Raw genomic sequence first — 46,917 nt, 5'->3', positions numbered from 1 at the left:
GCGCTGAGGCTGCAAAGAAAACACGAAAGGAGCCAAAACATTGACCGCGTCATAAACCACGACGCATAACTGAGGGTGGGTCAAATCTCGGTGAAAATACCGGGTCAGCTCTCAGTGACAATCAACAGATCTCTCCAAAGATCAATCTGATCGCCTCATTCGGAACAGTCAGAGCTTCTGGCTCTTCCGGCCCAGCAGAAACCACCAGTGGAGCGAAAAGCGGCTCATCAGCCTCCGGCGCAGGTAGCAACAGCTTTCCTTGCTTGGCCTGTCGACGCCACGCCGATAGCTGGTTCGGAAGGATACCATATCGCTCAGCGACAGCGTTCACCGTTGCACCGACCTCAAGCGTGTCCGCAACCGCCTGTGCCTTTGCGGTATCCGACCAACGGCGGTGACCGGACGCATAAATCTCAACGCCAAGCGATCTGAGAAACGAATTTGTAGCGCACATTGCGAAACGCACTCCCCATCATAAGATGAGTTCGTTCTCGCAGCGCGGATCACACCCTACAACGTGACCCCGGGACACCGCTTACATCTCTCTGGCGGTCAGCCAGTTTCCTAAAGGTGGTTCAGAGGTCGTCGCCATGGCGTTCGCTCAAGCGTCGGCGACGTCGTCGCGATTAACCTAATTTTTAAACGCATTTTCAATTATAAGAAGGGTTTGTTTTCGCAGTACTAACCGCTCCCAACAGCATCACCGCAAGCTAACGCGTACGCCTTTTTTAATTGTTACTCTCTCCCAAAATACAGATATTAAAAATAACAGAAAAGCCGAAAGCCCGGTCAACCTCAACATCACTAAATTTATTTCTAGGGAGTTTCTTGGATAATAGAAACACAGTACGCTCAACGCAGTGCAAGCCCATGCTTTCACCCACAAATTAGATGACTTTGATAACAATTTATGCGTTATCAAAAGCATAAACAGCAGTATTCCCGTCCAAAGAAAAATGCCTCCAAACCCGCCAACTGCGTACCCTTCTCCAAAATACGTATATGCTAGGCCATAGTCAGCATCTGGCCGATAATTGTCAGCTAAATAGTCAGTAAAGCTACTAGGATTCGCACCAAATAGATCAGGAACTACAAGAAGTTGAAATAATGCGTCCAGGCTCTCTAATTTGTCATAGGGCGCCGGGTCATTTACAATTTCAACCACGTAATATGATATCGCATAGCCCTCGAGATCTTCCATTATTGATGAAACGCTAGTTCGCGATATTTTTTCCCAGAGCGGGAAATAGTTCCCTGTTCTAAAGCCTATAGCTATTAGTTTTCCATATATTGCAATGAATGCTACAAAAGTGACTACAGCTATACGAACAGGCGTCAGAAAACGAAAAAACCTTTTGTCGTAAAGCAAGTAAAAAAATGCACTAGCTAATGGCAGAATCAGTGTAGATCTAGTAATAAGAAATACTGACAATAGCACAATAGATAGCAATGATAACATTGCAGATACCTTATCTTTTATAATAAAAGACGATAAAAAAATAACAAAAAGCATGTATTGAAAAACGTTCAGTATCGATACTCTAGATGCGTAGAGATCCTGCTTATTCAAACCTAATGAACCTTTAAAAATAACAAACATAATGATCATTAATATTACAGACGATAGGCTAGCAAACCGAAGAAACGTTATATCAAATCGGGAGTACAATACTTGCGTTAAGCTTTGCCCCTTAGTTGAGATATTTATTATCAGATATCCGAAACAAAATAGTGCACTGACGATTATAACTATATATGATATGTCGATATTGCTGAAATTAACCCAATCCGAATAATTGTTATTTTTTGAATAGAAATGCACTAGCACCCACGAGTGATGATATAGGGCAAATCCAATCATTGCGCCGGAAACGGCGTTGAACCTTCCGAACATTATTAGGAAGCCAACAATCAAACAAGAAACCAAGGCTAGCTCAAACAATGGCTGCTATTCCCCGCTTAACATTCAAACCGCTCCATTAAATCCGGCAAACCTGATCTCCGCTTGGCAGTATCCCCTTAATATCGACAATTGGCCCTCTGCATAGTGCGAAAACATTCTCAGCTCCTTGGTTACGGAACATGTCATGCGCAACGGCTAGTATTAGTCCATCGTATGTTTTGGAGTTAAATTGTTCGACCATTTTTAAACCATATACTGCCTGTGCTTCGGCGGGGTCGGCCCATGGATCGTGAACATCCACGCTGATACCATAGCTCTCTAGCTCCGCGATGATATCGACTACCCGAGTATTGCGCAGGTCCGGACAGTTTTCTTTGAATGTTAGCCCCATAACTAGAACCCTTGCGCCCTTTACTTTGACGTCGTTGCGGATTAGCTCACGCACCAGCTTGGTTGCTACGTAAGCCCCCATCCCATCATTGATGCGGCGCCCGGCCAGAACCACTTCGGGGTGATAACCGATCTCCTGCGCTTTGTGGGTGAGGTAGTAGGGATCGACACCGATACAGTGGCCACCTACCAAACCGGGGCGGAACGGCAGAAAGTTCCACTTGGTACCAGCGGCTTCTAGAACATCGAGCGTATCAATTCCTAGTCGGTCAAATATCAGTGCAAGCTCGTTAACGAGTGCGATATTGACATCCCGCTGTGTATTCTCAATTACCTTGGCGGCTTCTGCAACTCGAATAGAGGGAGCCAGATGTGTACCCGCTGTGATAATGGTTTTATACAGCCCGTCTACAAACGACGCCGCTGCCGGAGTGGAGCCTGCGGTCACCTTACAGATCGTAGGCAGACGGTGAGCTTTATCGCCCGGATTAATGCGTTCAGGTGAGTATCCTACAAAGAAATCTTTGTTAAAGAGCATTCCCGAAACGGCTTCCAGAACGGGCACGCAGTCCTCCTCGGTAGCCCCAGGATAAACGGTGCTTTCATATATAACGACATCGCCTTTCGCCAGGACCTGTCCGACCGTTTCGGAAGCCTTCCGCAAAGGCGTCAAATCTGGTCGCTTGTGACTGTCGATCGGAGTCGGAACAGTTATAATATAAGTATTACATTCCCTTAGCACTTCAATGTTGTTGGTAAATTTTAAGTGCGTAGCGGACGACAGTTCCTCTGAAGTAGTTTCAAGGGTGCGATCATGGTTAGCTTCGAGTTCCCCAATACGGGCCGTATTGATGTCGAACCCCACAGTCGAGATCTTACGCCCGAACTCAACTGCGAGCGGCAACCCCACGTAACCTAATCCAATGACGGCAACCTTCGCAGTCTCAGGTTTCAGCATGATAAAGAAATCCAGTATTAAACGTTGTAATAATTTTTGTACCAAGCGACAAAGGCTTTTACGCCTTCACGCACATCGGTTTCGGGTTTGTAGCCAGTTAGAGATTTCAGTAGATGCGCGTTAGCCCATGTGGCTGGAACATCTCCGGTCTGCATGTCCATAAAGTTACGGACGGCCTTCTGACCTAGCTCTTCTTCGATCGCCTCCACAAAATCCATCAAGCGAACTTTATCAGAGTTTCCGATATTCACAGTACGCCAAGGGGCTACTGGGCTTAAACTATCGCCCGGCGCGATATCTTCTGGAGATTCGGGACGCTCCGGAACAGCATCAATCAGCAGGCGAATGCCCCGTACCAGATCCTCTACATAAGTAAAATCGCGATACATGTCGCCATGATTATAGATATCTATAGGCGTGCCCTCAATGATCCCCTTTGTGAACTTAAACAAGGCCATATCGGGCCGCCCCCAAGGACCGTAAACAGTAAAGAAACGGAACATCGTTGTCGGCAAGTCCCAGAGATGCGCATAGGAATGCGACATCGCTTCATTTGCCTTTTTCGTAGCCGCATAGAAAGTTAATGGAGTATCAACTTTTTGGGTTTCTTCAAAAGGCATCTCCGTATTGGCACCATAAACCGAGCTGGTAGAAGCCATCAACAGGTGCCCCACGCTGATTTCTCGCGCGGCCTCCATAATGTTGAAGGTGCCAATTAGGTTACTTTCCAAGTAGGCTCGCGGATTTTCTAAGCTGTAGCGTACTCCAGCTTGGGCAGCGAGATGGACAATGGCTGTAGGTTTGAAATCGGTGATTAGACGCAGGACAGCGTCGGAATCTTCGAGCCTAACCTCATGGGCTTGGAAATTGGGGTCCTGCAGTAGCATCTGATGTCGTCGCTGCTTTAGGGTAACATCGTAGTAATCGGTCATCGCGTCTAGACCACAAACAATATGCCCTTCTGAAAGAAGCAGCTTTGCTAGATGGAAACCGATGAACCCCGCAGTACCAGAGATAAATACTCGATGCGTGGGGCGTGAACTGTCAGAAGAACTCATATTTATGTGCTGCCCTTAGATTGATATTGTCGGCTTGCTTCTCATCAAGATGAGATCGGCTTCTCACCTAGCGCCTAAAGCCTAGCAAAAACGTAAAACTCGTGACTCAATTCGAAAGGCTTCATTTATGGACATCTCCGTAGTGGGGCGCAGGAAAAAGATCAAGGTGTATGCCAAGCTGGTTAAGCCGTTTGAGGCTTGCACCCGCAGTGCCATCTATGGGAGTGCTTGTTGGGAACTCTGCGATCCATCCACATATTCAACATTTTTCCTAATTTGTTTCGCGCGCGAAACAAATTAGGGTTTGAAGGCTTCGCGGATGCGGTTCACTGCCTCGTCATCTAGCCCAGGACCACTTAGGTGCACTCCTTTGGCATCCCGGATCAGCCATAATCCAGTCGCTACCTCTTCACCCTTTGATTTACTGCATACAACTGCGGGTCGGCCAGGCGCCTTGTTTTTATTCGGATCTAACATTTTAGCTAAAGCGCTTCGGAGTAAAGCAGTTTCGGCCTCTGCACTGTCAGGCTCCACCTCGCGTAGATACTTTTGCAAATAAGTCGAAAAGGTTCTATCCTTTAACTGTGCAGCGAGCTCCAACCCCAATCTCTCGCCGATTGCATTTGGAAATTTCAAATGGGGCCCTAAGGCTTGGACCACGGCCAAAAAGCTTTTAATTTTCGACCGTTTAGCACGGCTGGAAGAACCGAACAGGCGGTTCAGAGCCTGCTTTTCGCTGCTACAGACCCCCTCCTCTACCGCACGCGCGACAATGTGAGCACGCTCAAAATAGCTCAAGCCGACGCGGATTTCGTTTTCTTCAACCATGGCAACATAGGCTGCCTCTGCGGTATCCGGACTTCGGACTAGAGCATGGACCTTGGCAAATGCCTCATCTCCTGTTTCCGCATGGAGTCTCCGTAGTGCAGTAAGGCGCCGAAATCCAGATATTAGTCCATATCGACCTGGCTCAATCTCAGTGACTTCAATAGGAGATTGCTGTCCGCGTGCGCGCAAGGACGCCATAAGACTCTGCATATCATCCTCAGTTATTGATCCTACCAAGCGGTCGCGGACCAAGTGGTCTTCTTCAACGTCTCCTAGCGGCAGTGATTGCACCAATCGACCTTCAAGCCTGGCGGCATGGAATTCAGCGCTGAGTTCGCTTAGCGCAGCAGTAGCTGCGGCAGTTCCTACGACATCCGCAATTGGCGCACGAGCAGCGGGTGACGAATTTACCCCCAATGGATCGCGTGAGGAAGTGGTTTTAGTCTTTGTAGATGCTTCACTGCCTGAGTTGAAAGTTTCAAGGGTAGGAGGAGTTAGACGTTTGCGCTTTGCCATGATCTATCTCTCTTTCGCATTTTGAGCGCTAAGGGTGTGCATAGGGAACACTAGACTAGGTTGTTTGATATTACACAGATTGCGCCGCTAGCTCATCGCGACGCCAAGCCCCAATCAGTAGACGTTTAAAGGATGCATAAGTGGCATCAAAAGTTTGGCGACCCCGCACATAAGTCTCGCGATTGAAGTCACGATAATCAGCCTCATAGATACCATTTACAGTTTCTCCAGCCTGTCCGATCAGTGCTGTAAAATCTTGCCGGTGAGGTGAGAGTGTGGGACCTAGATAGGCTTGCATCAACGCGGCAAGCTCTGCTTGTTGCGCTCCGTCATAGCGGGTCACAACAGCCCGCACGGCATCCCACTCAAAAGCTAACTCATTCCGGCCTAGTGCTCGTGCGGCCATGTTTTCTCCCGCCTCAATGGAAGAGAATGTGGAATGTAGCATATCAAAAAAACGTCCAGTGGAGTCGAACTCCAGAAACGAAGCCCCTAACGGGACCAGCAAGATATCGGCTGCTGCCAAACCATTGATTGTCAGGTACCCTAGAGCCGGTGGGGTGTCGATAAAGACAACATCGTAATCCGCCAGCACACCATCAGCTTCCAGTCTATCGGTTAACGCATCCCAAAGCTTCCAGCCGCGCGCTTGCATGCGCCAAACTGGAATCTGGAACTCGGCCCAATAGAGGTTCAGTTGCGCTCCAATCAAATCGATGTTGGGCCAGTGGGTATGCTGGATCAAATCTCCAGAGGTTATATGAAGTGCTTCAGTTAGGGTGTCATCGATGGGCTGGGGGGCTTCACCTCGAGCGGCGCGCGCTTGGTTATCCGTTTGAGCCTGTATGGCATAATGGCGGGCCAGTAGCGGAAAAACAGTCTGCCACTCATCATTAACTCGTCCACCAAATATAGAAGTCATCGAGCCCTGGCTATCGAGATCAATGATCAATACCTTGTAGCCATCGAGTGCAGCAGACATTGCCAAATGTGCTGCAGTACTAGTTTTGCCGACGCCGCCTTTAAAATTCGCAACTGAGACGATTTTTGCGGGCAAGTTTATAGGGCGGTAGGGGCGGTACTCTTTGGTTTTTGATCCCTCACGGCCAAAGTGAGAACGTAGAGCTAGGACTTCATCCAAAGTAAACCACTTGGCTCCTCCTTCGGTTTCGGACCGGCCTTGCGGTAGATCAGGATGTAACTTCAGCACTCGACGAAAATGAGCAGGTGCTACTGGGATCAGATATTTGGTGATTTCCCAAGTGGAAAACATGCGAAGCTTCTTCCGTCCGGTTTCATCCATGCCGCGTGTAGCAAGATCATTCCGGCCGCGAGCGCAAGCTGATGCAATGGCTTCGAAACCATTCGTGGTAGTCGGTGCACCTAGTTCGGCTAGCGCCTGATCAGGATCAATATTGAAGTAAGGAGGAAGGTTGCCTGTCATTAGAGTACCTAATCATGTTCTACGTTTTTCTTAATATACTACAAAAGATGTAACGTGGAGTAAAAAGCAGCATCTTAGATGTATTTTCTCAGTAGAACTGACTGAAGGATAAGGAACAAGAGGGGTCTATAGGAGTGCTTAAGCGAAAAATCATAGTGTTATAATCTGTTATCTATGTGTTACGCCTATTGATTCTTCTGCGAACTATTTGATTTTAAATGCTTTATATAGTGCATTTTGAGACTAGGCGACTCTGAACCCCCGATAAACCGATTCTAATACCACGATAGGATGACTCTGAACCCCCGAGAGCAACAATGGACAGCTGACCTCGGTAACTTTTAGGGTGGTGTCATTGAAACCACGATTCTCTTTCCGGGAGTTCAGTGACGCTAGACCGGGCAAACCGGCAAAGAGTAGAGGTAGCAGATGACAGCAGCTCAAGGGCTTTTGCCTGATCGACATCCAACCAATGACTTCTTCTTGTGTGATGTGTTCGATGCCATCCCAAAAGATGACTTGGCCACAATGGAGCATCCGGTCTTTTCTTTGGGTACACGTCCTGATCGGCGAATCCTGAACTATGAACACAATGGCACCGAGATTACTGTGGTACCTTCCGTCCGTGGTTTGGCGACGATCCACGACAAAGACATACTGATTTTTTGCATCAGTCAGTTGATGGCGGCCCTTAATGCCGGCCGTACGATCAGTCGGACCGTGACGCTGACAGCGCATGATTTGTTGGTGGCCACCAACCGTGAAACAAGCGGTGATGCCTATCGCCGTTTACGTGATGCTTTTGAGCGGCTTGCTGGAACGCGTATTACCACCAATATGGTTACCGGTGGGCGTGAGGTGACCTCAGGTTTTGGACTGATCGAAAACTGGGAGATTGTGCGACGCGCGCGCGGTGGTCGCATGGTAAGCGTGGCAGTGACCCTCTCGGAGTGGCTTTATCGTGCGGTCCTTAGCAAATCGGTACTTACCCTTAACCGCGACTACTTTCGTCTCCGTAAACCTCTGGAGCGACGGATTTACGAGCTAGCACGTAAACACTGTGGTAGGCAGCCGTCTTGGCGGATCTCGGTTGAGGTGCTGCTGAAGAAATCCGGGTCCGCCTCGCCCCGTCGAGTTTTTCGTAAAATGCTCCGTGACATGATTAAGGCTGACCACTTGCCTGATTATCATATGCAAGAAGAGCCGGGCGACATGATCCGTTTCACCACGCGCCGTATCGTGGATGTGGGTGATGATGCGCCACTGCTTTCCGCTACTGCAATTGAAGAAGCCCGCGTTCTTATGCCCGGGAACGACCCCTATGCGCTGGAAGCCGATTGGCGCGCCTTCTGGATCAAATCGGGTCGTCCGCGTATACGGTCGGCGGACGGGGCTTTTCTCGGATTTGTGCGCAAGCGTGCTGCCCGACGAGAATGAAGGCGCCATAGAGAAAGAGCGCTGACTGAAACCAAAAAGGTTCCTCCATGCAGATTGAAGAGACCGCCCTGCCCGGGGTGTTGATTCTAACCCCATCTCGTCATGTGGATGACCGCGGCTTTTTCAGCGAGAGCTGGAACGCTAGGACCATGGCGGAAGCGGGTCTTAACTATAGCTTTGTACAAGACAACCATTCTCTATCTAAGGCCGCTGGTACCTTGCGCGGTCTGCACTTTCAGACGCCACCCCATGCTCAGGCAAAACTTGTACGCTGCGGACGCGGTGCATTATTCGATGTAGCCGTAGATATCCGACATGGCTCTCCGAGCTTCGGGAAGTGGGTTGGGGTTGAGCTCAGTTTCGACAATGGCCGACAGTTGTTGATCCCTAAAGGTTTCCTACATGGCTTTATAACCCGAGTTCCCATGACCGAGATTATTTATAAATGCACCTATACCTACGCTCCTGAGTGCGATGCGGTGGTCCGGTGGGATGATCCCGACATAGGTATCGATTGGGGCCTCAAGGGTCAGTCGCCGCTTCTATCAGAAAAGGATGCTAAGGCCCCTTCCCTAGCCGCTATGGGACAGCATTTTACCTGGGAGAAGACATAATGAAAATTCTTGTTACCGGCGGAGCTGGTTTTATTGGCTCCGCTGTGGTGCGCTTAGCTATAGCCCAAGGGCATGAGGTGGTGAATGTTGATGCTCTGACTTATGCCGCTTGTCTTGACAGTCTGACTGAGGTTGCCGCCCTGCCCGGCTATGTCTTCGAGCACACCGACATTCGCGATGCCGAAGCTCTGACCCGGATATTTTCTGATCACGCCCCTGACGCGGTGCTTCATCTGGCCGCCGAAAGCCATGTAGACCGTTCAATCGATAGCCCCGGAGCTTTCATCGATACCAATGTGACCGGGACCTACACCTTGTTGCAGGTTGCTCGAGCGAATTGGGAAACGCGTGGCCGCTGCGAAGCCTTCCGCTTTCATCACGTCTCTACCGACGAAGTTTTTGGCTCGCTCGGACCCAGGGGCCTCTTCACCGAAGAGACGCCCTATGCGCCTAATAGTCCCTATTCCGCCTCTAAGGCGGCCTCAGATCACCTTGTTCGCGCGTGGGGGCAGACCTATGGGTTGCCAGTGTTGATGACCAATTGCTCGAATAACTACGGTCCCTATCACTTCCCAGAAAAGCTAATCCCATTAGTCATCCTCAATGCCCTCGCCGGCCAATCAATACCGATCTATGGGGACGGCGAGAACGTACGGGACTGGCTTTACGTCGAAGACCATGCGGAGGCGCTGTTAACAGTGCTGACTAATGGCAAGATTGGACGCAGCTACAACATAGGTGGCAATGCCGAGGCGCGTAACATTGAGTTGGTGCAAACAATCTGCGGACTACTAGATGAACTGCGGCCCGCAGAACGGCCCTATAATCGCCTAATTACTTTTGTTGAAGACCGCCCAGGTCATGACGCGCGATATGCTGTCGACGCTAGCCGCATTCGTGATGAGTTGGGCTGGCAGCCGTCGGTGACGCTGAAGGAGGGGCTGCGGCGTACGGTGAACTGGTATCTCGACAACCCTGAATGGTGGCAGGCGTTGCAAGGGCACCAGGGGGTCGGGCAACGGCTGGGTCGCGCATGAGGCTTTTGGTTTTCGGGCGCAGTGGGCAAGTCGGCACCGCTTTGAGGAAGATCGTGCAGAACGCCTACTTTCTTGATCGTGAGCAGGCCGACCTGTCAGAGCCTACCGCATGTGCGTCAGCGATCCATACCGCCCGACCTTCCGCCGTCATTAACGCGGCAGCTTTTACAGCCGTGGACCGCGCTGAAGAGGAAGAAGCTCTAGCTCACATCGTCAATAGCGCCGCTCCTGGGGCCATGGCGCGTGCCTGTGCGGATTTGGATATACCCTTCCTGCATGTTTCTACTGATTATGTCTTTGATGGCAGCGGGCAACGGCCTTGGCAACCAGAAGACAAGACTTCCCCGCTCAATGCCTATGGACGCAGTAAGGCCGCGGGCGAAGCAAAGGTCAGGGCGGCCGGAGGCCATCATGCGATATTGCGGACATCGTGGGTCTTCTCGGCGACTGGTAGAAATTTCGTCACTAACATGCTGCGCCTTAGTGAAACTCGGGATGCGCTTAACGTAGTTGACGACCAGATCGGTGGACCGACCCCAGCCTTGGCGATTGCCGAAACCCTATTGCAAATGGTCGGAGTAATGAGGACAGGGCAGGGGGGCGGCACGTATCATTACGCAGGAGCGCCTGTAACTTCGTGGAAATGTTTCGCGCGCGAAACATTTGCCGCAGCCCAACGCCGGGTCGCTGTGACTGGAATTCCTACTAAAGACTATCCGACACCGGCACTGAGGCCGCTTAACTCGAGACTTAATTGTACTGCCTTAGAGGCTGATTTTGGCATTACACCCCCAGATTGGCGCCCCGCACTGAATGGCGTTGTGGAGGAACTGACATGAGCGCACGTAAGGGTATCTTGTTGGCCGGAGGTTCTGGCACTCGGCTTTATCCAATCACTTTGGGAGTTTCGAAACAACTGCTGCCGATCTACGACAAGCCAATGATCTATTACCCGTTATCGGTTCTAATGCTGGCAGGAATACGGGATATCGCTGTTGTTACTACCCCTCAGGACGCCGAACAGTTCAAGCGTAGCCTTGGGGATGGTGCGCAGTGGGGGCTAAGTCTCACATATATTGAACAGCCAAGCCCTGATGGGCTGGCGCAGGCTTATATTCTGTCAGAGAACTTTCTCGATGGTGCACCATCTGCAATGGTTCTAGGTGACAATATCTTTTTTGGGCATGGGTTGCCCGAAGCACTGGCAGCTGCTGATGCATCGTCTATTGGAGGGACGGTTTTTGGCTATAGAGTGGCTGATCCAGAGCGCTATGGGGTGGTAGATTTTGCGCCTGACGGGAAGGTAAGAGCCATCGTAGAGAAACCCGCCGTTCCACCCTCTCACTATGCAGTAACCGGGCTCTACTTCCTTGATGGCTCAGCGCCTGAACGTGCCCGCACCGTGACTCCCTCGGCGCGTGGCGAGTTAGAGATTACATCACTTCTGGAGATGTATCTGACTGAAGATGCCCTAGCGGTACAGCAGATGGGTCGTGGGTTTGCTTGGCTCGACACTGGGACCCATGCCAGTCTGCTCGACGCTGGCAACTTCGTTCGCACCCTCTCGGAACGGCAAGGGCTACAGGTGGGGAGCCCCGAGGAAATCGCTTTCTATAAAGGCTGGATTGGCCGGGGAGAGTTGCGCCATCGAGCTGAGAGCTTTGCTCATAACAAATATGGCGACTATCTATTGGGGCTGCTGAAATAGCGGTTAGACAACATTCCGGTTAAGAAGACGAATATCCTGCTCTCGAATGGCCCAAGAGATCTGGTCTTAGAAGAGTAATTTGCAAGCAGAGGCCGGGCAGGGGGCATTAAAGCTATCAATAGCGCAAATGTGGCGAGGTTTAAGCCTCCGGTGGCAAATGGAAAGGTACCGCTTATGTGCAACGTATGTGAAACGCTCAAAAGATTGCAAAAACGTCAGTTCGCAGGGGAAGAATCGTATGAGTAGTGTTCTGGTCACTGGCGGGGCAGGCTATATAGGATCGCATGCTTGTAAGGCTTTGAAAGCGGCGGGGCACACTCCCGTTACTTTCGACAATCTCGTGACGGGCTGGCGCGACGCGGTGAAATTTGGCCCTTTCGAGGAAGGTGATCTGATGGATCGCGCGCGGCTAGATGAAGTCTTTGCGAAACATCAGCCTATCGCAGTAATGCATTTCGCCGCTCTCAGCCAAGTGGGTGAGAGCATGGCAAAGCCGGGACTTTATTGGCGCAATAACGTCAACGGGTCCTTGACGCTGATCGAGGCGGCGGTCGCGGCGGACTGCAAACAGTTCGTCTTCTCGTCGACCTGTGCGACCTATGGGGATCAAGATAACGTCGTGCTGGATGAAAACAGCGCGCAGTATCCGATCAACGCTTACGGCGCATCAAAACGCGCGATTGAGGATATTCTGCGCGATTTCGAAGCCGCCCACGGGCTGCAACATGTCATCTTCCGCTATTTCAACGTGGCGGGCGCGGATCCCGAAGGCGAGGTGGGCGAGTTCCATCAGCCGGAAACGCATCTGATCCCGCTGATGCTAGACGCGATTGCCGAAAAACGCGCGGCATTGACAGTATTTGGGGATGACTATGACACGCCGGACGGCACCTGCATTCGTGACTATGTGCATGTCTGCGATCTGGTCGATGCCCATGTTTTGGGTCTGAAATGGCTTCAGGATGACAGGGGCAGCCGCGTCTTTAACCTTGGCACCGGCAGCGGATTTTCGGTACGCGAAGTGCTCGACCATAGCCGTGCTGTGACCAACCAAACGGTGCCACATGAGATCGGAGCGCGCCGTCCGGGGGATTGTACCAAGCTCGTGTCAGGCTCATCTCGCGCGGTGGAGGAGTTGGGTTGGGCGCCCAAGCGCTCAACTTTGGACAAGATGATTGCTGACGCTTGGAGATGGCATCAGACTGGTACTTACAACGCTTAAATTAGTTGTGCTTCCACTCCTCGGTCCGGGCCGTCAGGTGTAGAACTCGTACCTCTTCCAGTCTAAGAAATTTAAGGGGGCACTCTATCCATACACTAGGAGGCTTTTAGGAAGTGACCTGCCCCCCATTGGTCCCTCACTCATAACGAGAGTTTGCAGGTTTGTTGCCCTGCTCCCCAACGTTGGACCACCGGAAGCTGGATTTTCCCGGCCGTTTCACGATGACGGGCTGGTGACGCCATCGGGATAATGCATGGCGATCGGGACGTTGTATCCGATCGCGCTGTGGGGACGATCCTCGTTGTACAACTTTGCTTCATTACGCCCATCTTTCTATGTTGTTGAAGGGAATAGGTTTTGTTGATCCTGATGTGGTACCGTGGGGTGTTTTGAGCTATGCCGCGCCCGTTTGTTTAGCTTTTGTGCTGCCGGTTTTAATAGTTCTGTTCGCTCGAAGACCCACGGCCCGTCAGCGAGCGGGTGTTCAGCTTTGATTTCGCCTGCTTCAGCTGCCAACCGCAATGTTTTTGGTGCCACCCCGAGAAGCTTGGCTGCGCTGGAGAGGTTGAGCCAGGGGTTGTGATCATCGGGTTCGGGTTTGAATACGGGAATCTTTCGGTATGAACGGTAAGGCTGTCACCCGTTCCTTGGTCCAGCGATTGCCGTTTCCGGTGGCGAGACCGTTCCTGTTTAGGAACCCGGCGATGACATCATCGCTGACGATCTGGGCAAGCTGGCGAACGGCTTCGACAATATCAGGTGATGTTGCGTTGCGCTGTCCGCGCCGACGCTTTGGCAGGCGGATTTCTGTATGGGCACCTCCGGCCCAATGAACCAGAAGAACGATCTCGGATGTTTCGTTATCAAGATCTGCCACTACTTCACGGACCACCGTGCGGACGATCCGCTTCTTGAGTTTTGCATCCGTGCCCGGTGCGCACCAGATGTGTTCAAGGTTGGCCCCGAGGGCTGCCAGATCTTCCACCGGTAGCGTCGTCTCGTTCGGGCTGACCGCATCGTGGTGCGCGAGCTTCTGCTCGACCTCTCGAACTCGCTGAAGCGCTCGGTTCCAGCGGGATTCCAGTTCAGCAGTCACCAAACGGTTTTCGGGGTCCGACGCATCATACTGTCGGAATGCTCGGTCAGTCGCGTATTGAGCAGCCTCCAAATCACGACAGAGCGCATCGCGAACCTGATCCCGTTGTCGCACGGCTTGCCGGGCGGCAGCCTCTGCCGCGTTGATGGCGCCGGGGCTGACCACCTGCAAGAGCGATTGTTCAATGGCATCATCAACCCGCAATCCGCTAAAAGCGATGCAGCGCGCCTCGCCGTTGTCCAAAAGGCCACGCCAGCAGGAGTAACGCGGGATATCATGCTTTTTGCCAGTGTAGCGAACCGTCAGCTTACGCCCACAGCGTCGACAGCGCAGAAGTCCCGCCAGAAGGGCCGAACCATGCTTGGCTGCGCCGTGATGTCGGCTCTGAGGGACGTTATCGCTGATCATCTTGCGGATTGCCTCTGCCCTTTCCCAACTTACGTAGCCTTCGTGTGCGCCCGGCTTCAATGCCAGCCATTCATCGCGATCCTTCCTGCGAGTAATCGACGCCCCGAACCCCGCCGATGTTCGGGTCTTGCCGTAGGCATAGGCTCCGCCATAGGCCGGATTGACGATCATACGATGGATGGTGGCGTATGTTGGCCGCTTCCAAACAACGTCACCCTGCTTGCGCAGGGTGGGCAATTCAAGGTCATGTTCAAGGAACCACATGAGGGCCTGCCGCGCGCTTCCTAACTCGACGACCTTATCGAAGACCAGACTTATGGCATCTTGCACGCGGCGATCCGGATCTTTCTCGAGCCGGTCGGCGACCTTCACGAAACCGACGGGAGCGGCGACGATAAGCTCGCCGCGCCGTGCCTTCTCGTGGCGTGCCGCGAGGGATCGTTGCCTGAGGAGATCAAGTTCGTATTCGTTCAGGCTACCCTTCAAGCCCAGCAGCAGGCGGTCGTTGCCATCGCGTGGCGCATATACTGCCTCTTGATCGATCAATACCGTATCAACGACCCGGCACATTTCTACGAGTTGCTGCCAGTCTCTACTGTTGCGTGCAAAGCGGGATACCTCCCGCGCGGCCACCGCGCCGACCTTTCCCAGACAAATGTCTGCAATCATCCGGTCAAAGCCTGCCCGCGTTACCCCGCCGGCGGCAGACCGACCAAGGTCGTCATCCACGATCTCGATCCTGCTCCAACCCAAATCCGACAGCCGCTCCCGCATTGCATATTGCAGTGTGCTGCTTTCTCGGTTGTGCAGGACCTGATGGGCCGATGACTGGCGGACGTAGAGGATCGCCTTGCGCTCCAAGTGCTGCGTACCGATTTTGTCATGCTTCATGGTTGCTCTCCCTGTCCGCCGTGCCCGCATGTTCCATCATCAGGCGTGTCATCAATCGCGTCAGCGCTTGCCGCGTCTCGTCGGGCAGGCTCTGCCAAGGCGGGATCGGTGTCGCAGTTCTGGATCGGGTCCCAGGGAATAGCTCGAGTTGCGTCGTCGTCATTTTGCGCGGCATTGGCCGACCTCCGAATCGTGGGCTCAGAGTCCAATGCTGCGTCAGTAGTTGAGGAGGAGTCGGATTTATTGAACGAGGTACAGTCGGCATCGCGGATTAGGTCTGCAAGGGCCGCCAGCGCATATAGGCCCACATTTGCCGTATCGGCCTCGTGACAGGAGGCACAAGCGACCCGATCAAACATCCATACGGGGACTTCCAGAAATCGGTCCGACCGGCCGCCAGTAAGATTGCACCGAAACACTGCATCACCAGGCTTATCGATCTCGTGATGGGTATAGACCGACTGGCCAAACCAAGGATGCCATCGATAAAGAACCTCCCGGCACTCGATAACGTGGGTGTTCTGGCGTGCTGTTGTAGTGTCGACGCCAACCTTCCAACTTTTCACGGGCGTCGGCAAGGCTCATGAACCAGTGTGCGTTCAAGCACTCCGATCGAAGCTTGCTGTTGAAGGCTTCGATGAACCCATTGTCCGTCGGCTTACCTGGCCGTGAGAAGTCCAGCGTGACGTCGTTGGCATATGCCCAGAGATCGAGATCCCGAGAGATAAATTCGCTGCCATTATCGACACGAATGGTGTTCGGATAGCCGATCCTGCCGCAGACTTCTTCAAGCCTTTGAACCACGTCCTCGCCGCGGTAGCTGAACCGCGGATCCACGACCGGGCAGAACCGAGAATGCGTGTCGACCACGGTCAGGATCCTCAGCTTTTTGCCCATCGCGAGCTGATCATGGACGAAGTCCATCGCCCAAACGTCATTCGGCCCGGTTGCTTCTTCTCGATCGTCACGCAGCTTGGCTTTCACACGCCGTTTCGGGTGCTTGTTTCGCAACTGCAGACCCAACTCATTGTAAATTCTGCGTGTCTTCTTGATGTTGATGGTCCAGCCCTCCCGGCGCAGCAGAACATGGACGCGCCGGTAGCCGTACCTGACGCGTGTCTCGCAGATCTCCTTAATCCGCCTCTCAACAGCAGCCTGATCCGTCCGCCGGGACTTATAGTGGTAGCTGGACGTGTCGAAACAGATGGCCCCACAAGCCCTCCGTATCGACACGCCCCAGTCGACGCACATCCCGGTGACGAGTTCGCGCAAACGGCCAGGCTTCAGAGCTTTCGCCGTATGACATCCTGCAACATCTCACGGTCGAGCGTCAGGTCTGCAACGATCTTCTTCAGCCGCGTGTTCTCGTCCTCGAGCGCCTTCAGTCGACGCATCTCGTCCGGCAGCAGGCCGCCATACTTTTTCTTCCAGTTAAAGTAGGTCGCCTGACTGATACCGGCCTTGCGGCAAATCTCGGCGACTGGCGTACCTTGCTCGCCCTGCTTCAGGATAAACGCCTTCTGCGCTTCCGTGAACTTTGATGCTTTCATGTGTTTCCGCTCCTCTCCCAGCCTGGAAAGAATAGCCGAAAACTCCAAATTCAGACGGTCCAGTTTTCAGGGGGCAGAGCATCAGGGCCCGTGGATATGGCGACGGCGGCAATCAAGTCTATTGCGCCCAAGATGGGGTGCGGACCCGATACGCTGCGTGCGCGGGTTCAACTAGCAGACATCGACGGCAGCCAAAAGTTTCTAATAAACGAAATGAAGAATCGAAAGGGCTTATCCTTTGGCGCCTGGCCCCCGAGCATAGACATCCTCATAGCGGATAATGTCGTCTTCTCCCAGATAGCTGCCAGTTTGGACCTCGATCAGCATCATTGGCACCTTACCAGGGTTTTCCAGTCGATGAGTGGTGCCAAGAGGGATGTAGACGGATTCGTTTTCACTCACAAGTTTGACTTTCTTACCGATGGTCACCTGAGCGGTACCCACAACTACAATCCAGTGTTCGGCCCGGTGGTGGTGGCTTTGTAAACTGAGCGCAGCCCCGGGTTGGACTACGATGCGTTTGACTTGAAAGCGTGATCCAGTAGCGAGACTTTCAAACCACCCCCATGGGCGATAATCTCGGGGCAGGGTATCGGCTTGTGTTGTCCCTTTTGCCTTAAGTGCGGCGACAGCTTTTTTTACATCTTGAGCACGATCCTTGTGGGCTACCAATACAGCGTCGGGCATGGCAACCGCGATGATGTCACGCAGGCCGATACCCACCAATTGCTGCTGAGAGTCTTCAGCACGCAGCAAAGTATTCTGGCATTCGATTGCGGTGGCTGTTTCGGACACTACGACACCGGTCTCATCTGGCCCGGCCTCGCGCCAAACAGCATCCCAACCGCCTAGGTCTGACCAAGCTCCGCTATAGGGCATGACACTCAGGTTATCGGCCTTTTCCATTACCGCATAGTCGATGGATATATCATCGATCTTTTCCCAAGGTTCAGGAGCTAGTCTGGTGAAACTCAAATCCAGCTCTGCCTGTTCGAGAGCGGAGCGTACTTGACTCAGCATTCTAGGTGCGTGAGCTTCGAAAGCAGCGATAATAGTCTTGACTGAGAACAAGAAAATGCCAGCATTCCAGAGGTGCTGACCTCCAGCAAGCATTGCTTTGGCGGTGGCCATATCAGGCTTTTCAACAAAACGTTTCAGCGGCTGCGGTACATGGGTAAAGTCTACATCTGACGGCGTGCTCATTTCTAGCCAACCATAACCTGTCTCGGGCCGATCGGGTCGAATACCAAAAGTCACTAGCTGTCCACTTAGTGCTACTGGAGTCGCCATCTTCACAGCTGCGCGGAAAGCCGCTGCATCTGGGATCACATGATCAGAGGGGGCCACCAGCATAAGAGCTTCGGGGGCATGCCTCGCTAGAGTTAATGCGGCGGCAAGGATGGCCGGCGCAGTGTTGCGCCCCTCTGGTTCAATCAAGATGCTGGCTGGCGCAATTTTTACTGCGGCAAGCTGTTCGGTTACAATGAAGCGGAAGTCCGCGCCGGTCAGGACCATTGGTGCGGCAAAACCATCGCCAGTAACTCGAAGCGCTGAAGCTTGAAGCAGGCTTTGCTGCCCCATCAGCTTTGCAAATTGCTTTGGGTAGCTTTTACGTGACAGCGGCCAAAGCCGGGTTCCGGACCCGCCGGCAAGAAGAACAGGATGAACGACTTGAGACATTAAATAGCCTTTCGTTCTTAGTTATCATGATAAGCTGAGTAAGCACCATAGCTGTTGCCATAGCCATACTTCTTCATACCTTGAGGGCTGATCTGGCCTAGTACTAGGCCAGTTACTTGTAGATTAACGCTTTCAAACGACTTGAGCCCTTCACGTACCATCCTATGAGGCGTGCTATCCCATTTTACGGTGTAGAGGATTCTATCGACCAAAGGCCCAATCACGCGCGCATCGGGCACAGCCAGTACAGGTGGCGTATCGATGATGATATGGTCGTATTTGCTACGTAAGTCATTAAGGAAAAATCGGAATTTTTCCGAGGAAAATACATCGGCTGCATTGATTGAAGACTTGTCTCCTACCAGCAGATCCGCATTCAAGGTTGGCTCATGCACGACAACGTTCTCAAACGTTTCTTCACCGGTTAGCACCGACACTAGGCCTTTTTTTCCTTGAATGTGAAAATACTCTGCGAAAACGCGGCGGCGAATATCACCCTCAATCAGCAACACTTTCTTTCCCATACCGGACAGGTTCTGCGTCAGTGCTAGCGACTGCGTAGTTTTGCCTTCGCCCGGTACCGAGGATGTAGACATAATAATCTGTGCAGGGTTGTCGAGATCAGACATCAGGATTGAGGTGCGCAGGTTACGGATTGCTTCAGCAGCAGCAGAATTGGGTTTGTCCGTAAGATACTTCAAAACGTTACTGCGACGTCGCGCGGGTATGGCAGGGATCTGTCCCAGCACTGTGTGGCCGGTGCGCGCTTCCAAATCCTCAGGTGTACGGAAGGTCGTTTGGGAAAACTCTTTGCCCAAAACAAGCGCGGTCCCGGCCATGCCACCTAACATCAATGACAGCACAAGGATAATTGATTTGCGTGGCGCTGACGGGTTCTGTGGGACTACAGCGCGCGACAATATGCGGCTATCGGGTTGCTGTATACCTTGTTGTACACTGGTTTCTTTCAGACGACCAAGGAAGTGTTCATAGATCAGACGACTTGCTTCGGCTTCGCGCTGCAACTGCTGTAACGTCACCAACTCTGAAGATTGCGCTTCGATTTGACGTTCGGTTCGCTCAATAGACTGCCGTAAGGTATCTGCCTGAGTAGATGCTCGGGCACTTTCTAGTATGGCGCGGTCTAAGATTTGATCAAAAAGAGAATTAAAATCTGAACGGGTGGCAGTACCGTTTTCGACCCGCGAGGCTAGAGCTTCCAGCCCCCGATCATTGGCTGCTTCAGCCATCTGGACCATACTGCCGGAAGCTGCAGCAGCCTGCATAGATTCAATTTTTTGGGTGTGCGTTTCAGCCGTTTCAGTGGTGTCTGCTAAGCGATCACGCAGCTCTTTTAACTGCAAATTCAATACTGTTAGAGCTTCAGGACTAACCAGCTTAGTGCTGCTGCTGAATTCCTTAAGTTCAGCTTCAGCATTTTCTAGTTCGATCTGCAACTGGCTGACACGATCAGTCAACCATTCACTAGCTTGTTTAGTTTTCTCAAACTTTATCTCGATTTGGTCGCGGATATAAAGCTCTGCCCATGTATTGGCGATTAGGGCAGCTTTGGATGAGCTTTCAGCATCTACTGTGATCCGAAAAACATAGCTTTGGCGAATGTTTGAGACAGAGACCGACTGTAGGAGTTTATCAATTACAGCATCAAGTACTTCACGTTCCGTAGAGGGCGCTTCTGCTGTCTCGGGGACATTAAAAAAGCCCCTTATAATAGAGATTATGTTACTGATTGAGAAGGCTGGTTCCGGTAGCAGCCCTTTGTTGAACTCAGGGTCTGAGAGTAAGTCTAACTCAAGCACTACTTGTTCGGCCAGTTCGCGCGACCGGATGACTTCGACTTCAGTATTGATTGAAGATTGGTCTCCACCCAGTCCGCCGACAACACTTTCAATATCGATCGTCTGTTTTTGCTGGGTTTCGAGGGCGACGAGTGAGCTAGCTGTGTAAATAGGCGTTGCTACGAAAAATGCATACCAGAACCCAAGTAGTAGCGCGGCGCTTGCACAGAGCCCGATCCAAAACTTGCCACGCCAAACAGTGCGCAAAATTTCGGCTAGGTCAATCTCATCGCTGGTAGCTTGCACCCCAACCGGTTGGTTCATCGGTTCTAAAACCGCTCTATTTTTCATGAAATGCTCGTTTTGTGATAACTCTAAACCCTGTAGCTCTTTCCCATATCAGGAACGGATTGGCAACGTTGCCGGCAGAGGTAGGATTGCAGCGTCCTGGGCCTCGATGACGCTGCGCCCGGCGCGAACTTCAATCATATTGTAAGTAAGTTTGCGTAACACGCTAAAATGCCTTAGTGCGTAAGTTTTGACCAATTCTAGCGCGCTAGAGCAAGTTCCGGACTGATAAATGTACATGGTAGACCTTCACGCCTTGCCGCGTTCGACAAAGCGAAAGATTTTCTTCGTTGTCGACGCATTACTTATACCTCTTAGCTTTTATCTAGCCTTCGCACTACGCTATGGGACTTTGTCGCCTTGGCACATGATGCGCGACGCGCTGCCGCTCTTCGCGTTGATTACCTTGCTGGGGGTTGGGGTCATCTCTGTTTGCCGGCTGCAACATATTAAGCTTAACGCCTTCGAAACACGAGCGATGACTAAAATCGGCATTGCAGCTGTCAGCATGGCATTTCTTGCTATCGTGTTAAGCTACCTGATGGGCTTGTCAGGGCCACGGTCGGTGCCAGCCATTTTTGGAACCTTGTTTTTCGTTAGTTCGGTCGGAACTCGATTGACGGGGCTGGCGCTGCTAAATTGGGAAGCTGAGCGTAGCGGCTCTCGTCAGCGTGTGGCAATTTATGGCGCAGGGGCTGCGGGAATCCAGCTGGCATCTGCATTACATCGGTCCCACGAGGCTCAGCCGGTTTGTTTTTTTGATGATAATCCCAACCTTCAGGGCCTTCTGATCGGCGGCCTACCGGTGCATGCGCCTAATAAGCTGCAGAGACTAATTCCCCGCCGAAAGGTAAAGAAAATTCTTCTGGCTATTCCTTCTCTGACTTCAGATCGCCGCGACGTGTTGATTGAAACCCTTTCCAATATGGGTGCGGAGGTGCAGGTGCTGCCGTCCTATATTGATCTGATGTCGGGAAAGAGTGTCCTTGAAAACCTACGTCCTGTTGATCCAGACGAGCTACTCGGTCGCGATAAGGTTGATCTTGATACGCCCGAAATTTTCAAAGCTTATGCCGGACGTGTGGTCATGGTGACAGGTGCCGGCGGTTCGATTGGCTCCGAACTTTGCCGCCAGTTGATCAATCGTAAACCTGCTCGTATCGTACTGTTCGAGCAAGGGGAATTTGCTCTCTACTCTATCGACCGTGATCTGAGACCTCGAGCAAACGCCGCCGGTATTCCTGTATCAAGTCGGTTGGGGTCTGTTGTCGATAAAGATCGTGTGAGCCGTATCATAGAACAAGAAGGCGTTGAGATTGTTCTACATGCGGCAGCCTACAAACATGTGCCCCTAGTTGAAGAAAACGAACTGGAGGGCGCGCGCAACAACGTGTTGGGCACCAAGGTTGTTGCGGAAGCGTGTCAAGCAGCTGGAGTTGAACGCTTCATCTTAATCTCGACAGATAAAGCAGTGCGTCCGACAAATATAATGGGTGCTACTAAGCGCATGGCTGAAATGGTGGTGCAAGATCTTCAAACTCGCAGCCCCGCGCCCAAATGCGCCATGGTGCGCTTTGGGAACGTATTAGGGTCTTCAGGTTCCGTCTTGCCTCTTTTTCAGAAGCAGATCGAACAGGGCGGCCCGCTAACCGTGACCCACCCCGAGGTAACGCGGTTCTTTATGACGATACCAGAAGCTGCACGTCTAGTGTTGTTGGCGGGTGCTTACGCAGAAGGCGGCGATGTTTTCGTTCTGGATATGGGTAAGCCACGCAAGATCATCGATATTGCCCGGCAGATGATCGAGCTATCCGGCCGTAAGGTTAAGGATCATCAAACTGAGGGGGGCGATATTGGAATCGAAGTTACAGGCCTACGGCCCGGCGAGAAACTATACGAAGAGCTTCTGATAGATAGTGATAGTTTGCGTACCACCCCTCACCCCAAAATTATGCGCGCTGAGGAAGGTATGCTAAGTCAAATCGAGGTTGCTGCAATGCTGCGAGAGCTGAAAGCTTCCATCGCTGAGGGTGATATCGACCGTTTGCGGCGGTTGATCGCAGCGAAGGTCGAAGGGTATCATCTTCAGGACCCGACTGAAGCGTCTCAACAGGGCTGAAAGCCTACAATCCGAAAGGTATTGCAGTCCATACTATATCGCATACCAACACTGTGGCATTGAACTTCGCAAGTTTCTCGTGTCTCAATAGATTCGTCCTTTTGAAGAGGTTACATCGTGGCCCTGTCGGCTCTCAAATCTTTTTTCGGTGGCTCCCGTCGATCAAACTCGACTCACAAATCTACATTCTCAGCGCCTCTTGCACCTGAAAAGACCTTCTATACCATTGGCGATATTCACGGTTGCGATGCCCTCTTAACGGAACTTTTGATACGCCTAGAAAGCCAAAAAGAGACTGGAAGCCCAGTGATCTTTCTGGGCGATTACGTCGACCGAGGACCAGATTCGGCTGCGGTTCTCTCAAGGTTGTACAAGTTGTACCAAGAAGCTTCTTATCCGGTGATCTGCCTTATGGGGAACCATGAGAAGATGCTGTTGGAGTTCATCGACGATCCGATAGGTGAGGGGCTGCGCTGGCTGCGCCATGGTGGCATTGAAACCCTCAAGAGCTATGGTTTGACTGGCGTGACTGTGAAATCCGACATGGAGGATCTTTTAGAGGTTTCCGATGCGTTTGAAGCTGCCCTACCAGACGGCCTTCAGGCTTGGTTACGCGCCCTTCCTTTGCAATGGCGCAGCGGAAATGTCGTTTGCGTACACGCCGCTATGGACCCTTCCCGGGAGTTTGAAAATCAAAGCTCCCGCACGTTGCTTTGGGGGCATGCCGACTCTAGCCCTCGCAGCGATGGACTCTGGGTTGTGCACGGCCATACTATAGTTAAGGAACCAATAGCCCAGAACGGCCGCATCGCCATTGACACTGGCGCCTACCAATCAGGCCATCTTACTGCTGCTGAAATCAAGATGGGAAGCTGCCAGTTTTTATAGGCTCATAAATCCTACGTATTTATCAGGGGTGAGCGCGCGTATCCTTTGCTGGTTCGGAGAAGAGCAGAATTACACGACAGGATCAAAAGTTCCCGGAGGGGGGGAGAAGCCCCTCATCTTGGGCGAGCTGAACAAGGCACAGCTCTGGCGGGATTAGACAGACAGTGCACTTAATTGAAGGAAAATACAGAATCCTGTAGAGGGTGAGGACGCCTCATAGAAGAAGTTCGTTGCGACCTGACGCCAGACCGCGAAATGCATCAGGAGGTCGTTTGGCGCGATCACTAAAGCCTAGCCGTTTGCGCGCGGTCGCCACCAAGGCAGATACATCTTACGCAACAATAATCTCGTTCAGATTCAGTATTTTTTACAGTGTGGTTTGCGCGGAACCCTTCTAGAAGACTGAGACATAGCTTTAACCACCAGCTGTGCAGCAAAGAAAAAGAAGGCGCTAACAACAATTTTTGACGAGAATTATTAGCGCCTTCCCTGTGCGATCCAAACTCAAAGCTGGTTCGGACTACCTTTTTAAAGGTGATCTGTTCCGGTTAAAAAGTCAAGACAAAGCCTTTTTCAGGTAAGGAGCTATAAGAAGCAGAGCGGTAGGATGGCGCGATCTCTTGTTTGATCTCGATTTTACCATTAGGCAGGCTGAAGTCGTTTTTTCCTTACCAAGCATGAGATATACCTCCTCCAACAAGAATGCGGTTTAATGTTTGAAAAAATCAAAGATTTCTACTCTCAAGATATTAGGATAGATCTTGCTCCCGCTAGCATGCTGGCTGAGTTGAGTCCGCAGAATAAAACATATCGCTCTGCGGCAGCGCGGGGGGGGGGCTGTTGTGTCTATTTTACAGGGAAGTGTTCATGAGAGCGTCTATGTTTCGCTTGCAGAACAAGTTTTTGATAGCACTTCAACGGCCCAGGCATTCTTCGAAGCTTTACGCTTCACACACCCTACTGCCATACATTTTGACTTCGTTGCCTTCCCTACTGGAGTTGCCACACTCCCGAAGGAAAAAAAATGCAATTATAAGTAGTCCACCAAAGCATCAGAAAACACGGCCAGACTTGTTCTCTACTTTCGCATCTTACCGTAAAGGTCTTATTTAAATTGCTATCTTTTGAGTATGTTAATAGGGGTCATTTTGTTGCCATTTGCTACTCATATGCTCACTTAACTGGAGCAGCGGCACTTCAGACCCGATCATGACCACCTGCTGCGCTATTTGCAGTTAGTCATGGCCACTCATCAGCGTTATTCTAATGTGGTACCGAACAGATTTTATCTGTGACCTGCCCCGTCCCGAAATCCGGACACTGGCCTATGCTGCGATTGGCAGTCCACTGACCTTCAGGTCATAGTTGGGGAACGCGGTACAGCGTCTAAGGAATTACCAGTATTGATCGAGAGCGTTGGCAAGCTGACGTCCTGCTGAGATCGTATCAGCGTGGATATAGTGCCCTTCAGCGATCTGGGTTGTTGCGTGCCCGAGGATCGGTTTGATCATTCGGGCGGAGGAGGGAGACGCGCGGGCAAGCGTTGTCGCTGCAGCATCACGAAAAAGATGCGGTGAAACTTCCATGCCGAGTTGCTGTTTGGTTCGATTGCCGATGGCCCGGGTGAACTGGTTAATGTTCATTGGTGCACCATGCTTGCCAAGCCAGACAGCGGAGTGATTGCCGGCTCCACGGGCTGCGAGAACAGGTCGCCCGATTTGCAGGTAGGTAGCGAGCACATCGCGGACCGCGTTTGGAACAATCGCTTCCCAAACCTGACCGTTCTTAGTCATAGAACCATCAAGACAAATCGTTGCTTGCTCAGGTTCCACATGAAGGGAACTTCCGAGCGCCAACTCCGAAAGAGCACGTCGCCGTATTGGAATGAGCGCCAGTAGGCAGATTATTACACCATCGCGAAGTCGCACAGCCTGATACGGATGGGTAATAGGGCCATTGTTATCGTGAACGAGCTGAGCGCCTACCTCGAAGAGCACATCGCTGGACAGAATACGGCCGATTTTGCGTGGGGAACCGTGGCGAATTGTGGCCACTTGCAGACGGGCGAGAATAGCCTGGTGCCTGGCCCAGTCGCACTCCGGATCGATTAATCGGCACAGACGAACGACAGTGCCGACGTAGCCAAACAAAGTTGAAGGAGCGAGGTTTTCCATAGACGTCAGCCAGCTGCGTAGACGTTCAGGTGTTGCCCGCGCCACAGGGTCGAGATGCAATGCGTTCGGCTCCGTTCGGGACACCCAGTCTACCCATTGGCTGTACTGAAGCTGCATCGTATGGCGGGACACCTTTCGCCAGTGATGCAGCGCGCCCCGATCATCAAGCAAACCGCCTTCCGCGAAGAGCGCCGCAAAGGCGGCCCGATCATGCGCAGGCCAGTGTTCAAGTGGTGTGCCTTTGCCCATCATTTATCCTTTCGAAGGCTGTCAACCACAGCAGAAAACGCTTGTGTCGCTTTGATGGTCTCAAGGCCTGAGTAGACATTAATGGTGCGACTGACCGACGAATGGCCCAGCATCTGGCGGGCGACTTCGTAGCCGCCCGGGTTGGCATCGAGATAAATCATGACGGCAAGGTGCCGGAACAGATGGACGTTCATCTCGACGCCGATCTCGGCACGAAGGCGCTTCTTGATCCGCTCCGACAGTATGTTGGCTTTAACGGGACCATTACTTCGCGCTGCTGGAAAGAGGTAGGGGCAGTCCTGTGCGCAAAGGTGAGGCGCGCGTTCAGCGAAATGCGTATCAATCATCCTTACAAGATGCGCGGGCAGTTCGAACTCAAGGGGGCGGTTGTTCTTCACTTCGCCGGCTGGGATCACGACAAACATTTTTCCTTTATCTGGGCGGCATAGATGGCGGTCGATTTCCAGCGTGGAGAGGTTCGAGATCCGTAGCGGGCAGTAGGGCAGTATAGCAATCGCGATCGCATCCTCACGGGCCCGCATCGCTTTGACGCGATGCGGGCCCAATGGCCGTGCCATGATTTGCTCGGGCAGGTGTATCAGGCGGGTGAGAATGCCAGGGGCTCGCAATGCCCGCAGCCGCTCCCGGTTCTTTGCCGTCATGCCACCGATGTCACGGACCATTAGACGTGCTTTGAAATATGCAAGTCTCGTACGTACCGTCTCAGGCAGACCGCGATGCGCCGCGATTGTCAGAAGTAGTCTGGCTGTGTCGCTGATCGACACCGACTTTTCACCACCATTCGCTGCCAGCATGTGCCGCAAACCGGCTTCGGTATGCTTAGGGCAAAGTAAATCCTCAATCGATCCGATTTCGTTTGCCGGTATCCCGGTTTGGACAACATGGCTGGCAAAACGCAGAACCATGTAGCGATAAGTCTTCGCGGACGATTCCGTGATTGGACGGAGGTATTCACCGGCTGCAAGAAGATCGGGTCGCCTGCGCGTTTCGAGGTAGTGATCAACATCAACAAGAAAGCTTGGTGAGTAATCCGTTTCGGGCAACATGACGCGGCGTGTCTGAGACGGCATCTCCAACCGCTGACGAGGCCAGACCGGTAGCCGGTCGACGGCCAGGTTCCAACCCGATACGGCGAGCTTGTAGGCGGCATGCGGGGCCTTGCTAATCTCTTCCGATGTAACCGCCTTAAGGTAAAACAATGCGTGGTCGCTCCGGACGTCTTTAGGCGCGACACCGATGCGATCCAGAAAAAAGACGAAGCGGGGAAGGGAACTAAGCAGACTTCTATCCTTTGAGGCTTGTACCGCCGTCCAGAGATTGCGCCATTCAGGAGACAGATCGGAGGTCCGACGCTGGCGCTTTGTGACGATCCCGCACGCAGCCATCGCGCTTCGTGCGTTACTGATTGAATTCTGCCACGTCTTGTTTGTGATACCGAGAGCGGCCGGAGCGATACGCACCAGCCGTGGCTGCAGCCAGCGCGGATCGGCCAGGACCTGAGATGGAGTGAGTTCCAGCGCTTCTGCGACCCGCCGCAGACCGGAAATGAGATCCTTGCGACGCTTGGGTGTAACCATGTCGATAGTGGTAAGTTTCTGTATGAGGTCTGCAAAGCTCGGTGTGGCGGGGGGCACAAAAAGGCCTTCGAAGATTTTGGTTTGATCGGTCATCGGGATAGCTGCCTTTTGGTCAGTATGGGACTCGGGTGGACACGCGACGTCACGCGGGCCCGGTCGGGTAGACGTTATACGATAAACAATGCCGGTTTAGCGGTTTGGGCATTCCCGAGATCATCGTAAACAATTGACATAATTTGAAATTACAGGTCAAAAGGGTCATGCAAAGCAGGTGTTGCGGTAAGTCACGTGATCGTCTGGATCGATGCGGATCAGGCGACTGCCGGGACCCACGCGCAGAGCGCGCAACTGGCCCGACGCAATGGCGCGGCGCACTGTCTTTTCCGAGCAGCAGTCGAGCTGAGCGACCTCCTGGACGGTCAAAAGGACTTTCGGCTGCTCAAGGTCAGATGGTGCAAATTTGATGAAACGTCTACGGGTCATAAAGGCTCCTGTTCATAAGAAGCCCTGACGCAAGACGTGCCAGAGCTCCTCCTTCGTAAAGGTTAGAGTCTGGCTAACGTTTCTTACGCTCACCGATATGTGTATCAGAACGGTGCTATGAGCACCGCATCTAGTGTTAAATGTATCAGTATGGTAATTTCGTTCAAGTCATAATCTGCTTGTGCAGAATCTGTGCCCCCCTGAGTTCCCAGAGGAGGTCACATCCAAAACAGAAAAGTAAGCTCAGGAGAAACGCGCCGATCCGCCGTTCTTACTAGAAACTCTAGTTTAATTTTGCACTTATGGGAAATATGTGCATAAGCTGCCCTAGATATTTTTCATAGACATAGGAGAACTCCCCTAATGAAAATGTTTGCAGCAGTTACAGCCGCGACAATCGCGTTTACCGGTGCCGCTTTCGCACAGGAGCCAACGACCACTCAGGTAGGTGAGCCTATCCCGTCTGGTGAGTCAATTTATGAAGTGCAGGTTACAGGTGCCAATGGTGCGGTTTATAATTGTAAGCCGACCGTGATCACAATTGATGGCGGCTTGCCCGCCCGCGAATGCGTACGGGCCGGTGGTGCGGGTGTACTTGACCAGGGCCTCACGGGGAATGCAGCTGCAGGGCTCGGGGCGGTGGCACTTATCGCGCTGGCAGCAGGCGGCTCTTCTTCCACCACAACGACTACGACAACCAATTAAGTTCTTAATAGAACTATACCTCTAAACTTATCTCAAAACTCAAAATACCCCTCTGCTAATGGCAGAGGGGTATTTTATTTGCATGTTGGAAAAGTAGTCAGAAGCCTTAGAGTTACTCAGAAGTACCTGTCACAGGACGAAGTGTGTCATCAGTCTCGGTCTCTTTCGTCAAATCCAGAATATCCGATTCTTCACTTAAAGCTTCCTGCTCGGAATCGGCAGACACTTGCGGCAATAGTGGTTTCGCTTCAAGCGAGGTGGAAGCATCGCCCTCTCCTGCCTGGCCTGCATCTACCGCTTGACCTTCAGAAATATTATCATCGCTCGAACTAGCTATATTTTCGCTTAAAGGTACAGTGCCTATAGCCTCAGATTGAATCTGATCCAGAGCATCGCCGAACCCGGACAAAGACAAAGGAATAACGAACGGCTGGCTAGTAGGATCAACAACGGTAATTGAAGCCGTCTTGCCTTCAATCAAGGCATCTCGAAGCCCAGGGGTGGCTACCCCTTCAAAAATACAGCCTTGCTTCGTACACCGACTAATCGGCACTGATAGTTCAATGTCCTCATCGATGTTTATGACCACCCCGTTTTCGATATTGATCCCTAAGGGCAGCGCAAACTGCATTAGGAGCGAAGTGTCGGAAGGATCATAGGCCATCGTAGCCACCATAGCGATTGCGCTACCGTCATTGAGCAATAACCTCTGATATATTTGGCATTCTTGGCCAAGGTCATTCGGCTCGAAACACTCTACGACCCAGTCATTGTAAGAATCACGCTGTATGGGCATAGGGTAATTGGACTGCCCCTGAACAGGCGAAGCCATCAGAGCTATGCTGACGAACGCATGTACCTTGCTCCAGTGCATTCCTATTTACGCTCCTATTTAACTCCGGCTTGCCAGTTCTTCAGAAGCCGTGATCAACCGAGGATTACTGTAGATTTTCCGGTAGTCCGCAAGAATACGGCGTTCTTCGGCCTCATTGGCAAAGCTCCATACGCCTTTTTCAACGCCTTCTACGATCATACTTAGTACCGCAAGTTCGATTGCTTGTCGTACGGCCAATCCCACTGGTTCATTTTTGGAGTAGCCAGCTTCCAACTCTAGGAGTTTGTTTGAAGATACGTATTTAAACACCTCCCCACGGAGAAGCGTAGAGTAAACGACCTTTTCTGCTGTAGAGGAAGTTAGTACTTCACCTGTGCTAACACTGACTGCTCTAAGAGCCACCGTTACCTCGTCCCGTCGGTATTCAAGTGACTCGCCGACGCCAAGCAAGCGCGCACCTATACCCCCAGTGAAAGTGTTCGAATCATAATTTGTGACGCCGCCCTCAAGGATAATGCCAGCATAGCGCAAAGGGGGTAAATTCGATCGCTGAGCATTACGGTATGTACGGTCCGTTTGATCAATCAGATTGCGTTCTGTCACGAGATTCTGAAGGCCGACACGTTCAACAACGTTAAACCAACGAGAACCTGATACATCCTTTAGCACGTCAACCAAAATGGCTTCGCTACCTTGGCCTACGGCTTTCGAAAAGCTTGAAAAGCCTTCGGTTGGCTTTTGTTGCCCCGTCTTGTCGTCATACGCATAGACCGCTACGTCGACCGGGCGATGGGGAGGCGCCAAGCGCTCGAGCGTTAAGCCAACACTCGTCGCGGGCGTCAGACTTGGCTGAATGACATCAGGATCTTTAAGGCTACCTACTTCGGTGCACGCCGAAAGTAGTGCAGTGGCGGTTACAAGAACCCATTTGGAAAGCCTGTAGCGGCTGATATTGTTTATCAAAGCTCTGTCCCCGGTATGCTAGCTCGCAGCCTTTCTTGGCCGCTTATTACTTAATTATTATGGCTGAGTGGTGGTCGCCGCCGGCGTCCCAGTTTGGGGAACCCCGCCTCCGACATTCCCAAGATCAATGGTTATTGGTGGGAAGCTAATGTCGGGCACACCTCCACCTCCACCGCCACCTTCAGAGGTCTCCACGAACTCATTTTGAATTTCTGCAAGATTCAACAGATAGTCTATATTGTTCGGATTTCCGCCAAATCCTGGATTGATCGGATTATAGAGAAGCTCTCCAGCACTAACCGCTGTCGTGGTAGTGGCTACGACTGCAAAACAAAAACGGATCACCTTAAAGAACATTTTGACATCCCATTCTTAGTTCAGCTTCACCACAGTTCCTGGAGGTGCGTTCCTGATAACAACACCGCCGTTGTAACCCTCTCCAACTTGACCATACACCACTTTAGTTCCAGTTGAGTTAACGAGCCCTACAGAAACTCCAAGTTCGTTGCCCAACTGCAACGTAGAAACTGCATTATCTGCCCCACCGACGATACCCACTAAAGAAAAATTTTCTCTTCCCGCCTGTAGCTGGGCTATTGCGCTTCCAGGTGAATCTATGATTGCCCCAATCGATCTATTGTTCAGTCCAATTTGCAGAGTACTAGTGGAAGCACCGGGGCTTCGGGAAGTGAAGTTTTGCGCATTATTCAGACGACCCTCCTGAGAGATAAATGCCGTACTGCCCAGAGACGCTTCACTACGTCGCACCATGCCCGGCTGCCCCGCTGTGAGAACGTCTTGCGCCGTCACAATTTGTTCAAGCGACACTGAATTTTCGATCTGAAAGGTAATTTCTTGGGCCGTAGAGGAGCCCACCCCCAGCCCAGCTACGAAGGCAGCAGCGCAGAGGAACCCGCGAAACGTTACAGCCACCCTTCTGATCGCGCGCAACATAGTGCTAGCTCCTTAATAGATATTACCAACATAATGTCATGTATGAGCTCGGCAATCAAAGCTTTCTTGTGTTTGCTCGCTTTCGCCTACGATTTCTACAGCCATAGTGGTTCCTACTGAGATACCTACCATGCTTCGCCCCAATATGACTTCACCGTCCGCGTCGATATGGAATTTTCCTGATTGTCGGGATAGCGACTTACTTGAACCAGACCGGCTCAAAGTATCCATACTGTACCAACCTGATTGCCCCGGCTTTCCTTTAAGTATTCCAGTTACCTCTATCGTATTATCATGCCTGACTAAACTTATCGCGCAGTCAAGTGCCGTGGAGCTCTCAACTTGGAGTGGCACTAGCGATAGAATTACAGGACCTAACATTGCTCTTATTTCCACTAATGAAATTGGAGGCGCGAACGCCTCCAATAGATTTAAATGACCTTTTCACAATCAGTTCTGATAGTTGATCGCAGTATTATTGGAGCCGGTCTGCACGATCGCGCTTGAGTTTCCATCACTTTCTTGCAAGCTCGCTGCAGCATTCCCTGTTGCACCCATCGCCATTACGCTTCCAGTGATCATACCTGCGGGCAGATCATATCCATAAGGGCCGCCTGCGCCGGCGAGACCAGCCAGGCTAAAGCTTGTTCCCGCACCTTGGGAGATAAAGGACATGTTGTCGCTACCATCTTGAACGGTGGCGGCAGTATTCCCAGTACCATCTTGCAATGTCACCGCTTTGTTATCGTCATGCTCTTGTGCAATAGCGAGCATATTCAGATTGCCATCTTGCAATCCGAGTGCCATGTTGTTGTCGCCCCAAGCCGTCGCAGCCGAAGCGTTGTCAACACCATTCTGGACCAAGACAGTGTTGTTATCGGTGCCGACTTGAGCCAAAGCGGCCTCGTTAGCATTTGTTGTCTGGCTGATAACGCCGGTGTTGCTGTCGCCGAGTTGGAACATGGCAGATTCTTGTTGGTTCCCAACCTGCATGTTGACGGCAGAGTTCCCTGTTCCGATCTGAAGAATTCCGGAGAGGTTATTTACGTTTGCACCAACCACTACTGCCCCACTAAGCCCCGTGCCATTGTCTCCTGAAGCTTTCGCTACTACAGAGTTGCCAACCTCGGCTCTCGATGCATGTGACCCGCCGAGAAATTTGGTGACGGCGATAGCTTTTTCGCCAGCACTTTCAGCCTTAGCTAGCTCGGGGCTGTCATTAACTAATGATTGGCCCGGAGTAGCGGTTACAGTTTGTGCGTGCGCCATGCCAGTCAGGGCAAATACAGCAGCAGTTGTAAGCAGAATACGTTTCATTGGTTCTCTCCTGTTGGACAATAATCCCAGATGAAGAAAGTTTCTTCTGGGCCCCGATTTGCAGAATAAACTGAGAGAAGAGCGTGTAGATATCGGCAGGACTATCTAGAAAGGTGTTACCCATAGCTCGAATTGATTAGTTAGTTATGATAAGAACCTTATACTTCAGATCCAACCGAATTGCGGTCAATAAGGATTGTAACGCCTTGGCCTGCGCTAGAGGTTCGCGTAGCATACGCTTGTATTGCGCCCGCTACGAAAGGAAATACCGTGCGGTCTATCCCTTGCTTTCTTGCTGTTAGCGCTCTTGCAGCATTTTCATTTGACCGCCCTGCGGAAGCGCATGGCGCTTGGGTCCAACAGGCGGCTAATGTACGACCTACGGCATATGTCTCGCAGGCCCCAGTACACTTGCGCCGCAGCTTCGTATCGCCTGCAGCAGTACCGCCTCAGACCAGGCAAGTCCGCAGGGCTGCAACAACGAGACAACAAGAAAGCACTCCCTTGCGGCAAGAAGCTATTTTAGATTTTGGGGATGTTTTAGACACCTCTCGCCTACCGAGCGTACGAGAAGGTGTGCGAGTGCTTGGCTCTCAACGATAAATACTGCTCTAATTGAGAGAAGCCGTCCAGGGCGGGGCATCTAGGCTCTCGGCCTCTGAAAGACTTGACCTGTTGTATCTTAGCAAGAATTAGCTAGGCAGCTCTTAGAATGGGTAGATCTGCCTGAGTTCGCGAGATGAAGCCCCTCCGCCCGCGTGCGAAATATATATCAACATATTGAACAAAATCCGACATATAACTTCGATATGTAGTGAAAATCTAGCACAAATTGACCTTAGGGCAAGAATCACTTATACTACACATAATATCTGCACGCTGCTGCCTCAGTTTGCCTTAATATTGTACATTTCTTTCAGAATTGAGAGGCCTGCCCTGTCATGTGTTCTGCTGTTGTTTCTAGTAATTTTCCAACTTCTGATTTTTGGATCATATCCCCCTGTAAGTGGGAGAGTGAAGCGCTTACCCATCTAATTATAAGCTTTGGTCTATCTGTAAGTAAATCAGGCGAACTAAGAGAAGTTCGGCCTTCATCAATGCCTCGTAATAAGCTTTCAGTAATATTGGCCGTGATCGGGAAACATGATGAAGCCAATGGCGTCCTATTAGATTTGTTCACGAAGTTCCCCGTAGAACCTATAGTTCTCCTTATGCGAAACCGTCTTGAGAGCTTTACAATTCAGGATCTGCCTTCAAATGTCATGGCAGCGGTTGAAGCCCCCCACCCGTCTGCAATGCTAAATTCCGTACTCACCTTGGTAGCCTCTGGGCACCGCGTCCTTGCCTCCGGTGATACAGCGTCTAATAGGTCAATTGTCAAAAGTCAGGGAAAGATCACCATACCCCCTAAGGGTGAAGATATTCTGACGAGGCGAGAGAAAGAGGTTTCGCGCGAAATCTCCTTGGGCAAGTCAAACAAGGATATTGCCCGTCGTTTGGGCATCTCATTGAATACCGTCAATGCCCATACTGCGGCCATCAGGCAGAAACTGGGTGTTCACAATCGGACACAGATTGCGCTGCAGATGTCTCATCTAGCTGTGCCTGCACTTCCGGAGGCACCTTCATTGGCCACGAAAAATGGCTCCATATAAAGAAGTCTGGGTCAAGATAGACCCAGACTCTCCTAATCAGTTAGTAGTCAGAGCCACACCCGAGGTAAGCAGCGAAGGCACGACCTGCTGAACGGTACGGTTCCAACGGGTGATCGGCTGTTCGGCGATGAAAACCACGTCATTAGGCAGGAGTTTCATTCGCGTCGCCAACAGGAAATTACTGGCGTTGCCCGCATCCAGATGCCAGGCAGTCACCGCGCCAAAATCACGTGGATCGGGTGAGCCGCGCAGCACATATATCTGGCTGGGATTGGCAGTCTCATTAGTAAACCCGCCTTCTGAATAAAGCGCGTCTGCGAGCGTGGCTTCGCGCCCAAACGGCATTGTGAACCGTCCTGGCTTAGTGACCTCCCCCGTCAAGTAAACATAGTCGCGTTCTACTGCATCGAGTTCGATCTGGGTTTGGAAGTTGCTACGCTGCTCAGATAGCGCTGAACGGCGCAAATCTACTTCCGTCGTCAACTCATTAAGCGCTTGGATACGAGCCTGCTGACGAAATTCAGCCAAGCGGATCTGTTCAGCAAAGTAAGCTTGGGCTTTGTCCAGTTCGTACTCAGTATCAACAAAGATGCTGTCACCATCAATCAACCGCGTCTTTTGAACATCGCCTCGACGCAGATAATCGTTCAATGGGATCTGGTAGAGTGTCCCATCGCGGTAGATCCGAATGATCGCGTAGTCTAGGTCGGCAGTAGAAATTCCCCCTGCCCCGGCTAAAGCTTCATCGAGCGTCAACGGGGTGAGAGTAATCGGTACCACGGTTGGCTTAGCCACGGCACCACCTAACGACACACGTTTGGAGTTAAACTCGGCGATCTCAAGACTGAAGGTGGGATCAATCTGGTTACGCACCAAGCTTTGAAAAAGTTCAGCTTCGGCTTCTTCTAGCGTCATCCCGACCAGGTCAACCCGACCAACATCTGGAATCGCAATCGCGCCATCGTCCTGAACGGTATACCCCTGCCGACTATTCTGAGCCGCTAACAAACCGCTGAGTTCCTCAACCGTGTTACCGCGCGCCTTGGTGGCCAAGAGTAAAACATCACCCACGCCGATCCGATAGGGACCGGTGGCGACGGGCGGTGGAAGCCGGGTGGCTTGTGCTACTGGGCGGTTTTGCCGTTCCAGCGAAGGCGGCGGCACAGCCCCTGCACCGCGCAGATCCGAGCCGCTGCCTGCCGCTTGGAAGAACACCGCTGGGATCTGCTTAGGGCGATAGGTCGCACGATTAGCCGCCAGCACGGATTGCGACGTAAGTGGAATCACCCGGACTTTGCCATCCGCATCACTTACTTTCGGCGAGATGTAAGCCACCCCGCAGCTGGAAAGCGTGGCTAGGCCAACAATCGCAACCAGTTTTTTGAACATATGTGCTTCCTCAACGCGTCTAACTTAATCGGCTTGCCCGCAAAGCGGGGTAAAATTCAAGCCATCTTGGTTGGTAGGACGACAAAAGACTACCCAGAATGAACGAAAACTAAGCGGCTGTATAACTTAGCCCCGCACCTGTTGAATCTCTACGTACCCCAAATCAGGGCCAATCCATTGGCGTGAAGCCGCGATCCGGCCATCCCGCGTTATTTCATAGCTATTGTTAATTGTGAGGCCGGGAGTGTAGCAGGTTTCTGAAATACTAACACCACTCCGCGCATAGTCGCATACGAAGCTGCGAAGGACGGTTGCGTTTTCGCCATCTAGATAGCGATGTAGGCGCACTACGCCAGAGCCCGCGCCCGCAGCAAGAGCGCCTAGGGGTCCCTCCACGTCAGCATTCATCAGATCGAAGCCCAATCCGCGAGTGCCAACCAGCATTCCTTCACGTAGCGCCAAGCTAATTCCATCAGGAGTAAGATAAGTAACTGTATCTCTATTACGACCAACTTCGAGCAGGACTGAAGATACTTGGCGCTCCTCAAGAGTCGCGATGATTACTCCATGCGGTAATGTGGCAAGTAGCTCAGGGGTCAGGCGGCTTCTAATCTGAGCTGCGGTCAAGGTTTGATGGGCTGGCTGGCCGATGTTGCGGAGTTGGCTCACCCCAAGCTGAAGTGGGGTCCTGTTCTGCGTATCTCCGCAGGCCGATAAAAATAGACAAACAGCCAACGCTGGCGCAAAATACCGTCGGATCATCGCCAAAATCTTCCCCAATTATCGCGCAGTTCAGGGGCGTGATACTTGCGCACGTCGTTATAAAGCCGATTCCGCACATCCAGCCGCGCTCCGCCGTCTCGGGTTATGGAGCGGATGGTCGTACCAGTGGTTGTGGGGCTCGGTTGACCCAAGAAATGACTTGCCGGAATGGTAAAGGTCAGCCCTTTGTCAAAGGACCCTTCCCCAAAGTCATCAAACGAGACATCCGTGAAAGTAGCAAAAGCGCCAATCTTCCAGCCATTGGAGAATTGGCGCGCGAGGCTAATGGTCCCGCCCCAGTCTTTCGCCAAATAGCGGCCTACATCCACTTGTCCGTGAAACCCGTTACCAAAATCGTAATAAGCGGAAACATGTCCCGTGGCTGTTTGGTAGTCGCGGAAACCGAACAGTTGGTCATAATCACGTTGCTGGACGTAATTTACCTCCGCTCCCAACGCTAGGCGGCTATCTACTGGCTTCCACAGGATTTCACTTGATATGCCGCCGTACATTTCTTCTAAATATCCTGCCGTTACTCGAGCATACAGGTTCGTGCCTGGGCGAAACTGATAATTAAGCGTTAAATGCTGTAACGTGGTCCCACCTTCGCGCGCGTAAAGTACACCATCACCGCGGACAGGATAGAGTCCGCCATCACGGTTGAGCTCAGGTCTAGTAAGCCTAATGGAATCACCGACATTACCCGCCAGACGATGCCGAAGCGTTCCTGACAAGGTCAGCCCTGGCATCATATCATAAAAAGCGTTCAGCTCGACTCCTACATCGGCCCGTACAGGACTGTCTGGGTCGAAATAACTGGGGGAAACGTAAGGCCCTAAGTTCCAACGGAATTTAGGATATATCTTATTATAATAGACCCCCGGGTCACTATCAGCAGCATCCACGATTTCTGTGCGGACATAGCTCTTCCAAGTGTTATCGGGTTCATGCTCCAACAGTTCCAGATCGCTACGGTTCAGCACGACAGCCGAAGCTGGGAGCCCCCCTACCACAGGTACAATTGTGAAGCGTTCGACCGAATCTGGCATGACTTGAGTTAGAATGCGTGCGGCACGCCCGATGGCTTCAGGAGCAATTAGGGTACGATTGTTTCGCAGGCGCACAGTGACCGTGCGTCCAGAAATGCCCATTGCCTCTAGAGCTAAATTTTCGGCCGCAAGCATTTCCGCGACCCTCCCCCTCAGTGCCTTGACGCTGGCGGGCTGCGTAGCCCAACTCAGATCCGCCTTTTCGCCCGGCTCCCGCACTCGCACAGGCAGTGGCGCAGCAGCTATTGTACCATTAACGGCAGGCCGTTTTGGATTAAGTACCAAACTGATCGATGCACCCAGCTCCGAGCCGTACATATAGTAAGCCTGCGCCTGAACACCCTCGCGAACTTGGTAGTCCAGTGCGAAGTTAAATGGCGATTTGCGTTCAAATAGATCGCGTCCAGGGGTGGTCTCGAGGTTGTAAGCGTCCGAAGAATATTCAGCCTTCACCGTTAACCTGTCTGTCGCAGCCCAGGAAACGCCCGCAAAGAGCGCCGCATCGCCACGGAACCATTTGGAGGTTTCCAATTGGCCGCCCCGCCCCGTGGTGCCTCTAGGCCGCTCATCGAACTGGCTATCAAGTGCTCCTAGCGGGTTGTCGAACCCTTTGTAGCTACTCAACCGGCCCCAGCCGATCCCTCCTGTAAATCTTAAGCGAGGGGTGACATGCTTGGTCGCGGCCAAGTATTCGCTGGAATAGATCCCCGTGCCTAGAAAATCCCGCAAACCCACTGCTATCGCGGGGCGATACCGCCCCTCATCGATAAAGCGGTAGCGCAGATCAAAAGAGCGGTCATAGGTACTGCCGCCATTAGAAGGGATGTAATCTTGGATCCGGCTGTAACGAAACGAGCCTGAGAGACGCGGCGTGATTTGAAAATTGAGTGTAGTGCGAGTCGTACCTGCAAAATATCCGATCGTCGCAGCCAATTCCGCATCCGGCGCACTTTGCGCGGTGGGCATGTCGATAAGGCCCGGATTGCCATAAAGATTGTAACTGACAGGTTCCGCACTTACCGGGAGGCCTGCGCCGAGAAGAAGCATAGCCACCGCGCCAAAGCGGGCTTTAGAAAGGCAAAAAACCTGAATAGGCACGTAACAATCTCCAGCGAAAGCTTATATTAGGGGATAACGCCCTCCCCCAAAAGATACAACGAGCCGAGCACTTTCAGCCCATTCTTGCGAATAGTGTAAGGCAATTCGGCAACGCTCCTCTCTGAATCCTTCCCCCTACTTGCGGTCGTCGGTTCATTTAGGTGCCTTAGCGCGACCCAGTACATCTGTGATGACTGCCGCTGCACGCTCAAGGTGCTTTGCCTCTAGCCCCGGGTGGACCAAAAACATCAAGCTGGTCTCACCCATTTGCTGCGCGATCGGTAAGCGCGCTTCAGGACGCAGCCCGGTACCCTTGAATGCCTTTTCGCGGTATATCTCAGAACATGATCCTTGCATGCACGGCACACCCATCGCCGTAATTTCTGCAGCAATCCGGTCGCGGTCCCAGCCTTCATTTAGGTTTTCAGGTCGTACATAGGCATAGAGCTTGTACCAGGCATGGCGCCTGACGATCTCCGGGTCAGGCAAAGGTAAGCGGATCGGGCCATCCGTTCCCAAAAAAGGTCTGAGTGCTGCAATGAGCGCTTCGGCATTAGCGCCACGAGCTGCTTGCCAGTCAGGCATACGCCGCAGTTGAATACGCCCAATGGCCGACTGCATTTCCGTCAATCGCCAGTTCGTACCAAAGCTCTCATGTAGCCAGCGAAACCCTGGTGCATGGTCGCGTTCATAGACAGCTTCATAGCTTTTGCCATGGTCCTTAAAGGCCCACATCCGCCGCCAAAGCTCCTCATCATTGCAAGTGACCATGCCACCCTCGCCGCCTGTAGTCATGATTTTATCCTGACAGAACGACCAAGCCGCGGCATCGCCGAGCCCCCCCACAGGCTGACCCTTGTACATCGCGCCATGGGCTTGAGCACAGTCTTCTATCAGGCGAATGTTTGTACCAGCCACCGCGCGCAGCCCATCCATGTCACAAGGCCAACCTGCCAAGTGTACGCACAAGATCGCGCGGGTATTATCAGTGATTACGGGGGCCACGGTCTCAGGGTTAATATTGCCACTGTCTGGGTCTACTTCAGCGAATACCGGCCGCGCGCCCGCATTCACGACCGAGGATACTGACGCCATGAAGCTGCGTGGGGTAACAATCACCTCGTCGCTGGCAGATCCCCCATTAGCAGCGCCGATGCCGAACCCATGGAGCGCCAAATCTAGCGCCACTGTACCGTTGGCGAGTGCGATGGCATGTTTGGTTCCGGCAAATTCTGCGAACTCGCGCTCGAATGCGCGGCCTTCCTGCCCGGTCCAGTAATTAACCCTGCCAGATAGTAACACATCTGAAACGGCCTTCGCCTCTTCTTGTGTGAAGTGGGGCCAAGGAGGGAAAGGTCCGTTTAGCATGTCATGTCCTTTATATTCAGGGGTCGTGCCGGAACTCCACCCACGCGCACACCATTTGGCAGTTCCTCTACCACTGCTGCTCCAGCCGCTACCAGCACATCTTCTCCGATCGTTACACCTTCGCGAACGACCGCCCCGATACCAATCCACGAACGCGCGCCTACACGCACATTGCCCGCTAACCGTGCGCCCGGCGAAACATGCACGAAATCATTTAGAATACAGTCGTGATCGATACTGCAGCCAGTATTCAAGATTACTCCGCGCCCCACTTGCGCATCCGCATTAACTACGGCACCTGCCACCACGAGCGTGCCAGCTCCCAGCCGAGCGGATGGCGATAGGGTAGCCGCAGGATGTATCAGCACTGGCGAGTTCTCCAATCGCAGCGTTTCAAATAGATGTGCCCGCGCCGTATTGTTGCCTATAGCGCAGAATAAAGCTGCATCCGTCTCCGCACCTGACAGCCCAACAATGGTCCAACAGCCATTTTCTCTTCGTGTTGGGTAAGCATCGTCGAGAAAGGCGATATCTGCATATCCGCAGGCAGCAGCGGTCTCGGCCACCACCTTGCCGTGCCCGCCCGCACCGATAATCCGTATGGGTCTCATTCTTGACCGGATCCCTTTCCGGTAAAGCGCGACATAGTCGCCTCTCCAGCGGCAGAGATACCATCACGCTTCACCACCTTCTGAAGGGTCATTCCAATGATTTTGAGGTCCAGCCAGATTGTGCGGTTATCCACATACCAGACATCTAGTGCAAACTTTTCCTCCCAGGACAAAGAGTTGCGTCCGTTAACTTGCGCCCAACCGGTGACTCCTGGGCGCACCTCGTGACGACGTGCTTGTTCGGGGCTGTAAAGCGACAGATATTCCATCAGCAATGGGCGGGGACCAACCAGACTCATTTCGCCTTTAAGCACGTTCCATAATTCCGGCAACTCATCCGCAGATGAGGAACGAAGGCTGCGCCCAAGTGGTGTAATACGTTCGCTATCCGGCAGCGGTGTACCATCGGAACTTTGGGCATCCTTCATTGAGCGAAACTTAACCATCTCAAACGGTTCGCCGTCCTTACCGGGGCGCAGTTGACGAAACAGAACTGGGGAGCCCATGTCGCGGCGGATTCTCCAGTAGAGAAAAAGCAGAACCGGCGACAAGAGCACAAGGCCCACTATGGCGCCTAGAATGTCTAACATGCGTTTCATTCGATCAGGCCCATATCTTGCAGCATCTGTTCGTTTACTTGCATAACATCATATCTTCCCCGCGCGATCCGAAGACTTTCCCTCCCCATTTCCTGTATTAGGTCGGGCTCCTCAAGAAACCGGCGCATGGCCTGTTCCAAGGCTTTGGCATCCCTCGGCGGCACCAGAAAACCATTGACGCCGGGCACCACGGTTTCTCGGCATCCTGGCGCATCGGTAGTGATGATGGCGCGCCCCGTGGCCATTGCCTCCAGAACTGAGCGTGGAGTTCCCTCGCGATAACTCGGCAGGACATAGACATGGCAAGCCCCCAGGCAGGGGCGTACATCTGCCTGCGCTCCGTGCCAGATTACAGATTTTTCCGCCACCCAGGCCTTAAGAGTCCTTGGCGGGATGGAATCAGGGTTGGCATCGGTGCCGCCCACCAAATTAAACTCCACATGAGGGTGCGTGGCCTTGATGCGCGCCGCCGCAGTGGCAAACTCCCGGATGCCCTTATCCCCCAACATGCGCGCGACCAACAGAAAGCGGGGCCCTCCGGACAGAGGCGGGAGCGGCGCAGGGGCAAAATGTTCCAGATCGACGCCCGAACCGTTGACAACCGACACGGAGGCATCCGGTGCCAGCAACCTAAGTGACCGAAACTCTGCCGCATCGTCGGGGTTCTGGAAAAATACATGATCCGCGCGCTGAAGAGCCTTCCGGTAAAGGCCGAACAAGACCCGGCGCACCAGATAACGCTTGCCTCGCGCTTTGCCTGTGAAGGCATAGCCGAGGCCTGTGATCAATGCGATCCGCCGGGGGACTCTTGCCGCGGCAGCGGCCAGCGTCCCCCAAATCACCGGTTTAACCGTGTAGCACAGAACGATGTCGGGACGTGCAGCGCGCAAAGCCTTGTACAGCACCTGTACAGCGAGCAGATCACTTGCCGGATTTATACCCGCGCGTTTGAACGGCACATCGTGCAAAAGTATACCATTTTGTTTTAGAATACAGGCGGTCTCTTGGTCACCCAATAGCCCTGGCGCACAAGCATGGACCTCATACCCCATTGCACGAAAGCGTTGCAGCAGCGGCAACCGGAAGTTCACAAGCGATGCCGCCTGACCGGCCACAACAAAAATGGTTTGGCTACGGGAAACTACACTCTGCATGGTCAGGTTACCGTAGTCCGGAAGAAGCTAGTTTGCGCCTTGTGGTGCCGTTTGAGCCACGCATACAACATTAGAATACCCCGTAACTATGCGTGCCAACCCTGCTCGGCGAGCTAATACTCTTTCTACGCTTTGCGGTCAAAACAGTTCCTTAGAACTGACAAGAATGGTAGCTGCCGATGCTATCGGTATGATCACGTATTCCAGACCAAATTATAATTATCCACCATCCCACCGATCGTAAAATTGGCGTTGATCCGGTCGTTTGCCTGATCTCTCCGGTCCTTCCAATCGGGTGTATGTCGCTTATCCAGGGCCTGCGCAATCGCCTTCGCCAATGCCACCCGATCACGAGGCGGCACCACCCATCCCGTTTCTCCAACAATCAATGAGGCATCTCCAACATCCGTCGTAACACAGGGTGTGCCGCAAGCCATGGCCTCACATAAAACATTAGGAAATGCTTCACCGAAAGCAGAAGACATGACGTGAAGATCAAGCGCATTCATAATAGCTGGAATGTCATTACGAAGCCCAAGAAGCTTTACCTGATCGTTGAGCCCTAGATCATGTATCATCGCGGTCAAATCTCTATTGGCTTCATTCATATTCGTCCCAACAAGCAGACAGATAGGTGCCAACCCTTTTGCCTTAAGATTCCCAAGGGCTTGCAACAAGTTTTTATGGTCTTTTTGCGGATCGAAACGGGCTACAAAACCAATCACTGGCAGATTATCAGGCAATTCTAACTCATTCCTGATCTGATAACGAGCTTTTAAATCAGGGCGAAAAATAGTAACATCGTGACCATTAGGTACGACCCGCATACGGCTCCGGTCATACCCCTTCTCGGCGTGGACATCGCGAGCCTTTTCAGCACAACAGATTATACGCCTCGGAACAATCCGTGATAGACGGGCGCATAACTTCATTACCATAATAGTAGCGCGAGAACTTTCACCGGAAACAAGTGTAGTGTGATGAATACCCCAAACAATGTTACGCACGCCGGCCAACCTCGCGGCAACACCGCCCATCAAATCCGCATGATACATCCACGTCTGCACAACATCTGGGAAATTTCTTTTTATCTCACCTCGAAGCTGCCAAGCTCCCCCAAGCGTCAACTTTCCACGTGGCATGTTGATGCAACTCACCGAAATACCACGAGCTTCAAGCATAGGGCCATATTTCCCACCATCCATTAGCGAAATGACGTGATGATGATTCGACTTGTCATGAGTGCAAAGTCGGTAGAGAGCAGCCTCGGCCCCGCCATCATTGAGACCGGTTATGACGTGAACAATGGTTTTCATTGCATAGCCCCGCAACTACGTGAAAGCATCGCCAAACTACACGTCGAGCATGTCAATCGAGTAGATGCCTTTATTTCGAGAAGATGTTTAGTACGGATTGAATAAAGAGCATTTGGCGCCGTCTGTTCCCTATCCTGTGATGATATGCGATATGACTTTTTCATGATGTGAGCGTGCCTATGAGAACTATCGGAGCTTGAGAAAATTTATGTGCGATTCTGACATCAACGAAGCTCGATACACCACCTATTACAAGATGTCATGAGGGGCAAATGAAGAGAGTTTTCCCCTTCGCAAGCGCGTTTTGCGGACGATTTTTGTCAGCGGCTGGTGTTTTGGTGCTCAGCATGATCCTGTCGCACCAGTTGTCTCTAACAGAAGCTGGCCTGTTCTTTGAAGCGTTTATTGCCCTCATGGGGCTGGCCATAGCCCTTCAGTTCGGTATGCCGCTGATGATCTTGCGCAAGATCGCCAGACTGCGAGACAACCTAACTGAAACAGATGCAATCCTCGCGCGGTCTTTGTCAACAATCTACGCTCTCAGCTCCATCGTGGCCTTCGCATGGATTGTTTTCTTCTTCACTACCTCTGGTTTTACTACCCCCCTCTCTTGGGTCTGGATTAACCTTCTACCAGTGGCGTTGATGGGGCCATTATCAGCCTTCATTAAAGCCAAAGGGCGACCCGGTTGGGGCGGCTTCTGGGAGGTAGGTGTTCTGTCGTTAATCGGATCCGCAGCAATACTCGCTGTCCAAGCGGACAGCGCAATGGAAACATGGATCATTTTCTCTGTCAGCTGTTGGGTCGGGATGCTGTTAGCCATGATCCTTGCAGGTATGCGGCATCTAAAGATGTTTACTAGACCAATCCCGGACATTTCATTGCTTTTGGAAGGCCGCTTTTTATGGGCGATGTCGGTGCTTGCCTATATCTCGCTCTGGGGTGGTGTAATAATCGCCAACTGGCTTCTTGACGAAGCCTCCACCGCAGTGTTGAACGCTTTGTTCCGCACACTCGCCCCCTTGCAATTCTTGATGCTCACGGTTGATTTCTACATGGCGCCTAAGTTCGCTGCTGCACACGGGGCCGAACTACGGCGACTTTATACCAAAGCACGTATAACCTGCGCTATCATGGCTATCCCGTATGTAACCGTCACGCTCGCCACACCATCCCTATTTCTTTCGCTACTCTACGGGGATAAATATGCGTTATTCGGCACAGAACTGCGCCTCATCATCATTGCATTTGTGGTGGAGATCTTGCTAGGGCCAGCCGGCATACTGCTTAACATGCACAACCGTGACCGTATTACACTACTTTGTATGGGCGTAAAGACGCTTCTCTATTTCAGTTTGGGTATTTGGCTAGGGGTCGCATTCGGCGTCACGGGGATCGTCCTCGCCCTTGCACTCTCCATCATGGCTAAGGCGTTTCTACAATACATCCTTATGGCGCAGCGGTATCTGTACAAATAGGTGAAAAGAGTTTCTCCAAGCGAAAATCCCACAGTAACCGCGCCATCGGTACCGCAGTTTACGCGGCTTGACTGTCGGCTTCTTGTGGCGACGCCTTCCAGTTCCACGGCAGCAATTCGTCCAGCTTATTGATCTTGTGGTCGTGAATGCGGTCGAGAACGTCCGCGAGATAGGCCTGTGGATCGAGGCCGTTTAGCTTGGCTGTTTCGATGATAGTCATGGCGCGAGCCAAAGTTTCCGCACCTGTGTCGGCCCCCGCAAAGAGCCAGTTCTTTCGCCCAATACCGATTGGTCGCAGAGCCCGCTCTGCTGGGTTGTTGTCGATTGCAATCCGACCATCGGACAGGAACAGGCTGAAGGCATCCCTTCGACTGAGGCCATAGCGGAAGGCCTTGGCCAGATCGCTCTTGCCGGGAATACGCAGGAGTTGCTGTTCGGACCAATCAAAGAAGGCCTCCACCCTTGGTCGGCTAAGCCTTTGGCGGGCCGCAAGGCGAGCCTCTGCGGACTGGCCGTTAATGTCACGCTCGATATCGTAGAACTTACCGATCCGGTCGAGCGCCTCGCGCGCGATCTCGGACTTGGTTGAGGTCCAAAAGTCGTGGAAGTCTCGCCGCAGGTGCGCCCAACAGGCAGCCTCGCGCAAACGTGGTGGGCCGTTGGATTGAGGCTCGTAGAGCTTGGCATAACCCTTGTAGCCGTCTGCTTGCAGAATGCCGCGGGCATCGGCCAGATGGCTTAGAACGTGCTCTTCTTTCCAGTTGGGCGCAAAGCGGTAGACAGCGCCAGGTGGCGCGGCTCCCGCCCACGGGCGCTGGTCACGCACGTAGGCCCAGAATCGGCCTTGTTTCACGCCTTTCCCCAATCCTTTGTCTCTTCTGGAGCGGTCTAATACCCGGATCGGGGTATCGTCTGCATGCAGAAGGTCGCTGCTCAGGATGTCCGCATCGATCCGCTCGATCAGCGGCGATAGTATCTTCATGGCGCGGCCGCACCAGCCCACAAGTGTGCTTTCGGGAATGTCGGCTCCCATCCGCTCGAAGATTTCATGCTGACGGTAGAGGGGAAGATGGTCGTCGAACTTTGAGACCAGCACATGTGCCAGGAGGTTCGGCCCGGCCATGCTGCCTGGGATCGGACTGTTGATTGTCACTGAGAGCTGACCCGGTAGCCCCATAAATTGTCACTGAGAATTGACCCATGTGAACACACTGCCCCGACGGTTTTGGTTGGGGGGATTTGGAGTGATCGACATGGGATTTTTGA

The 46,917-nt window shown here is 52.4% G+C and carries 34 protein-coding genes and 2 pseudogenes; 10 read left to right on the top strand and 26 right to left on the bottom strand.

The features are described from left to right. Positions 1 to 121 precede the first annotated feature (121 nt). The 6 genes from HKX24_RS16690 to HKX24_RS16665 form a co-directional block, all read right to left on the bottom strand. Positions 122 to 454 carry a transposase gene (locus HKX24_RS16690; protein WP_276154149.1) on the bottom strand — a complete coding sequence of 111 codons (333 nt, stop codon included), beginning with the start codon at positions 452 to 454 and terminating at the stop codon, positions 122 to 124. 246 nt (positions 455 to 700) lie between these two features. Beyond that, on the bottom strand, positions 701 to 1,600 hold the full coding sequence (locus tag HKX24_RS16685) for an oligosaccharide repeat unit polymerase (RefSeq protein ID WP_276154148.1): 900 nt from the start codon (positions 1,598 to 1,600) through the stop codon (positions 701 to 703). Positions 1,601 to 1,979: 379 nt separating this feature from the next. Further along, the gene (gene tviB / locus HKX24_RS16680) at positions 1,980 to 3,251 is read right to left on the bottom strand and encodes a Vi polysaccharide biosynthesis UDP-N-acetylglucosamine C-6 dehydrogenase TviB (protein WP_276154147.1); all 1,272 of its coding nucleotides are present in this window, start codon (positions 3,249 to 3,251) and stop codon (positions 1,980 to 1,982) included. A 17-nt stretch (positions 3,252 to 3,268) separates the two neighbouring features. Beyond that, positions 3,269 to 4,309: a GDP-mannose 4,6-dehydratase gene (locus HKX24_RS16675; protein WP_276154146.1), complete on the bottom strand. Its 1,041-nt coding sequence runs from the start codon at positions 4,307 to 4,309 to the stop codon at positions 3,269 to 3,271. 297 nt (positions 4,310 to 4,606) lie between these two features. Then, positions 4,607 to 5,653: a ParB N-terminal domain-containing protein gene (locus HKX24_RS16670; RefSeq protein ID WP_276154145.1), complete on the bottom strand. Its 1,047-nt coding sequence runs from the start codon at positions 5,651 to 5,653 to the stop codon at positions 4,607 to 4,609. A gap of 70 nt (positions 5,654 to 5,723) precedes the next feature. Next, entirely contained in the window at positions 5,724 to 7,097 is a 1,374-nt protein-coding gene (locus tag HKX24_RS16665; protein ID WP_276154144.1) for an AAA family ATPase, read from the bottom strand. 429 nt (positions 7,098 to 7,526) lie between these two features. Here HKX24_RS16665 and HKX24_RS16660 point away from each other — a divergent pair, with 429 nt between their 5' ends. From HKX24_RS16660 to galE, 6 genes are all read left to right on the top strand, one after another. After that, a complete protein-coding gene (locus HKX24_RS16660; protein WP_276154143.1) occupies positions 7,527 to 8,534 on the top strand; it encodes a replication initiator protein A in 1,008 nt (335 codons plus the stop codon). 47 nt (positions 8,535 to 8,581) lie between these two features. Beyond that, positions 8,582 to 9,148: a dTDP-4-dehydrorhamnose 3,5-epimerase gene (gene rfbC, locus HKX24_RS16655; protein ID WP_276154142.1), complete on the top strand. Its 567-nt coding sequence runs from the start codon at positions 8,582 to 8,584 to the stop codon at positions 9,146 to 9,148. After that, positions 9,148 to 10,185 (top strand): dTDP-glucose 4,6-dehydratase, encoded by a 1,038-nt coding sequence (gene rfbB, locus HKX24_RS16650; RefSeq protein WP_276154141.1) that lies wholly within the window; start codon positions 9,148 to 9,150, stop codon positions 10,183 to 10,185. Before rfbC ends, rfbB begins: the two co-directional genes overlap by 1 nt. Continuing rightward, positions 10,182 to 11,024 (top strand): dTDP-4-dehydrorhamnose reductase, encoded by an 843-nt coding sequence (gene rfbD / locus HKX24_RS16645; protein WP_276154140.1) that lies wholly within the window; start codon positions 10,182 to 10,184, stop codon positions 11,022 to 11,024. The genes rfbB and rfbD overlap by 4 nt, the downstream gene beginning before the upstream one ends. Beyond that, positions 11,021 to 11,893 carry a glucose-1-phosphate thymidylyltransferase RfbA gene (gene rfbA, locus HKX24_RS16640; RefSeq protein ID WP_276154139.1) on the top strand — a complete coding sequence of 291 codons (873 nt, stop codon included), beginning with the start codon at positions 11,021 to 11,023 and terminating at the stop codon, positions 11,891 to 11,893. Before rfbD ends, rfbA begins: the two co-directional genes overlap by 4 nt. Positions 11,894 to 12,131: 238 nt before the next feature. Then, positions 12,132 to 13,115: a UDP-glucose 4-epimerase GalE gene (galE, locus tag HKX24_RS16635; RefSeq protein ID WP_276154138.1), complete on the top strand. Its 984-nt coding sequence runs from the start codon at positions 12,132 to 12,134 to the stop codon at positions 13,113 to 13,115. 583 nt (positions 13,116 to 13,698) lie between these two features. Here the strand turns inward: galE and HKX24_RS16630 are convergent. The 4 genes and pseudogenes from HKX24_RS16630 to HKX24_RS16615 all read right to left on the bottom strand — a co-directional run bounded on the left by HKX24_RS16630 (position 13,699) and on the right by HKX24_RS16615 (position 20,890). Then, a complete protein-coding gene (locus tag HKX24_RS16630) occupies positions 13,699 to 15,510 on the bottom strand; it encodes a recombinase family protein (RefSeq protein WP_276154137.1) in 1,812 nt (603 codons plus the stop codon). A 531-nt stretch (positions 15,511 to 16,041) separates the two neighbouring features. Beyond that, a pseudogene (locus tag HKX24_RS16625) lies at positions 16,042 to 17,060 on the bottom strand (IS3 family transposase); the annotation flags it as partial. A 231-nt stretch (positions 17,061 to 17,291) separates the two neighbouring features. Further along, on the bottom strand, positions 17,292 to 18,740 hold the full coding sequence (locus HKX24_RS16620) for a mannose-1-phosphate guanylyltransferase/mannose-6-phosphate isomerase (protein ID WP_276154136.1): 1,449 nt from the start codon (positions 18,738 to 18,740) through the stop codon (positions 17,292 to 17,294). 17 nt (positions 18,741 to 18,757) lie between these two features. Continuing rightward, positions 18,758 to 20,890 carry a Wzz/FepE/Etk N-terminal domain-containing protein gene (locus tag HKX24_RS16615; protein WP_276154135.1) on the bottom strand — a complete coding sequence of 711 codons (2,133 nt, stop codon included), beginning with the start codon at positions 20,888 to 20,890 and terminating at the stop codon, positions 18,758 to 18,760. Between the two features lie 229 nt (positions 20,891 to 21,119). Between HKX24_RS16615 and HKX24_RS16610 the strand changes: the two genes are divergently transcribed. Both HKX24_RS16610 and HKX24_RS16605 read left to right on the top strand, forming a co-directional pair. Then, positions 21,120 to 23,006, top strand: coding sequence for a nucleoside-diphosphate sugar epimerase/dehydratase (locus HKX24_RS16610; RefSeq protein WP_276154134.1), 1,887 nt, complete (start codon positions 21,120 to 21,122; stop codon positions 23,004 to 23,006). Between the two features lie 117 nt (positions 23,007 to 23,123). After that, positions 23,124 to 23,894, top strand: a complete 771-nt coding sequence (locus HKX24_RS16605) for a metallophosphoesterase family protein (protein ID WP_276154133.1) — start codon at positions 23,124 to 23,126, stop codon at positions 23,892 to 23,894. 1,394 nt (positions 23,895 to 25,288) lie between these two features. Here HKX24_RS16605 and HKX24_RS16600 read toward each other — a convergent pair. The 8 genes from HKX24_RS16600 to HKX24_RS16565 form a co-directional block, all read right to left on the bottom strand. Then, a complete protein-coding gene (locus HKX24_RS16600; RefSeq protein ID WP_276154132.1) occupies positions 25,289 to 26,317 on the bottom strand; it encodes a site-specific integrase in 1,029 nt (342 codons plus the stop codon). Continuing rightward, positions 26,317 to 28,008, bottom strand: a complete 1,692-nt coding sequence (locus tag HKX24_RS16595; protein WP_276154131.1) for a tyrosine-type recombinase/integrase — start codon at positions 28,006 to 28,008, stop codon at positions 26,317 to 26,319. The genes HKX24_RS16600 and HKX24_RS16595 overlap by 1 nt, the downstream gene beginning before the upstream one ends. 165 nt (positions 28,009 to 28,173) lie before the next feature. Further along, entirely contained in the window at positions 28,174 to 28,398 is a 225-nt protein-coding gene (locus tag HKX24_RS16590) for a helix-turn-helix domain-containing protein (RefSeq protein ID WP_276154130.1), read from the bottom strand. Between the two features lie 817 nt (positions 28,399 to 29,215). Beyond that, entirely contained in the window at positions 29,216 to 29,899 is a 684-nt protein-coding gene (locus HKX24_RS16585; protein WP_276154150.1) for an invasion associated locus B family protein, read from the bottom strand. A gap of 96 nt (positions 29,900 to 29,995) precedes the next feature. Next, complete coding sequence (locus tag HKX24_RS16580) at positions 29,996 to 30,901, bottom strand: CsgG/HfaB family protein (RefSeq protein WP_276154128.1); 906 nt, start codon at positions 30,899 to 30,901, stop codon at positions 29,996 to 29,998. A 57-nt stretch (positions 30,902 to 30,958) separates the two neighbouring features. Then, positions 30,959 to 31,258 (bottom strand): curli assembly protein CsgF, encoded by a 300-nt coding sequence (locus tag HKX24_RS16575; RefSeq protein WP_276154127.1) that lies wholly within the window; start codon positions 31,256 to 31,258, stop codon positions 30,959 to 30,961. A 15-nt stretch (positions 31,259 to 31,273) separates the two neighbouring features. Then, on the bottom strand, positions 31,274 to 31,855 hold the full coding sequence (locus tag HKX24_RS16570; protein ID WP_276154126.1) for a hypothetical protein: 582 nt from the start codon (positions 31,853 to 31,855) through the stop codon (positions 31,274 to 31,276). Positions 31,856 to 32,305: 450 nt separating this feature from the next. Next, the gene (locus HKX24_RS16565) at positions 32,306 to 33,172 is read right to left on the bottom strand and encodes a hypothetical protein (protein ID WP_276154125.1); all 867 of its coding nucleotides are present in this window, start codon (positions 33,170 to 33,172) and stop codon (positions 32,306 to 32,308) included. Between the two features lie 941 nt (positions 33,173 to 34,113). Here HKX24_RS16565 and HKX24_RS16560 point away from each other — a divergent pair. Continuing rightward, positions 34,114 to 34,827 carry a response regulator transcription factor gene (locus HKX24_RS16560; RefSeq protein ID WP_276154124.1) on the top strand — a complete coding sequence of 238 codons (714 nt, stop codon included), beginning with the start codon at positions 34,114 to 34,116 and terminating at the stop codon, positions 34,825 to 34,827. Positions 34,828 to 34,863: 36 nt separating this feature from the next. Here HKX24_RS16560 and HKX24_RS16555 read toward each other — a convergent pair whose 3' ends face one another. The 7 genes from HKX24_RS16555 to HKX24_RS16525 all read right to left on the bottom strand — a co-directional run bounded on the left by HKX24_RS16555 (position 34,864) and on the right by HKX24_RS16525 (position 44,173). Beyond that, entirely contained in the window at positions 34,864 to 36,216 is a 1,353-nt protein-coding gene (locus HKX24_RS16555; protein WP_276154123.1) for a polysaccharide biosynthesis/export family protein, read from the bottom strand. Positions 36,217 to 36,974: 758 nt separating this feature from the next. Further along, positions 36,975 to 39,125: a YjbH domain-containing protein gene (locus HKX24_RS16550; protein WP_276154122.1), complete on the bottom strand. Its 2,151-nt coding sequence runs from the start codon at positions 39,123 to 39,125 to the stop codon at positions 36,975 to 36,977. A 153-nt stretch (positions 39,126 to 39,278) separates the two neighbouring features. Further along, entirely contained in the window at positions 39,279 to 40,493 is a 1,215-nt protein-coding gene (locus tag HKX24_RS16545; RefSeq protein WP_276154121.1) for a DegT/DnrJ/EryC1/StrS aminotransferase family protein, read from the bottom strand. Then, a complete protein-coding gene (locus HKX24_RS16540; protein ID WP_276154120.1) occupies positions 40,487 to 41,104 on the bottom strand; it encodes a NeuD/PglB/VioB family sugar acetyltransferase in 618 nt (205 codons plus the stop codon). Before HKX24_RS16540 ends, HKX24_RS16545 begins: the two co-directional genes overlap by 7 nt. Next, a complete protein-coding gene (locus tag HKX24_RS16535; RefSeq protein WP_276154119.1) occupies positions 41,101 to 41,703 on the bottom strand; it encodes a sugar transferase in 603 nt (200 codons plus the stop codon). The genes HKX24_RS16540 and HKX24_RS16535 overlap by 4 nt, the downstream gene beginning before the upstream one ends. Continuing rightward, on the bottom strand, positions 41,700 to 42,857 hold the full coding sequence (locus HKX24_RS16530; protein WP_276154118.1) for a glycosyltransferase family 4 protein: 1,158 nt from the start codon (positions 42,855 to 42,857) through the stop codon (positions 41,700 to 41,702). The genes HKX24_RS16535 and HKX24_RS16530 overlap by 4 nt, the downstream gene beginning before the upstream one ends. Before the next feature lie 194 nt (positions 42,858 to 43,051). Then, positions 43,052 to 44,173 (bottom strand): glycosyltransferase, encoded by a 1,122-nt coding sequence (locus HKX24_RS16525; protein WP_276154117.1) that lies wholly within the window; start codon positions 44,171 to 44,173, stop codon positions 43,052 to 43,054. A gap of 272 nt (positions 44,174 to 44,445) precedes the next feature. On the opposite strand from HKX24_RS16525, the gene HKX24_RS16520 reads away from it, so the two are divergent. After that, on the top strand, positions 44,446 to 45,651 hold the full coding sequence (locus HKX24_RS16520) for a hypothetical protein (RefSeq protein ID WP_276154116.1): 1,206 nt from the start codon (positions 44,446 to 44,448) through the stop codon (positions 45,649 to 45,651). A 58-nt stretch (positions 45,652 to 45,709) separates the two neighbouring features. Here HKX24_RS16520 and HKX24_RS16515 read toward each other — a convergent pair. Then, positions 45,710 to 46,789: pseudogene (locus tag HKX24_RS16515) on the bottom strand (IS66 family transposase); the annotation flags it as partial. Between the last annotated feature and the right edge of the window lie 128 nt (positions 46,790 to 46,917).

The sequence above is a fragment of the Sulfitobacter sp. M85 genome (genome assembly GCF_029285915.1).
Taxonomy (GTDB): domain Bacteria; phylum Pseudomonadota; class Alphaproteobacteria; order Rhodobacterales; family Rhodobacteraceae; genus Sulfitobacter; species Sulfitobacter faviae.
Note: the sequence above shows the minus strand (reverse complement) of the source record. Positions and strands in the feature narration are given on the sequence as shown.

Coding starts and splice junctions, on each gene's coding strand:
- HKX24_RS16615 (WP_276154135.1), bottom strand. CDS start 20,890: ATGAAAAATAGAGCGGTTTTAGAACCGATGAACCAACCGGTTGGGGTG.
- HKX24_RS16520 (WP_276154116.1), top strand. CDS start 44,446: ATGAAGAGAGTTTTCCCCTTCGCAAGCGCGTTTTGCGGACGATTTTTG.
- HKX24_RS16585 (WP_276154150.1), bottom strand. CDS start 29,899: ATGCCCATACAGCGTGATTCTTACAATGACTGGGTCGTAGAGTGTTTC.
- HKX24_RS16525 (WP_276154117.1), bottom strand. CDS start 44,173: ATGAAAACCATTGTTCACGTCATAACCGGTCTCAATGATGGCGGGGCC.
- HKX24_RS16630 (WP_276154137.1), bottom strand. CDS start 15,510: ATGAAGCATGACAAAATCGGTACGCAGCACTTGGAGCGCAAGGCGATC.
- rfbC (WP_276154142.1), top strand. CDS start 8,582: ATGCAGATTGAAGAGACCGCCCTGCCCGGGGTGTTGATTCTAACCCCA.
- HKX24_RS16560 (WP_276154124.1), top strand. CDS start 34,114: ATGTGTTCTGCTGTTGTTTCTAGTAATTTTCCAACTTCTGATTTTTGG.
- HKX24_RS16670 (WP_276154145.1), bottom strand. CDS start 5,653: ATGGCAAAGCGCAAACGTCTAACTCCTCCTACCCTTGAAACTTTCAAC.
- tviB (WP_276154147.1), bottom strand. CDS start 3,251: ATGCTGAAACCTGAGACTGCGAAGGTTGCCGTCATTGGATTAGGTTAC.
- HKX24_RS16595 (WP_276154131.1), bottom strand. CDS start 28,008: ATGACCGATCAAACCAAAATCTTCGAAGGCCTTTTTGTGCCCCCCGCC.
- HKX24_RS16590 (WP_276154130.1), bottom strand. CDS start 28,398: ATGACCCGTAGACGTTTCATCAAATTTGCACCATCTGACCTTGAGCAG.
- rfbB (WP_276154141.1), top strand. CDS start 9,148: ATGAAAATTCTTGTTACCGGCGGAGCTGGTTTTATTGGCTCCGCTGTG.
- HKX24_RS16620 (WP_276154136.1), bottom strand. CDS start 18,740: ATGTCTCAAGTCGTTCATCCTGTTCTTCTTGCCGGCGGGTCCGGAACC.
- HKX24_RS16535 (WP_276154119.1), bottom strand. CDS start 41,703: ATGAAACGCATGTTAGACATTCTAGGCGCCATAGTGGGCCTTGTGCTC.
- HKX24_RS16555 (WP_276154123.1), bottom strand. CDS start 36,216: ATGTTCAAAAAACTGGTTGCGATTGTTGGCCTAGCCACGCTTTCCAGC.
- HKX24_RS16600 (WP_276154132.1), bottom strand. CDS start 26,317: ATGGGCAAAGGCACACCACTTGAACACTGGCCTGCGCATGATCGGGCC.
- HKX24_RS16575 (WP_276154127.1), bottom strand. CDS start 31,258: ATGTTCTTTAAGGTGATCCGTTTTTGTTTTGCAGTCGTAGCCACTACC.
- rfbD (WP_276154140.1), top strand. CDS start 10,182: ATGAGGCTTTTGGTTTTCGGGCGCAGTGGGCAAGTCGGCACCGCTTTG.
- HKX24_RS16570 (WP_276154126.1), bottom strand. CDS start 31,855: ATGTTGCGCGCGATCAGAAGGGTGGCTGTAACGTTTCGCGGGTTCCTC.
- galE (WP_276154138.1), top strand. CDS start 12,132: ATGAGTAGTGTTCTGGTCACTGGCGGGGCAGGCTATATAGGATCGCAT.
- HKX24_RS16685 (WP_276154148.1), bottom strand. CDS start 1,600: ATGTTTGTTATTTTTAAAGGTTCATTAGGTTTGAATAAGCAGGATCTC.
- HKX24_RS16530 (WP_276154118.1), bottom strand. CDS start 42,857: ATGCAGAGTGTAGTTTCCCGTAGCCAAACCATTTTTGTTGTGGCCGGT.
- HKX24_RS16565 (WP_276154125.1), bottom strand. CDS start 33,172: ATGAAACGTATTCTGCTTACAACTGCTGCTGTATTTGCCCTGACTGGC.
- HKX24_RS16540 (WP_276154120.1), bottom strand. CDS start 41,104: ATGAGACCCATACGGATTATCGGTGCGGGCGGGCACGGCAAGGTGGTG.
- HKX24_RS16610 (WP_276154134.1), top strand. CDS start 21,120: ATGTACATGGTAGACCTTCACGCCTTGCCGCGTTCGACAAAGCGAAAG.
- HKX24_RS16675 (WP_276154146.1), bottom strand. CDS start 4,309: ATGAGTTCTTCTGACAGTTCACGCCCCACGCATCGAGTATTTATCTCT.
- HKX24_RS16545 (WP_276154121.1), bottom strand. CDS start 40,493: ATGCTAAACGGACCTTTCCCTCCTTGGCCCCACTTCACACAAGAAGAG.
- HKX24_RS16690 (WP_276154149.1), bottom strand. CDS start 454: ATGTGCGCTACAAATTCGTTTCTCAGATCGCTTGGCGTTGAGATTTAT.
- HKX24_RS16660 (WP_276154143.1), top strand. CDS start 7,527: ATGACAGCAGCTCAAGGGCTTTTGCCTGATCGACATCCAACCAATGAC.
- HKX24_RS16665 (WP_276154144.1), bottom strand. CDS start 7,097: ATGACAGGCAACCTTCCTCCTTACTTCAATATTGATCCTGATCAGGCG.
- rfbA (WP_276154139.1), top strand. CDS start 11,021: ATGAGCGCACGTAAGGGTATCTTGTTGGCCGGAGGTTCTGGCACTCGG.